Here is a 46,469-nt window from a genome sequence, read left to right as displayed (position 1 = left end):
TTGCCGCGTTCAAACTTTTCCTTTGCCATCTCTCAGACGCCTCACGTTAGAGGGGGCCGCCGACGCGCCCCGAGTTTCATCGCGCGCCGTTTATTGAGTCGGGCAGCGAAAATCAAGCACCTAGTCGGCCCCGGCCCGTGTCGGGCCTGGGCCGGAACCTGTCTCAGCAGGCGCCCTGCACGCGCTTTGCATTGGAGGGCGGCGTATAGTCCTCGGTGAACCAGTCGTCGCTTTCCTGCATCTCGCGCAGCCATTTCTCCATGTCCAGCGCGGCAGCTTCGGCCAGCTTCTGCATCTGCTCTTCGCGGGTCAGCTGCAGGCGCGATTCGAAAACCTGGATGACCATGATGTCATGTGCCTTGTTGTTCATCTTGATGCAGTTGCCATCGTCGAAGACCGTCACGGCAACATGCAGGGCCGATTTGCCCGGCACCACTGGCGGCGGCAGCGAATAGGCGATCACCTTGATTCCCAGGTGATAGAGCCGCTCGCCCTCGAACCGGGTGAAACGCTGTTGCATCGCGCCATCCACGGTTTCGATCCATTCCTCGGCGGTCGCGTCGCGCGACACCAAAAGCTTGGCCGGCTCCGGCTTTTCGGTCACGACGGCGACATACCCCAGCGAGAAATCCCCCAAAGGCTCTGTCGGCCCGGCGAGGTCCTGCGTGGCATCCGTGCAGGCGGCCAGCCCAAGGGCCAGCAGCAATACGGCAGCGATCCGGATCATAGACATCCCTCCTTGTCGGCGCCTGCGATAATGCGCCACCCGTCTGCGTGCAATCGGGCGGGGGTTTTGTCGACCCCCGTGCGGCCCCTATCTTTGCAACAGCGACCGTGGAGCCACAGATGACCCGAACGTCCCCCACACCGGATTCGGCCCGCCTGCCCGTCCGTGTGCCGCTTGTCACCCGCCCCCTGGGCCTGTGGGACAGCCTGCAGGCCACGCGCGACAACGTGCTGTCGATCATACCCGAGGTGGCGCTGCGCCGCCCCATCGTGTCGGGCCGCACGGGCAAACGATGGCACATGGTGATGGACCCCGAGGCGATCCGGCGTGTACTGCTGGAGAACCTCGACAACTATCCCAAGTCCCTGGTGACAAAGAACCTTCTGCGCCCGGCCGTTGGCGAATCGCTGTTCATCGCCGAGGGCGCGCACTGGCGCTGGCAGCGGCGCACGGCGGCACCCGCCTTTTCGCATCGCAACGTGCTCAACCTTGCCCCGGTGATGACCCGTGCGGCGGAACGCTCCGTCGCGCGGATCGCCGGGGCCGGGCCCCGCGCCGTCGAGATGATGCAGGAGATGGTCACAACCACTTTCGACGTGATCTCGGATGTCACGTTTTCGTCAGGCGAGGGGTTCCAGCGCAATACCGTCCACCGGGCCATCGACGCCTATATCTCGGAAGCTGGCAAGGTCTCGCTCTTCGACGTTCTGGGCTTTCCCGACTGGGTGCCGCGCCCGGGTCGCCTGCGGGCCGGTGGTGTCCCCGAGATGCGCCAGGTCGCCGATCGCGCCATCCAGCGCCGCATCGACGAAGGCCCCGACGATGTGCCCGACCTGCTGGACCTGCTGCTGGCCGGCGAGGACCCGGAGAGCGGGCGAAGGATGAGCCTGCCGGAACTGCGGGACAACCTTCTGACCTTCATCGTGGCCGGGCACGAGACGACGGCGCTTGCCCTGTCCTGGGCGCTTTACCTCATGGCCTTCGACCAAAAGGCGCAGGACCGCGCCCGGGCCGAGGCGCAATCCGTGCTCTCGGATGGCCTGGCACGGGGCGAAGATGTCCCGCAGCTGGTCTTTATCCGACAAGTGGTGGACGAGGCGCTGCGGCTGTACCCGCCCGGCGGACTGGTTTCGCGCACGGCACTGGCAGGGGACAGGCTCTGCGGCACAGGCATCCTGCCGGGCGACACGGTGATGCTGCCAATCTACGCGCTACATCGGCACGAAGCGCTGTGGGAGGACCCGCAGGCCTTTCGTCCCGACCGCTGGGCCGGGGAGAGGCCGGACCGCTACGCCTACCTGCCCTTCGGAGACGGCCCGCGCATCTGCATCGGGGCAAGTTTCGCCCTGCAGGAGGCCGTGATCATCCTGTCGACGCTGCTGGCCAATTTCCGGTTCACGGCCGTGAAAGGGCGCGATCCGAAACCGGTGATGATCCTGACCCTGCGGCCCGAAGGCGGTGTCTGGCTGGAGGCGGAGCGGGTTCGCTAGACGCACTCCACCAAGACCACCAAGGACAAGGATCTCAAGACCGGTCCGCGCACCCTTCGGGCCGGGGCTCCGCCTTTCCGGGCACCGAGCCTTCCACTGGAAGGCTCGCCGGTCTTACGACCGGTTCGCGCCCGGAACCCACAAGACATCCGCGCGACCGTCGTCATTGGCGATCCGTGCTGCGACAAAGAACCAGTCAGACAGGCGGTTGAGGTATTTCACCGCTTCCGGGTTCACCGTCTCCATCGTTGCCAGTTCCACCACGAAACGCTCGGCCCGGCGCGCCACCGTCCGGCAATGATGGAGATGTGCCGCCAAGGCCGTTCCTCCGGGCAGGATGAAACTGCGCAGCGGCTCGAGCCGTCCGTTCATCACGTCGATCTCGGACTCCAGCCGTGTCACCTGGCTGGCATCCATGCGCAGCGGCGGGTAGTCCCGCTCGGCGTCCTTTTCCATGTCCGGCGTGCACAGGTCGGCGCCCAGGTCGAACAGGTCGTTCTGGATGCGGCTCAGCTGCCCCTCAAGGTCACCTTCGGCCTGCAGACGTGCCAGCCCGACGACCGAGTTCAGCTCATCCACGGTGCCATAGGCCGTCACCCGCGTGGAAAACTTGGCCACGCGCGCGCCATTGCCCAGCGCGGTTTCGCCAGCATCGCCGGTCTTTGTGTAGATCTTGCTCAGAACAACCATGTCATTTCCCCCGGATCCAGACGAACGCCAGGATCAGAATCACTGCGATGAACTGCGCCGCGATCCGCCAGCGCATCACCTTGTTTGCGTGTTTCCTGTTGAATTCTCCACCCTTGGCAAAGGTCCCGATGCCGAAAAGCAGAATGCCGAGCACCACCAGAACGGCGACACCGACAACGATGAACAATGGATCCTTGGCCATGATAACTCCCGGGCTTTGTCCCTCACATAGCGGACATGTTCGAAAAGGCGACGGGGCGTAGAGTCACCCCTTGGCCACCAGCCAGTCCATCGCCCGGGTCGTCAGCAGGCGCCGCAAGCCCCCCATCAGCCATGTCGCCGTGGTGATGTAGTAGCGTGGGCGCGGGCGCGGGCTTTCCAGCGCATGAACCAGTTTCGCGGTCACGGCAGAGGGCGGCAGCTCGAAGGTATCCGGCCCGCGATCCTCGTAGAGCCGTTTCAGCAGCTTCGCCTCGTACTGGGCCTTGCGCGGACTGGCCTTCCAGTCGATCCAGCGTTCGAAATGCGGGATCGCGTTGACCCGGATCCTGGAGGTCACTGGCCCGGTGTTCAGCGTCACGACATGGATCGGCGTGTCGCGCATCTCGATCCGCAGGGTGTCGGTCAGCGCTTCGGTGGCGTGCTTGGTGGCATTATAGGCCGATCGCCAGGGCGCCACGACAAGCCCCAGAACCGACCCGTGGTTGATGATCCGCCCATGTCCCTGCGCCCGCATCACGGGGATCACCCGCCGCGTCAGGTCATGCCAGCCAAAGACGTTCGCCTCGAAGATCTCGCGCAGCGCCTGCACCGGCAGGTCCTCGGAGGCGCCCGGCATGGCATAGGCGCCGTTGTTGAACAGCGCATCCAGCGTGCCCCCCGTCGCGGTCAGCACCTCGTCCAGCGCGGACTCGATGCTGGCGGGATCGCTGTAGTCCAGCCGCGGGCTGTCGAACCCTTCGGCGCGCAGTCTTTCGCAATCCGATTCTTGCCGGCAGGCGGCAAATACGCGCCAGCCGCGCGCCTTCAATCCATGCGCCGCGTCGTGTCCGATACCCGAGGAACAGCCAGTGATGAGAATGCTGCGTGTCGTCATGGCCGCGATTTAGGACAGGCAGAGGGCAATTGAAAGCGCGTCCAGTCGCAACCGCGCCCTAGTCTGCCGCCTGCAGGAAATCGTCGGACATCCAGCCGATCGCCTCGTCCAGCCCGGTCAGCACCCGCAGCCTGACCCAGCCGTCGCCGGTGTCGTCCAGCACCTCGACCTCATCCCCCTCGAACAGCTGGGTGATGACATCATAGCTGGTCGCGGGTCCTCCGCGCAGGTTCACCCGCGTTCCGGTCACGATGCGCAGGTCCCGCGCGTCGGGCGCCACCACCGGCGAGCCCAGCGGCGCGCCGTCGCCCAAGCCTGCGATCTGCGGGATCGGGTCGTCCGGCCCCACGGATTCGGGGATCACCCCCGGGCCCAGCGCATCCGCCAGCGAGCGCGCGATCTCATCCGCCGGTTCCGCCGCATCGGGCGCCGGGGGCGGCGTGTTGTCCTGGACGATCGCATCGGCCAATGCCGCGGCGATCTCATCCTCGGGATCGGGGACCGAAGGCTCTGGCGCAGGGGCCACCACCTCTGGTTCGGGTGCGGGATCGGGCACGCGCACGGTCTTCGAGGGCAACGGGTCACGCGGCGCAAGCGAGCTGACCCGCGGCTCGGCGGCGGGTTCCGGCGCGGGATCGGGGCGGCGCACGGTCAGGGTACTGCCCGGCAGACGGACCTGCGGCGCGCTCGGCTTCACCTCCGCCAGGATGGTCACGCCATGCTCTCCGGGTTCGAAATCGCTGCCCCCCGAAAGCTGCCACCAGGCCACGCCCAACAGCAGAAAGGTCATCAGCATCGTGCCGCGGACAATCATTCCCCAGGTCTCCGTTCAGTCACCGCCCCCACCACCCCGGGGCGGCGTCGCCCGTTGATAGCCGATTTTGCAGGCCTCTCGTAGGGTCTTGGGCGCTGTTTTTTCCCATCCGGCGGCTTGCCGCTGCGATGTGGCGCAGGTATCACCACATCTATGGACGAGGACGCCGATATCCCCAACATGCCCGAACGCGATCAAGCAGAGCCATTGCGGCGCGCCATCGGCGACCGTTACCTGACCTATGCGCTCAGCACGATCATGCACAGGGCCCTGCCCGATGCGCGTGACGGGCTGAAGCCGGTGCACCGGCGTATCCTATATGCAATGCGCAGGCTGCGGTTGAGTTCCTCGGGCGGGTTTCTGAAATCCGCCAAGATCAGCGGCGACACGATGGGGGATTTTCACCCCCACGGCGACGCGGCGATCTATGACGCGATGGCCCGCCTCGCGCAGGACTTCACGATCCGCTACCCGCTGGTCGACGGCCAGGGCAACTTTGGCAACATCGACGGCGACAACCCCGCCGCCTCACGCTACACCGAGGCGCGCATGACGATCATGTCAGAGGCGCTGCTCGAAGGGCTGGACGAAAACTCCGTCGACTTCCGGCCCAACTACGATGGCCGCCTGATGGAACCCTCGGTTCTGCCGGCCTCCTATCCGAACCTGCTGGCCAATGGCTCTTCCGGGATCGCCGTTGGCATGGCGACCAACATTCCGCCGCACAACATCGTCGAACTGATCAATGCCTGCCTGCACCTGATCAAGTCTCCGAACGCGGTGGACGACACGCTGCTGCAATACGTCCCCGGCCCGGACTTCCCCACCGGCGGCGTCATCGTGGAACCGCCGGAAAACATCGCCACCGCCTATCGCACCGGCCGCGGCAGCATCCGGCTGCGCGCCCGCTGGCACACCGAGGACCTGGGCCGCGGCACATGGCAGGTCGTGGTGACGGAAATCCCCTACCAGGTGCAGAAGTCCAAGCTGGTCGAACGCATCGCGGAACTGATCCAGACCAAGAAGGTGCCGATCCTCGCCGATGTGCGGGATGAGTCCGCCGAGGACATCCGCATGATCCTGGAACCGAAGTCCAAGAACGTGGACCCGGATGTCCTGATGAACATGCTGTTCCGGAACTCGGACCTGGAAATCCGCTTTTCGCTGAACATGAACGTGCTGATCGACGGGGTGACGCCCAAGGTCTGCTCGCTCAAGGAAGTGCTGCGCGCCTTCCTCGACTTCCGGCGCGAGGTTCTGATCCGGCGGGCAAAACACCGGATGGCCAAGATCGACAACCGGCTGGAGGTGCTGGAGGGGCTGATCGTCGCCTTCCTGAACCTCGACCGGGTGATCGACATCATCCGCTACGACGATGACCCCAAGGCCGCCCTGATGTACGAGGACTGGTCGAAGCCGCACCAGGACACGGTCGTGCGCGCTACGGATGAGCGCGACTATGTTTCGCCGCTGGCGGGCATCGACGTCAAATCGCTGGAACTGCGCGAAGACCCCGAGGCCATCGCGCGTGGCGTGCTGGCCGATGACGGCACCGACGCCAAGGTGCCCGCACGTTTCGTCGGCCGGTCCGAGGGGCTGTCGGACGTGCAGGCCGAGGCGATCCTCAACATGCGTCTGCGCAGCTTGCGCCGCCTCGAAGAGCTGGAGCTGGTCAAGGAACGCGACGCCCTGATGGAAGAGCGCGCGGGGCTGGAGGACCTACTGGACAGCGAGGATCTGCAGTGGTCCCGCATCGGCGAAGAGCTGAAAGAGGTGAAGAAGAAATTCGGCAAGGGGCTGGATCGCGGTGCGCGCCTGACCTCTCTGGCCGAGGCGGCCGAGGCCGAGGAGGTCCCGCTGGAGGCGATGATCGAGCGCGAGCCGATCACCGTTGTCTGTTCGCAGATGGGCTGGATTCGCGCCATGACCGGCCATATCGCGCTGGACCGCGAGTTGAAGTTCAAGGACGGCGACGGCCCACGCTTCATCTTCCACGCGGAAACCACCGATCGCCTGCTGGTCTTTGCCTCGACGGGGCGGTTCTACACCGTGTCGGCGGCCAGCCTGCCCGGTGGGCGCGGCATGGGAGAACCGCTGCGCCTGATGGTCGACCTGCCCAACGAGGCCGAGATCATCGACATCTTCATCCACAAGCCGGGGCGCAAGCTGTTGGTGGCCTCCTCTGCCGGTGACGGGTTCATCGTCCCCGAGGACGAGGTGATTGCCCAGACGCGCAGCGGCAAGCAGGTGCTGAACGTGCGCGCGCCATCGCGGGCCCTGGTCTGCAAGACGGTCGACGGCGATCACGTCGCCGTGGTGGGCGAGAACCGCAAGGTGCTGGTCTTTGCGCTGGACGAATTGCCAGAGATGGGCCGCGGCAAGGGCGTGCGCCTGCAAAAGTACAAGGACGGCGGGTTGTCCGACGCGCGGACCTTTACCCTGGCCGAGGGGCTGAGCTGGCAAGATCCGGCGGGGCGGACCCGAACCGAAACGGCGCTGGAGGAATGGACCGGCAAACGCGCCGGAACAGGCCGCATGGCACCGCGCGGCTTCCCGCGGGACAACAAGTTCACCTGACCTGTTTCGCGCGCGAAACATTGTGCGTTAACAATAGGTTAAACATCCCCCAGGCCTCCTTCAGGTCGCCACGAGGTCCCGGGTCAAGCCCGGGACGGGATTTTCCGGGGGCAACCGCGCACCGCACCGTGACCCAGCCCCGGACCTGATCCGGGGCCTCTTCGACCCCGACAAAAGCCACGGTTGCGCCCCGGCGTCGAAACCGCCACTCTTTCCCCCGGGAAAGATGACAGGCCGGGCACCGCTTTGGACGCTATGGACACATCGCCTGGCGCCCTGGCCCAGGCCGAGATCACGGCACAGGAACAGCGCGGCACGCGGCTGTCGACCCTGTTCACCGGTCGCCGCTGGCCGATCTTCAAGCTGACCTTCGTCACCGGGGTTCTGACGGTCCTCACCCTCGGGCTGTATCGTTTCTGGCAGAAGACCCGCGTCCGGCGCTGGTACTGGTCGGCGATCCGGCCGGGCGGGCACCCGCTGGAATATGTCGGCGACCCTTACGAGAAACTGCTGGGTTTCCTGATCGCCGTCGTCATCCTGGCCTTCTACATCGGCGTCGTGAACCTGCTGTTGATGTTCGCCAGTTTCTCGCTGTTCCAGGGCAATGTCGCGGCCTACGCGCTGAGTTTCGTCGGCGTCGTGCCGATCTGGTTCTATGCCCGTTACCGCGCGCGGCGCTACGTGCTGGCGCGCACGCGCTGGATGGGGCTGCGGTTCGGGCTGGCGCCCGGCGCCTGGGGCTATGCCTTGCGCGCGCTCTGGCACTGGTTTCTGACGCTGATCACCTTGGGCCTGCTCTGGCCGCGTATGACCTTCAAGCTGGAAAAATACCGCACCGACCGCACCTGGTTCGGCGATCACCGCATGGAACAGGGCGGCTCGTGGACCATGCTGTTCTGGACGATCAAGTGGCACCTTGTGGCCCTGGGCGTGGCCCTTGTCTGCCTGCCGATCCTCGGCGCGGGGCTGGTGCCGCTGGCCATCTTCGGCTTTTGCCTGTCCGGTCTGCTGCTGGTCTTCGGTGCGGTCTATTACCGGGTGGAAACGCGCAAGCGGCTGACCGGCGAAAAGCGCCTGGGGACGATCCGCCTGCACCTGAAGATCAACCCCCTGCGGGTCTTCTGGATACTGATGTCGGGCTATACGCTGTCGCTGCTGGTGGCGGCGATCCCGACGGGCTTTCTGCTGGTGCTCTTCTTTCGCCTACAATCGGCAGAGACCCTGACAGAGATCGGCATGGACGAGATGTCGCAAATGCTGGCGGGCGCCGACCGCTGGGCGCTGGTGGGCCTGACCGTGATGAGCTATTTCGCCGTTTTCCTGCTGTGGTCCGCGCTGACGCAAGCCTGGGTGACGCTGCCGATCACGCGGCTTTACGCGCGCGGCCTGACCGTCGAAGGGGCCGAGGCCTTGCCCGCCATCCGCCAGCGCCCGCGCGACGAACATATCGAGGCCGAGGGCTTTGCCGAGGCGCTGGACGTGGGGGCCTCGCTATGAGCACGGTTCTCAAGGTGGGCGCGCATCCCCCGGTCTTTCGCGGCGAGGGCCTGTTCTACGATGGCCAGAACGCCGAGGCCCGCCCCATCGACCTGTCGATCAACGAACAACGCGGCGTCCTGCTGGGCGAGGGCGTGGACTGGCCACTGGACAAAATCCGGCAGGTTCACGACGTGGCGGGCAAGGACCTTGTGATCCTGCGCCACCGCGACGATCCCGCCGCCCGGTTGATCCTGACGGACAAGACACTGCTGGCCCGCCTGCCGGACAAGGACCGGTCTGCCCCAATTGCGCGGCGCGGGCGCCTGGCGGCCTGGGCGCTGGGGGCGCTGGCCTCTGTCGCGCTGATCCTCTTCGTTCTTGTGCCATTGATGGCCGACCAACTGGCGGAATACCTCCCGCCTGAAGGCGAAAAGGCCCTGGGCGAAGTCACGTTGCGCCAGATCCGCGAGGCGCTGGACGACAGCGGCTTGCAGCCTATCGCCTTTTGCACCGCCCCCGAGGGAGAACAGGCCCTGCGCCGGATCGAAACACGGCTGACCGCACAGATGGACCCTGCGCCCGAGCTGACGGTGCATGTGCTGAATCATGACATGGTCAACGCCTTTGCCCTGCCCGGCGGGCATCTGGTCTTTTTCCGCGGACTCATCGACGAGGCCGGCTCTCCCGACGAGATCGCCGCCGTCATGGCGCATGAGATCGGTCACGTCATCAGCCGCGATCCCACGCGGCACGCGCTGCGGTCTGCCGGATCCATCGGGGTTCTGGGGTTGATCTTCGGCGATTTCGCGGGCGGGGCCATCGTGCTCTTGATCACCGAACAGCTGATCGAGGCGCAATACAGCCAGGGGGCCGAAGCCGAGGCAGACGCCTTTGCGCATGACCTGATGTTGCGCGCCGATCTGTCTCCGGCCGCGCTGGCAGTGATGTTCGAACGCTTCCGCACCCTGGCGGGAGGCGATGCCGAGGGGTTTATCGGACATTTCCTGTCCCACCCCCGGCTGGGCGACCGCATCGCCGCCGCACGCAACGCGGTTCCCGATGGATTCCGGCCCAGCCCCTTGCTGGAGCCGGTGGAATGGCGGGCACTGCAGGGGATATGCGACGTCGACGCCGCGTTCTGACGCCAATCAGCAACAGCCCCAAAGGGCAGGCATTCCCGACTTTACGCGACTTTGCAGTGGCAGCATCCTAGGGCCATGTTCCGCGCACCCGCTCCTGCGCCCGTTTCCGCCAAAGAAAGACAGGTAAAATGCATACCGATCAAGATTTAATGGACATCCGCTATACCGGCGAAAAAGGCCCGTTGTTCGGCCTCGCCCTGAAAACCGGCCTTCTGACCATCGTGACGCTTGGCATCTACCGGTTCTGGCAAAAGACCCGCATCCGCAAGTATATCTGGTCCTCGGTCGACGCCGGTGGCGACACCTTCGAATACACCGGCACCGGCATCGAGAAATTCCTCGGCTTCCTCGTCGCCATCGTCTTTCTGGCGATCTACGTCGGCATCATCCAGATGGTTCTTTTCTATGCCGGGCTCAACATCATGGTCGACCCGGAAACCGCAACGACGCAAGAGGCCATCGCGCAGGTTGCGGCGATCTACATCACCTTCTTCGCGGTGCTGCCCTTCATCCTGTATGCGATGTACCGCGCACGCCGCTACAAGATGGCCCGCACCCGCTGGCGCGGCATCCGTTTCGGCATGGAAAAAGGCGCCTGGGGCTACGTCCTGCGTGCCATCGGCTATGGCCTGCTGGCCGCGATCACGCTGGGCATCCTGCTGCCGCTGCAGACCTTCAAGCTGGAAAAATACATGGCCGACCGCAGCTATTACGGCAGCGCACGGTTTACCCAGGAAGGCAAGTGGAGCGACCTTTACAAAGCCATGACGCATATCCTGATCGCCATCGGCATTGTCGTCGTCAGCGCCATCGCTATGGCCGGCGCCGCCGCCAGCGAGACCGTCGGACTGGCCGTTCTCGGCGGGATCGGCATCTTTGTCGGTTACATCTGGTTCTTCTTCGGCTCGGTCCACTACAGCGTTCAGAACTTTGGCTACCTCAGCCGCAACAAGGTCCTGGGGGACGAGATCCGCTTTGACGCCCAGCCGCGCACCGGATTTGTCATCAAGACCTACATCCTCGGCGGCCTGCTGCTCAGCCTCCTGGCCTCGGTGGCCTTCGGGATCGTCGGCGCCCTGGCGACCGGGTTCATCCCGCTGATGCAGGACGGCTCCGGCGTGGCCATTGCCATGTTCGGCGTGGTCATGGCGATCGGCTATATCGTGGCGCTGGTCGTGGTGCAGGCGCTCAGCATGATCCTGATCACCCAGCCGATCCTGGGCCACTATGTCGAAACGCTCAAGATCCGCAACGCCGGCGCGCTCAACCGCATCGCCCAGCGCGAGGCAGAAACCGGTGTCGACGCCGAAGGCTTTGCCGATGCGCTCGACGTGGGTGGCGCGATCTGATGCAAAAGACCGAGGCGCAGTTCTTCGATGGCCTCACGGCAGGGCGGCACGATGTTCATGTCGCCCTTTCCGACGACCGGCAGGCCATGATCATCACCGGCGACACCCTGCCCGAACCGCTGCGCTGGACCCTGATGGACCTGCGCGCGCTCAGCGATACCGGCCACACCGACCGGCTGACCCTGACGCGCCACGCGGAGACCGACGACGAGGCGCCACGCGATCCCGCCCGGCTGGTCCTGCTGGACCCCGAGCTGATCGCCTGGATGCACCGCACCCGTCCCGGCCTGTTCCGCGCCGACATGCACAAGGGCACCTGGCGCAAGATCGGCATCTACACCGGCGGGGCGGTGGCGGCCGCCGGGCTGATGCTCTTCGTGATCCTGCCCGCGATGGCGAATACGCTGGCCCAGATCATCCCGATCGAACGCGAGATCGCCTTTGGCAAGGTCGTGGTCCGCCAGATGGAACGGGTCCTGGGCAGCGGCAGCGGATCGCTGCGCTGTACGGACCCGGCGGGCGTTGCCGCGCTGGACAAGATGGTGACGCGGCTGACCGAAACCCGCGAGATGCAGTACCAGATCAGCAGCCAGGTCTTTGACCACGGCATGGTCAACGCCTTCGCTGCTCCCGGCGGACAGGTGGTCGTCCTGCGCGGGCTGCTGGAGGCGGCTGAAAGCCCGGAGGAGGTCGCCGGCGTGCTGGCGCATGAGATCGGACACGTCGAATCGCGCGATGCCACCCGGCACGCGCTGCGCACCGCCGGGTCCGCCGGCCTGCTGACCATGATCATCGGCGATTTCTCCGGCGGGGCGGCCATCGCGCTGGTCGGTGAAAAGCTGATGACCGCCGCCTATACCCGCGAGGCCGAGGCCGCCGCCGACCTCTTTGCGCTGGACATGCTGCAACAGGCGGACGTGAGCGCCGACGGTTTTGCCCGCTTCTTCGACGAGCTGGACGACCTGCAGGGCATTGAAATCCCCGCCTACCTGTCGACCCACCCGATCACGGCGGAACGAGCCGACCAGGCCCGCGATTTCGCACGGGAACAGAGCGGCACCCGCCCGATCCTCAGCGATGCCGAGTGGCGCGCACTGCAAAACATCTGCCGCTAGGGCGTGGAACGGGGTGCGACGACGCGGTCTTCGATACACGAGCACCGATTTGCGAGACCATCGGGGACCACGCTAACGATTTTGCAATCCCAGTGCCAAAAATTGAAACACTGATTCGAATTTTCGGAACCTGAAATCCAAAAACCAACCTCCAAAGGGGCGAATCTTCTCCGCACCCCGATCGCGATCCGGTCAAAGTTGTCGTAACGGCACCTCGGGAAGCGCCCGGATGTCAATGGATTCGATGGTATACCGGAAAACGTCCCGTCATGGCGACGCGTATAAACGGTAACGCGACGATTTTTCGCTGTTTCCCTGTGTCCCGGCAGGCTACACCACGCGGCGAGGAAGTCTCGCGGGCCCGCCCGCGGCAATGGTAGACCTGAGGAGAGACACGCAGATGAAGGTCCTTGTGCCCGTCAAGCGCGTGATCGACTACAACGTGAAGGTCCGCGTGAAAGCGGACGGATCGGGTGTCGATCTGGCGAACGTGAAGATGTCGATGAACCCCTTCGACGAGATCGCCGTGGAAGAGGCGATCCGGCTGAAGGAAGCCGGCAAGGTCGATGAGGTCATCGCCGTTTCGATCGGTGTCAAGCAGAGCCAGGAAACCCTGCGCACCGCGCTGGCAATGGGTGCGGACCGCGCCATCCTGGTCGTAGCCGCCGATGACGTCCACACCGACATCGAGCCGCTGGCTGTGGCCAAGATCCTGGCCGCCATCGTCAAGGAAGAAGAGCCGGGTCTCGTGCTCTGCGGCAAGCAGGCCATCGACAACGACCTGGGCGCCACCGGCCAGATGCTGTCGGCCCTGCTGGGCTGGAGCCAGGCGATGTACGCCAACAAGGTTGACGTCGAGGGCGACAACGCCGTCGTCACCCGCGAGGTCGACGGCGGCCTGCAGACCGTCAAGGTCAAGATGCCGACCATCATCTCGACTGACCTGCGCCTGAACGAGCCGCGCTACGCCTCGCTGCCGAACATCATGAAGGCGAAGAAGAAGCCGCTGGATGAGAAAACCGCCGAGGACTACGGCGTCGACGTCAGCCCGCGCCTCGAGATCGTCTCGACAGGCGAACCGGCGGCCCGCGCGGCCGGCGAGATCGTGCCCGATGTCGATACGCTTGTCGCCAAGCTGAAAGAAAAGGGGATCGTGTGATGGCCGTTCTGCTGATTGCCGAGATCAACGACGGCGCGCTGGCGATGGACGCCACCGCCAAGGCCGTCAGTGCCGCAAAGGCGCTGGGTGACGTGACCGTCCTGGCCGCCGGCGCCTCTGCCAAGGCCGCCGCCGACGAGGCAGCCACCATCGAGGGCGTGTCCAAGGTGCTGGTCGCCGAAGATGCCCTCTATGGTCACCGCCTGGCAGAGCCGGTTGCCGCGCTGATCGCCGGGCTGGCCAGCGACTACAGCCACGTTGTCGCGCCCGCCACCACCGATGCCAAGAACATCCTGCCGCGCGTGGCCGCGCTGCTGGACGTCATGGTGCTGACCGACGTGACCGAGGTCGTGGATGCGGACACTTTCGTGCGTCCGATCTACGCGGGCAACGCGATGCAGACGGTGAAGTCCAAGGACGCGACCAAGGTCATCACCTTCCGGACATCGACCTTCGACGCGGCTGCCACCGGCGGTTCGGCGGCTGTCGAGGCAATCGCCGCGGGTGACAACCCCGGCCTGTCCGAATGGGTCGAGGACAAGGTGGCCGAGAGCGACCGCCCCGAGCTGACCTCGGCCGGTGTCGTGGTTTCCGGCGGCCGTGGCGTCGGCAGCCAGGAAGACTTTGCCATCATCGAAAAGCTGGCCGACAAGCTTGGGGCCGCCGTGGGCGCATCCCGTGCCGCCGTCGACTCGGGCTTTGCCCCGAACGACTGGCAGGTTGGCCAGACCGGCAAGGTCGTCGCTCCGGACCTGTATGTTGCCGTCGGCATCTCGGGTGCGATCCAGCACCTGGCCGGCATGAAGGACTCGAAGGTCATCGTCGCGATCAACAAGGACGAAGAGGCCCCGATCTTCCAGGTCGCGGACTACGGCCTTGTCGCCGACCTGTTCGAGGCCGTCCCGGCCCTGACCGAGAAGCTCTGAAGGAGCGATGGGTGCGCAGAGCACCCATCCTACACTTCTGAAGGCCCGCCCCGTGGCGGGCCTTTTTCATGTCAGCGCCGTACCATTGCGCCCAAGACCGGGGCCAGCGCCTCTCCCGCCTCGTGGTGGGCACGCGGACCCATCAGCTCGGCCGCAGCGCAGGCCTCGAAATCCCCGAAGACCATGCCACGCGTGCCCTCGGTCAGGGCCGCGCCAGAGGCCACGACCTCGACAACCTCGTTGACCCTGGGGCGCAGCGTCTCGATCATTTCGCGGTTCACGAACAGCGGGTCGCCATCCAGCCGCCAGGGCAGTTCAGACGGCACCGGATGATCCGCGAACCACAGCAGCACTGTATCCCCGCGCAGGTGCGCAAGCAGTTGTTTCATGCGCGAGGTCCAGGCCATCCGAAGCTCGTCCTGAACCTCCGCGAACCGGTCGCTGGAGACATCGGACAACCGCCCAAGCATGTGCCGGACAAAGTGAAACTCGGTAAAATCGATTTCAGGATAGAGCCCCTGCAGCTTTTCCGAGGCACGCAGGAACCGATCGTTGCGGCGCGGATGCACGGTGTAGAATCGGTTCGACAGGTTCTGTGCCCCCATCACCTGCACAACCTTGACCGCCGCCCCGGCGGCCAGGTCCAGCACGCCGGGATCGTTCAGGTACAGGTCCACCCCGGCATTGACCACGCCGAAGTTCGCACAGGCCAGCCTGACCCGCTGTTCCAGCAGCGCCGGAAAGGGCTGTTCGATGAACCGCCCGTAGGTTTCCGTCCCCCCAAGAAAGGCAAAGTACAAACCGTCGAGCTGTCGGCGCGGCCCGCGGAACAGGACGCGTGATGTGCCGTACCGGCACGGATAGTATTCCAGGGTCGCATGGCCCCCGCCATGTGCAGACATTTTACCCACCTCATTTTTCACCCACAGGAGAGAATCGGGCAAAGCCCTTGCCATTTTGCTAATGCGACAATGCGAGACGAATCCGACACTCTTGCAGCCCCGCCAAAGCCGGGTCATGGTGGCCGCGGCAAAAGGGGATCGGGACATGGAAATCAAGTCTATCGGGGTCGTTGGCGCGGGGCAGATGGGCAACGGGATTGCCCATGTCATGGCACTGGCAGGCTACGAGGTGCGTCTCAACGACATCAGCCAGGAAGCGCTGGACAAGGCCGTCGCCACCATCGGAAAGAACCTGGACCGCCAAGTCACCCGCGACAAGATCTCCTCCGAGGAACGCGACCGGACGATGGCGCGGATCCGCACCACGCTGCACCTGCCCGAGATCGCCCAGACCGACCTGGTGATAGAGGCCGCGACCGAGCGCGAAGAGGTGAAGGACAAGATCTTTGCCGCCCTGCTGCCCCACCTCAAGCCCGAGACGATCCTGACCTCGAACACCTCGTCGATCTCGATCACGCGACTGGCCAGCCGGACCGACCGGCCCGAGAAGTTCCTGGGGTTCCATTTCATGAACCCGGTGCCGGTGATGAAGCTGGTTGAGCTGATCCGGGGCATCGCCACCGACCATGAAACCTATGAAAGCTGCCTTGCGGTGGTCGAGAAACTCGACAAGACCGCCGCCAGCGCCGAGGATTTCCCCGCCTTCATCGTCAACCGCATCCTGATCCCGATGATCAATGAGGCCTGCTACACGCTGTACGAGGGTGTGGGCAACGTGCGCTCGATCGACATGGCGATGAAGCTGGGCGCCAACCACCCGATGGGGCCGCTGGAACTGGCCGATTTCATTGGATTGGACACCTGCCTTGCGATCATGAACGTGCTGCACGACGGCCTGGCGGATACCAAGTACCGCCCCTGCCCGCTGCTGACCAAATACGTCGAGGCCGGCTGGCTGGGCCGCAAGACCGGACGCGGTTTCTACGATTACCGGGGGGATGAGCCGGTCCCGACGCGCTGAGCCAGACCGCCCCTTGCGCATAGGCGCGGGCCCGTCGGGGCCGCGGCCAATCCGGTTCGGGGCGTCAGCCCTCGCGCAGGCCCAGCGTCTGTTCGCGCAGCCAGGCCACGAATTCTCGTTGGCCGCCCGAAAAGGCCTTGACCTGCTCCGGGGTGATCGGCTCTCCGACAACCGGCTTCTGCGGTCGCTTGCAGGCGTGCACGACCTCGTGGATCAAGAGCCCCTGGCGGATCGTGGCGGACAGCTTGTTGGCGATCTGGTAGGCGCGACTGTTCTGTCCCGGAAAGAAGATCGGAACCACGGTCGCGCCGGATCGCTGGACCATCTTGGCGGTAAAGGGGTTCCAGCCCGCCTCTTGCGCCGTCCCGAACCAGGTTTCGGACGAGGCCACAACGCCGGAGGGAAACAGGACGATCACGCCGCCGGACTTCAGGTGATCCATGGCCCGCGCCCGCATTTCCAGGCTCTGCTCGCGCGCATCTTCCTCATGCGGGAAGGGCACCGGGATCATGAAGGGCTCGACCTCCTTGACGCCGGTCAGCAGGGACCGGGTCAGGATCTTGTAGTCGGTGCGCACGCGGCCAATGAGTTCCGCCAGAACCATCCCGTCGACCAGCCCGTGAGGATGGTTGGCCACGATGATCACGGGGCCGTCCTTGGGGATGCGGGCGATCTGTTCGGCAGGGGTCATCAGGTCGATGCCCATGATGCCCAGCGCCTGGCTCCAGAATGCCTGACCTTCGACCGGGCCCATGCGTTCAAACCGCCGCACCATGCGCAGCAGGGGGATCTTGCCGGTCAGCCATTCCAGCGTCCGGATCGTGTTTGCCTTCCACGGATTGCTGAACGTGTTGGCGTAACTGACCTGTCGCTTGTCATAGGGTGCAGGATTCCTGGACACGCTCCGCCCCCTCAGGGATGTCGATTGGGTGCTTTCGACCATGCGCCTGCTACAGTCCCGTATTGCACGTCAGCGCCTGGCACCGGCGCTAACAGTCTTCCCCAAAGCGGTCGGCCACCAAGGCCTCGACCGCATCGGCCAGCGCCTCGGCGTCCGGCCCCGAGGTTTGGACTTCAATAGTGCTTCCTTTCGCGGCTGCCAACATCAAAAGCCCCATGATACTGTCTCCGCTGGCGGACATCCCGTCGCGGCTGACCTCGGCCATTGCGTCGAATCCCTCGACCACCTCGACCAGTTTGGCAGAGGCGCGGGCATGCAACCCCTTCTCGTTGACGATCTTCAGCGCGCGGTGAATGGAGTTGGTCATGGGAACCCGGCTTTCTCGTGGCAGATCAAGACGTTCAAGTTGGATCGGCCGGAATGTTCTGGCTGTCAATATACTTCCGCCCGGCCTCCAGGGCCTGGCGCACCGCTTCTGGCACGGTCAGGTGACGGCTTTTGGTCAGCTTGATCAGCATCGGCAGATTCGCGCCATACAGAATGCGGCGATTGTCAGGACGGCAGGCATTCAGCGACAGATTCGAAGGAGAGCCGCCGAACATGTCGGTGACGATGACGACACCGCCGCCGCTGTCGACGGCATCGGCCGCGGCACAGATCTCGGCCTGCTTGTCGGCGCGGTTGGCATCTGCCTCGATGGAAATCGCCTGCATCCCGGGCTGCGGCCCGACCACATGCTCGACCGCCGCGAGATACTCGCGGGCCAGTCCGCCATGCGCGACGATCACGATACCGATCACCCGGACACCTTTCCAACCATGCCGACGACGCGTTCGGAAACGGGCGTTCCGCCGCGCCGTTCCAGTTCGCGGTGCCTAATTGACACCCGCCAGCCTTCCTGCGCAAGAGCGGCCGCGACGTTTTCCGTGACGGCAACCGACCGGTGCTGCCCGCCGGTACAGCCGAAGCCGATGGCGAAATGCGCCTTGCCCTCGGCCACCACCGCCGGCAACATCAACAGGATCAGGCCGGTCAGCCGATCCAGGAAATCCTCGTAGCGGGGATCATCGGCAACAAAGGCCGCTACCTCGGGGTCCAGCCCGGTAAAAGCGCGCAAATCCGGTTCCCAATGGGGATTGCGCAGAAAGCGGCAGTCGAACACGACATCCAGCCCCTGGGGCAGCCCGCGCTTGTAGGAAAAGCTCTGGACGGAGACGGCGGTGCCCTGCCCCGTCACCTCGCCGAACCAGCCTTCCAGTTCGGCCCGCAGATCGTGCACCGACAGTTCCGATGTGTCGATCAGGATATCCGCCCGCGACCGCACGTCGGTCAGCAGGGCCTTTTCGCGCACCACCCCGTCCACCGGCATCTCGTCCGGAGCCATCGGGTGGCGGCGGCGGGTTTCCGAGTAACGCCGCACCAGCACCTCGTCGGTGCAATCGACATAAAGCAGGTCGACAGGCGCGGGCATCTGGTCGGTCAGGATCTCGTAGAGCTGCAACAGCCCCTCGGCGCTGAAATCACGGTTGCGCACGTCGATGCCCAGCGCAAGGGGCCGGGCCGGGGGCGTGTCGCGGTCGACGAGGCGCGGCACCAGGCTCAGCGGGATGTTGTCGATGCTCTCGAAGCCCAGATCCTCGAGCACATTGATCGCGCTTGACCGCCCGGCGCCCGAAGGGCCGGTGACAAAGACGATGCGCGCGCTGCCTGTTTCCTTTTGGTCCATTTCTACTCTCGCCGTCCCGACTTGAGATAGTGAACGAGTCCTGCGGGGAAATATTCAGACGCGGAATTGTGAAGCAATGGCACATCCACCCCCAGCAGCCGGGTGGACCGGTTAGGCGGCAAGCGATGCCTTTCGGCCACATCCATGTCCAACACGGAGACCAGCGGGATGCCGGTCACATGTGGTGCGTGCAAAAGACCGATGGCGCGCGCCTCGATTATGCCCTCTATCGCGGCGGGCACGCTCAGGTTCAGCAGTGCGCCCTCCCGTGTGACGATCGTGCGATCATCGGCAATCAGCTGCGCGCCCCGCGCCATCAGTTCCAGCGCAAGGCCCGATTTGCCGCTGCCGGAGGCACCTCGGATCATCAGGCCCCGGCCCGCCACGGCAACCGAGGTGGCATGCAGAACCTCCCGCATGGGGCGGAATCAGACCGGCAGGCCGACGACGAAGCGTGCGCCCAGCGGCTCCGAGGTCACATCGGCCTCGGTCGGGCGGATGTTCTCGGCCCAGATGACGCCGCCATGCGCCTCGATGATCTGCTTGGAGATGGCAAGGCCAAGGCCCGAGTTGTTGCCGAAATCCTGTTGCGGGCGCGAGGTGTAGAAGCGCTTGAAGATCTTCTGCAGCGATTCCTCTGGGATGCCCGGGCCGGTATCCTCGACCACGACCAGCACGCGGTTGTCGCGGCGTCGCGCCCAGACACGGATCGCATCGCCATCCTCGCAAAAGGAAATCGCATTGGTTATGAGGTTGACGAAGACCTGCGCCAGGCGTGGTTCCAACCCGGTGATCGTGACCGGCTTTTTCGGCAGGTCGGTGATGAATTCGATGCCCTTCTTGCGCGCGTCCTCACCCAGGAACTCGGTCAGGTTGCCAAGCATTTCCAGCAGGTTGAACTCCTGCTCCTCTTCCTTGACCAGCTCGCTGTCCAGTCGCGAAGCGTTGGAAATGTCGCTGACCAGGCGGTCCAGCCGGCGCACGTCATGTTCGATCACGTCCAGGAGCTTGGCCCGATGGTCCTCCTTCTTGACCATGCGCAGGCTGCCCACGGCAGAGCGCAACGAGGCCAGCGGGTTCTTGATCTCATGTGCCACGTCGGCGGCGAATTGTTCGTTCTGGTCGATCCGATCGTAGAGCGCACCGACCATGCCGCGCAGCGCGCCTGACAGGCGCCCGATCTCGTCGGGACGGGCGGTCAGGTCGGGGATGCGGATGCGGCCCGGCGTGCGCGCCCTGCGGTTGCGGTCGCGCCCGATCTCTGCCGCGTCGGCGAGGTCCGAAATCGGGTTGGAAATGGTCGAGGCCAGCACGAGGCTGAGACCGATGGAAACCAGCGTGGCGATCACGAACATCTGCAGCACGCGCTCACGTTCGGCGCTGACGGCGGCGTCGATCTCTGTCGCCGGGGAGACCAGCGCAATCGTCCCGACCAGCGCGTCGCCCTGCCGGATCGGGGTCAGTGCAAAGAAGACGGTGGCCCCGTCGCCACCGCCGGATTCGACACGGGTCAGGGCCGGATCGCCGGATTCGATGGCACGCCGCAGGCGATCTTCAAGGTCGAGATCGGGTTCGGTCTCGAAATAGCTGAACAGGCCCGCGACGCCGTCCCAGATCGTGTTCAGGAAGTCCGAGATCAGCGTAGGCTTGTCCTCTTCGACCGGGGGGATGATCGGCGGCACGCGGCCGCGCGTCTCACCGACCAGGAAACTGGCGCTGTCAAAGACCATCAGGCGCACGCCATCGCGCAGGTCGATGCCCTCGACCGTGCGGGCGACGTCGATACCGTCGCCGGTGCCCAGGCTGACCGGCGCACCGCGCGGCAACTGTGCCTCGAACACGTCGGCAACGAGTTCGACCTCGGCCTGCAGCGCGTTGACGCGCTGCACCGCCATCGTGTCGCGCGATGAGTTCAGCCAGAGAATCCCCGCGACCAGCACGTTGAGCGCGATCAAGTTGAAGGTGAAGATCTTGCGCGTCAGCGGCGAACGGTTGAGCGTGAACAGCCCGCGCCGCGCGCGGCTGTCGCGCAGTTCCTTTTCAACCGTGCTGTCGGGCGCGACCCAGTCGTCGCCCAGCACGACGTCCGCATCACGCCGTCCGCCTTGACGATCGTCCTGCATCGGGAGCTGTTCGGCCAGGGCCATCCCTTACTCTTCGTTGTAGCGGTATCCGATACCGTAAAGCGTTTCGATGGCCGAGAAATCGGTGTCGACCGTGCGCATCTTCTTGCGCAGACGCTTGATGTGGCTGTCGATGGTGCGGTCGTCGACATAGACCTGATCGTCATAGGCCACGTCCATCAGCTGATCCCGAGACTTCACGAAACCGGGGCGCTGCGCCAGGGCCTGCAGCAGCAGGAATTCCGTCACGGTCAGCGACACGTCCTGGCCTTTCCAGCTGACGGCATGGCGCAGCGGGTCCATCGTCAGGCTGCCGCGGGTCATCAGCTTGGTCTCTTCGGTGTCACCCACGACATCACCGGCCACGGCTTCCTGACGGCGCAGCAGGGCGCGAATGCGTTCGACCAGCAGGCGCTGGCTGAAAGGTTTTTTGACGTAGTCGTCGGCACCCATGCGCAAGCCCAGCACCTCGTCGATCTCGTCGTCCTTGGAGGTCAGGAAGATCACGGGCATCCTGGATTTCTGGCGCACGCGCTGTAGCAGGTCCATACCATCCATGCGCGGCATCTTGATGTCGAACACGGCCATGTCCGGCATCTTCTTGTTGAACGCGTCAAGCGCCGCCTGGCCATCGTTGTAGGTCTCGACCTCGAACCCTTCTGCCTCAAGCGTCATCGAAACGGACGTCAGGATATTCCTGTCGTCGTCCACAAGGGCGATCTTAGACATTTTGCTGTCCTTATACTGCTCTGGTTGCCTTATTTTTTTCTGCACTATCGGCGATTTTCCGCTTTACAGCAATCATTAACTGCGAATCGGCCACGCCGCCTGGCTCCAACAGACGCGAATTTGGCAAAGGAATGGCTAAAATGCCTCACCGGTTTGCGTTGCATTGATCGCAGTTCGGCAGCTGCCCGCCGTGGTATCGCTAAACCCGCGCTTGGTAGCGCAAACTGCGCCTTTGCGTCCTGTTCATGTCGAAAAGCGGCATGTTAAGAGGTCCGGCATCGGCGCAGTATGTCGCCGCATACAACTATTCTTGATCAGCGCGATCCACAGGAGCAAGGCAGATGACATTTGGACGGGTGAACCCTCAGTTCCGGCTTGAAGACCAGGGCATCGAAGGGCTCGGAAATGTCTATTACAACCTCATGGAGCCAGCGCTGATCGAAGCGGCGCTGAAACGAGGCGAAGGTACGCTGGGCAAGGGCGGGTCCTTCCTTGTGACCACCGGCAAATACACGGGCCGTTCGCCCAAGGACAAGTTCGTCGTCCGCACCCCTTCGGTCGAGGACAGCATCTGGTGGGAAAACAACCAGCCGATGGAGGCCGCGGCCTTTGACCGGCTGCACGCCGACATGCTGGAGCATATGAAAGGCGGCGACTACTATGTGCAGGACCTGGTCGGTGGCGCCGATCCGGCCAATGCCATCGACGTCCGGGTGATCTCGGAACTGGCATGGCACAACCTCTTCATCCGCCACATGCTGCGCCGTCCCGACCGCGAGGACCTGGACAGCTTCACGGCGGATTTCACGATCATCAACTGCCCGACCTTCAAGGCCGACCCGGAAAAGCACGGCTGCCGCACGGAAACAGTGATCGCGCTCAACTTCGAAAAGAAGCTCATCCTGATCGGCAACACCGAATATGCCGGTGAAAACAAGAAGTCGGTCTTTACGCTGCTGAACTACATCCTGCCCGGAAAGGGCATCATGGCAATGCATTGCTCGGCCAACCACGCGCCGGGCAACCCGGTCGATACCGCTGTCTTCTTCGGCCTGTCGGGCACCGGCAAGACCACGCTGTCGGCCGATCCGTCGCGCGTGCTGATCGGCGACGATGAGCACGGCTGGTCGGATCGCGGCACCTTCAACTTCGAAGGCGGCTGCTATGCCAAGACCATCAATCTGAGCGCCGAGGCAGAGCCCGAGATCTACGCCACGACCGAGAAATTCGGCACGGTGATCGAGAACATGGTCTTCGACCCGGAAACCTTCGACCTGGATTTCGAGGATGACAGCCTGACGGCCAACATGCGCTGCGCCTACCCGCTGCACTACATCTCGAACGCGTCGAAAACCGCCCTGGGCGGTCACCCCAAGAACATCATCATGCTGACCTGCGATGCCTTTGGTGTTCTGCCCCCGATCGCGCGACTGACCCCGGCGCAGGCGATGTACCACTTCCTGTCCGGTTTCACCTCGAAGGTGGCCGGGACCGAACGCGGCGTGACCGAGCCGGAACCCACCTTCTCGACCTGCTTCGGCGCCCCCTTCATGCCGCGCCGCCCCGAGGCCTATGGCAACCTGCTGCGTGACAAGATCGCCAAGCACGGCGCCACCTGCTGGCTGGTGAACACCGGCTGGACCGGCGGCGCCTATGGCACTGGCTCGCGGATGCCGATCAAGGCGACCCGGGGTCTGCTGCACGCCGCACTGGAGGGCAAGCTGGCCCAGGCCGAATTCCGCAAGGACCCGAACTTCGGCTTCGAGGTGCCGGTCTCGGTCGAGGGTGTGCCGGAACTGCTGCTGGATCCGCGCAAGACCTGGGACGACAAGGCGGCCTATGATGCGCAGGCGGAAAAGCTGGTGCAGATGTTCGCCGACAACTTTGAACAGTACGTCCCCTACATCGACGACGATGTGAAAGCTGTCGCAATCGGCTGACACCGCCGGACCAACGGAAGCCGGCCCTCCCTGTTAGGGAGGGCCTTTTTCATGTCCGCGCGGCCCCGGCAGGCGCGGGAAACGCCGCGATCCAGTCGCCACGCTCACCCACGGAAACGCCGCGCAAGGCGATAGCGCAACCAGGCCCAGCCCAACGCAAGAGGCAGGTAGACCGGCCAGAGAATCAGGGGGATCGCGGCGATCCACATGGCGGCATCCCGGTCCCCGGACAGCCGGACGCAGGCCGCGCTCAACACGGTCGCCAGCACCAGCGTCAAAAGCGCGAACAGGATCTCGCCAAGCGCGATCAGAACGGGCCGCGCCGTGGTCAGCCCCGGCAAGGGCGCCGGCAGGCACAACGCCGCCGAAAGCAGGCCCCCCGTCGCGATGACACCGCAGGCGATACTGTAGTCGAAGGTCATGCGCTTTCGTGTCCCGTCAAGTTGCCCTGCCCGTCATGCGGCTGTGCGCTGCCGCGGTGACACCCGTCTTTCCGCTTGAGGGCGGGGGCATCGCTCGGCGTCCGCGCACAGGCGATCACGTCCACGAACTTACCAGTGGCCCGGATAACGTAATACATTCCCGTTGCGGACGGAAACCGCGCCGGTCCGGCAAGAAAACGGTTCGGCTCATTGCGGGTCCGAAAGCCGCCACGGTTCCGCCACGGGGGCGGAACAGGCGACTGCCGGACGGCGGGCCCTAGCCGCGCCGAAGATGTCCCGGGGGACAACCCGGCGCGGGGCCAAATGGCGTGGCACACGGCCGTGACCGGCACCCGTCGGCGGTTTTCCGGTATCAAGTGGCGGTGCGGGTAGGCAAATCCTGCCCCTGCGCCTAACCTCGGCCCATGTTAGACTGTGGTTTCAGTTCCCGGGAGAAGACGACATGCACGCCAAACCGCTTGCCCCCCTGATTGCCGCCACGCTGGTCGGGGCGCCTGCCCTTGCCGATGTCGGGGCCTTTGTCGAACCGCCCCTGACGCTGGAGGCCTTCGGCGTCATCTGCGAGGTCGAGCTTCAGGGCACGCGGCCCGCGCCGGACACGCTGTCGGGCCTTCTGAACCTTGTCGACCAGGACCGCCCCATCGACGTCGAAACGGTGCAGGTGCCGGCGGAAATGGGTCTCAGCTTTGGCATCCGCGCCAGCCTGACCGCCGGGTCTTCCGTCCCCGAGGTGACGATTGTGGTCACACATCCGCCGATGGGCCCGGAGGGGCGCACCGTCGAACGCTGGGTAACGCCGATGAATTTCGGCGATGTCTCGCTGAATCTCTTCACCTTCGAACGGGACTATGAACTGGTCGAAGGGCCGTGGATGTTCCAGGTAGAACGGGACGGCAAGGTACTGCTGCAACAGCCCTTCGAGGTCACGGCCCCGGGCACGATTCCTGCGGTTCAACAGGCCTGTTTCGCCGCCGAGGTCGTCTCCTGACCCCTGCCTACAGGCGTAGGGCGGGGTTTACCCCGCCGCGCGTTTTGCCCCTCAGGCAGCCCTCAAGCCAAGGATCTCACGCGCCTGCTGCCAGCTGGCCACCGGGCGCTCGTATTTCTCACAAAGGTCCGCGGCCCGCGTGACCAGCGCCGCGTTCGACGGCGCAAGCGTTTCCTTGTCCCAGCGCACGTTGTCCTCCAGTCCCGTGCGCGTGTGACCACCCGCCGCGATGGACCATTCGTTGACCTCGACCTGGTGCCGCCCAATGCCAGCCGCGCACCATTCCGCGTCGGGTGCCAACCGCTTGACCGTCTCGATGTAGTAATCGAACACATTGCGGTCACAGGGCATCGCGTTCTTCACACCCATGACGAACTGCACGTACAGCTTGCCCGGGATGCGCCCGTCGCGGTTCATCTCTGCGGCCTTGAAGATATGGCTGAGGTCGAAAGCCTCGATCTCGGGCTTGATCTCGTAGGTGCGCATCTCACTGGCCAGCCAGTCCACCAGGTCCGGCGGGTTCTCGTAGACGCGGGTCGGAAAATTGTTCGACCCCACCGAGAGCGAGGCCATGTCGGGGGCCAGCGAAAGCATCCCGCCCCGCGCCTGCCCCGCACCGGAGCGTCCTCCGGTCGACAGTTGGATGATCATGCCGGGGCAGTGTTTCTTCAGCCCCTCGACCAGCCGCCCAAAGCGTTCGGGGTCCGAAGTCGGCGTCTCGTCCTCCATCCGCACATGGGCGTGGCAGATGCTGGCCCCGGCCTCGAAGGCTTCTTGCGTGCTTTCGACCTGCTCCTCGATCGAGATCGGCACCGCCGGATTGTCCTTCTTTCGCGGGACAGAGCCGGTGATGGCCACGCAGATGATACAGGGTTTGGTCATGTCGGGCGCTCCCCTCGCTGGCGTCTTTCGTGGTGACGGCAGGATAGTCAGTGTATCGGACAGGAAAAAGCCGGGCCGGGCACAAACCCGCCCCGGCCCGGGTATCATGTCATACGTCGAAGAAGACGGTTTCGTCCTGGCCTTGCAGCTGGATGTCGAAGCGGTAGACGACCTTGCCGTCTTTTTCGCTCCGTTTCGCCAGCAGCGTGGCCCGGCGGCGTTCCCATTCGATGATGTTCATCACCGGGTCCTCGGCGTTGGCCTCTGCCTCGTCCTCGAAGTAGATCCGGGTGTTGAGGCCCAGGTTGATCCCGCGCGCCACCACCCACAGGTTGATGTGCGGCGCCTGGATGCGGCCATTGCGGCCCGGCGTCTTGCCCGGCTTGATGGTGTCAAAGCCCCATTCGCCGGTGTCGAAATCGGTGATGACCCGGCCCCAGCCGCGAAAGCCCTCCTCGACCTCGCCGCCGCCTTCGGGATGGGCGTAGATGCCCTTGGCATTGGCCTGCCAGGCCTCCAGCAGCACATCCTTGATCGGCGATCCGGTGCCGTCGATCACAAGGCCTTCTACCCGGATGCGTTCGCCCTCGGCATTCGGTCCGGCGATGTCCCAGCCCAGTTCGCGTTCGTAGATGTCGAAGCCTGCGGCGCCCGGCGCCAGCCCGATGTGGACATAGGGACCGGCGGTCTGCGAGGGCGTTTCCTTGAGGTAGTTGAGCGGTTGTACCATTGTCATTCTCCTTACGCATCTTCCGGGAGGAAAACCAGTTCCCAGTTTTCCCGAAGATGCATCAATTCCCCTCAAGACGGTTTTCGAACAGCGTCGAGCGACGCCCGCGCAGGACGATGTCGAACTTGTAGGCGATGGTGTCCAGCGGAATGGTCGAATTCATGTCCAGCGCCGCCACCAGGCTGTTGATCGCCTCCTGGTTGGGAATGCTCTTGACGATGGGACAGAGCGGGATCAGCGGGTCGCCCTCAAAGTAGATCTGTGAAATCAGCCGCTGGACAAAGCCCGAGCCGAAGACCGAGACGTGGATATGCGCAGGGCGCCAGCTGTTGACGTAGTTGCGCCAGGGATAGGCGCCGGGTTTCACGGTGCGGAAATAGTAATAGCCGTTCTCGTCCGTGATCGTGCGCCCGCAGCCACCGAAATTGGGGTCGATGGGCGCGAGGTAGGTGTCCTTCTTGTGACGATAGCGCCCGCCCGCGTTGGCCTGCCAGATCTCGACCAGCGTGTTGGGCACGGGCCGCGCGTTCTCGTCCAGCACCCGCCCATGCAGGATGATCCGTTCGCCAATCGCGCTTTCGCCGGCCGTGGCGTAGTTGTGGATCAGGTCGCGGTCCATCGGGTCGATGTCGTTATGACCGAAGACCGGGCCGGTGATCTCACCAACCGAGTTCTGCAGACTGATGAGCGAATATTGCGGCGACCGCGCGACGCTCGTCTTGTATTCCTTGACGTAGGCGGGCGGGTGCCAGTCCCGGTCCCGCTGGTAGAATTCGCCTTGATCGGGCATGTCGGTCTCTCCTCACTTGTCCCCGGACTGCGCGTTTGCCTGCCCTGTTTCAGGGCCGTCCATCTCGGCATAGGTCTGCTTAGCCAGCTTCAGCGCGTGGTTGGCGCGCGGCACACCGGCATAGATTGCGACGTGCTGAAACGCTTCCAGCACATCCGCCTTGCTGGCCCCCGTCCGCGCGGTGGCGCGGATGTGCATGGGGATCTCTTCGAAATTGCCCAGCGCCGCCAGCAGCGCCAGCGTCAGCATGGAACGCTCGCGGTCACTGATCCCGTCAGAGGCCCAGACAGTGCCCCAGGCGCCTTCGGTGATGAGGGTCTGGAACGCCTCGTCAAAGGGTGTCTTGGCCGCCTCGGCGCGGTCGACATGGGCATCGCCAAGCACAGAGCGGCGCACCTTCATGCCGGTTTCGTATCGGTTGGTCATGCGGTCCTCCCTTCGGGCCGGACCCGGGTTCGTGACGAAACCCGGGCAATTAGTAGGGCAGCCCGATGTAGTTCTGCGCCAAGACCGATTGCGCGTCGCGATTGGAGCGCAGGAACTCGATGTCGGCAAGCTGGATCTTCAGATCGAATTCGTTCTGGTCGGGGAACCTGTGCAGCAGCGTGGTCATCCACCAGCTGAAGCGTTCCGCCTTCCAGATCCGGGCCAGCGCCTTTTCCGAGTAGGTGTCGATGCCCTCGCTGTCGCCGGTCTGATAGTATTGCACCAGCCCGTTGTAGAGATAATGGATGTCGCTGGCCGCGGTGTTCAGCCCCTTGGCCCCGGTCGGCGGCACGATATGGGCGGCATCGCCACAGAGGAACAACCGCCCCCAGCGCATCGGTTCGGTCACGAAGGACCGCAGCGGCGCGATGCTCTTCTCGATCGACGGGCCAGTGACAAGGCGCTCTGCCGCCTCTGTCGGAATGCGGCGCTTGAGCTCTTCCCAGAAAGCCGCGTCGGTCCAGTCTTCCGGGCTGTCCGACAGTGAACACTGGATGTAGTAGCGGCTGAGATTGGCGTTGCGCTGCGAGCAGAGAGCGAAGCCGCGCTCCGAGCTGGCATAGATCAGTTCGTCATGCACCGGCGGCGTTTCCGACAGGATGCCCAGCCAGCCGAAGGGGTACAGTTTTTCGTACTCCTTGCGGACGCTCAGCGGCATGGTCTGGCGGCTGACGCCGTGGAACCCGTCACAACCGGCCACGAAATCGCAGTCGATGCGGGCCTCCGTGCCGTCCACCTCGTAGGTGACATAGGGTGCGTCGCTGTCGGCATCCTTGATCTGCACGTTCTCGACGTTGAAGACGATCTTGCCCTCCGCCTTTTCACGCGCTTCGTACAGGTCGCGCGTCACCTCGGTCTGGCCGTAGACAACCACATGGCTGCCGGTCAGCTCGGTGAAATCGATGCGGAACTCCTCGTCGCCGTAGGAAATCACGGTGCCGTCGTGGACGATGCACTCACGGTCCATCCGTTCGCCCACACCCGCCTCGCGCATCAGGTCGACCATCCCGGTTTCCAGGATGCCCGCACGGATGCGGCCCAGGACATAGTCCTTGGTCTTGCGTTCCAGAACGACGCTGTCGATGCCCTTCTTGTGCAGCAACTGACTGAGCAGCAGGCCCGACGGGCCGCCGCCAATAATGCAGACTTGGGTACGCATGATGTCCTCCCCTTTGCGACAAGACTAGAATGAACCGATAGGCCATGTAAAATGACGTTTTCAGCTTTACACTTATCAAAAAGGGAAAGTCACTTGCTGGACCGACGGATCAAACTGCGCCACCTCGAGACTGTCACCGCCATTGCCCGCCAAGGCAGTCTCAAGGGTGCCTGTGCCGAGCTGAACCTGACCCAGCCCGCCCTGTCGAAGACGCTAAAGGAACTCGAAGAGATCCTTGGCGCCGCGCTGATGACGCGAGACCGCGGTGGCGTGCGGTTGACCCCGGAGGGCGAGGTGTTCCTGGAGTTCGCCGGGCAAAGCCTCGCCGCGCTGAGACGCGGAGTATCCGGGGTGGCCGAACTGCGCGAAGGCGGCGCCGAGGTGCTGCGCGTGGGTGCCCTGCCCTCGGTCGCGGTGCGCCTGATGCCGCGCGTCGTGGCCCGGTTCCGCGAACTGTCGCCCGCAACACGGCTGGTGCTGCGCGACGGGGCACACGGGGCGCTGACGCGCGATCTGCAATCCGGCGCGCTCGACCTTGTGATCGGGCGCATGGGGGCGCCGGACAGCATGGCCGGGGTCAGTTTCACGCAGCTATACCAAGAGGGCGTCGTTTGTGTCGTGCGCAGCCAGCACCCCTTGCTGGCCCGGCCCGTGCTTGCGCCCCAGGACCTGGTGGACTGGCCCGTGCTCTACCCGCCCGAAGGCGCCGCGATCCGCCCTCTGGTGGATCGCTGGTGCCTGGCGCAGGGGTTGGGGCCCTTCCATGATCGGATCGACTGCGTCTCCGGTGCCTTCGGGCGGCGGTTCCTTCGGCAATCGGACATGCTCTGGTTCATTTCCGCAGGCGTCGTGGCCCCGGAAATCGACGATGGCGCCCTGGCCGCGCTGCCCCTGGACCTGGGGTTGACCGCCGGTCCGGTAGGTCTGATGACGCGGCCCGACAGCGCCGCCTCGCGCTCTCGCCAACTGTTCGAACGCGCACTGAGACACGAAGCAGAGTCTTTACCCACAAGTTGACGCCGAATCGAACTCGTCCACAACTTAATGCGGTCTTCATCAAAATATCGCTTTACACACCCCTATTTGGGCAGGCACCATATCTGGTAAGGGCGCGGGGATAGCCCGCAGACCCTTGAGCAGGCAGCAAGCGCTGGGGGTGAATCACCAGTCACGGCGCTATAATCAAAGGGGTGTCCTTATGGCCCTGTCCGAGCAGTATCTCAACGACGAATTGCATCCGATCGACCTTGTCGAGCATATCGCCGAGTTCAACGATTGGGATTTCGACCGCATCGCGGACGACCAGATCGCGATGGCGGTCGAAGGTCAGTGGCGCACCTACTCGATCACCCTAGCCTGGTCCGCTTTCGATGAAACCCTGCGGATGATCTGCACCTTCGAGATGGAGCCACCCGAGGCGCGGTTGCCGGAACTGTACGAAGGTCTGAACCTGATCAACGATCAGTGCTGGGCCGGCGCCTTCAGCTACTGGCCCGAGAACAAGCTGATGGTCTACAAGTACGGGCTGGTGCTGGCCGGTGGCAATGTCGCCAGCGCCGAGCAGATCGACACGATGATCGGCGCCGCCGTCATGAGCTCGGAACGCTATTACCCGGCCTTCCAGTTGATGGTCTGGACCGACAAGAGCGCAAAAGAATCCATGCAGGTCGCCATTGCAGAGGCTTACGGGCGGGCCTGACATCGGGGTATTCCCGAATTTTTCCAGAGACAAGAAACACGAGGGGCGGCGCAATTGCGGCGCCCTTTTCCATTTCACCCGGGATTCCCCTTGAGTTGAATCCAGAGCGCGGAAATTCTACCGAAACAAGAATATCCCAGGGATGAATATCCATGAGAACCCGCCTTTCGGCGCTGGCTATCCTATTGGCCGTTGCCAGCCCGGCCTTGGCCCAGCAGGACGCGGCGTCCTGTGCTGCCTTGCGCGACACCGTGCTGAGCGCCGCCCATGTCCGGACCGCCCGCGTGGTCGAGACCGAGGGCCTGCCCGCCTACTGCGAGGTCCGCGCCACCGCGCTGCCCGCGATCAACATCGAGGTACGCCTGCCGCTGGAAGGGTGGAACGGAAAGTACTACCAGGCCGGCTGCGGCGGGTTCTGCGGCATCCTGGGCCGCGCCGATGCCGGGGCAAGCTGGGTCAATGCCATGCGTCCCGGGTTGGAGCGCGGCTATGCCACCGCCACCTCGGACAGCGGGCACCACGGGCTGTCCGTCGTCGATGCGGGCTGGACACACAACAATCCCCACGCGGAACGCGACTGGGGTTGGCGGTCCATCGGAGAGACCAACCGCGTGGCGCAGGCACTGATCGGGACGTTTTACGGCAGCACCTCGGAGCAGGCGATCTTCCAGGGCTGTTCGACCGGCGGGCGCATGGCCCATGTCGCGGCCCAGCGCTACCCCGAGATGTTCGATGGCATCATCTCGGGCGCGCCGGCGATGGATTATACCGGGCTGGTGGCGACCAAGATGGCCTTTCTGGTGCAGGCCAATACCGCGCCCGATGGCAGCCAGATCCTTGGCCCCGACGAGGCCAAGCTGATCGGCGACGCGGTCTATGAACAGTGCGACGGGGTGGACGGGGCCGAGGATGGGTTCATCGCTGACCCGCGCGCCTGCGAGGTCGATTACAGCGGGCTTGGCCTGACCAACCAGCAGATGGACACGCTGATAAAATGGCGCGAAGGGCCGCGCAATGCCGCCGGAGAGCAGCTTTACCCGGGTGGCATCCCCGAGGGCTCGGAGCCTTTCTGGTGGCTCTGGCTGACCGGCAACGGCAAGGGCGGCGGCAAGCTGGTGCCCGCCTTCGTCACCAACTTCGGGCGATACATGGCCTTTGCCACCGATCCCGGCCCGGAATGGTCGCCGCTGGATTTCGACATGGAGGCGGACCCGGCGCGGCTGGCCACGATGGCGCAGGTCTACAACGGCGACAGCCCGGACCTGTCCGCCTTCCGCGAGGCGGGTGGCAAGATGATCGTCTGGCACGGCTGGGCGGACAGCATCGTGACCCCCTACAAGACCGTCGACTGGTATGAAAAGGCCGCCGAGGCCGCGGGCGGTGAGGACGTTCTGACGGAAAACGTCGCGCTCTTCATGGTGCCAGGCGTCGATCATTGCGGCATCCTGCCGGGGCCGGATGGAATCAATGCCGCCAGCCTTGACCCGATGACCCCGCTTGAGGCCTGGCTGAACGAAGGCACTGCACCTGCCTCGATCATGGCCGAGTAACCTTGCCCCTCTCTTCCGGCGGGCCTAGGGTCCGCCGGGACAAAGGACAGGGGGACGTGATGCAGGATACAGACCTCGCCCGGCGCGGGCTGGCGCTCTTGGGATGCGGCAAGATGGGATCGGCGATGCTGGCCGGCTGGCTGGCACGCGGATTGCCGGCGGACAGCGTGCGGGTGCAGGACCCGAACCCCTCGGACTGGCTGCAGGCGCAGGGCGTGCACATCAACGAGGGGTTCGGCGACAGCCCCGCCGTCGTGCTGATCGCGGTCAAGCCGCAGATGATGGGCGAGGCGCTGCCCGCGCTTCAGACGCTGCCCAAGGGCGACACGCTGTTCGTTTCCGTCGCCGCAGGCACCCCGATCACCACCTACGAGGCGCACCTGGGCGATGTCCCCATCGTGCGCGCCATGCCCAACACGCCCGCCGCCGTGGGCAAGGGCATCACCGCGATCATCGGCAACGCGCGGACCACGGACGCCCACCTTGAAACCGCCGAAGACCTCCTGTCGGCAGTCGGTGAGGTTGTCCGGCTGGAAGACGAGAGCCAGATGGATGCCGTGACCGGCGTCAGCGGCTCCGGCCCGGCCTATGTCTTTCACATGATCGAATGCCTCGCCAAGGCCGGCGAGGCCGAGGGACTGGCCCCCGAACTGGCGATGGCCCTGGCGCGGGCCACCGTGGCAGGCGCGGGCGCCCTTGCGCAGGAAACGGGCGAGGATCCGGCACAACTGCGCCGCAACGTGACCTCGCCCAACGGCACCACGCAGGCGGGGCTGGAGGTGCTGATGAACGAGGACGATGGCCTGCCGCCGCTCATGCGCGCCACCGTGGCGGCGGCTGCGCGACGGTCGAAGGAATTGGCCAATGGCTGACGAGATCACATTCGACGATTTCCTGAAGGTCGACATTCGCCTCGGCACCGTGATCCGTGCCGAACCGTTCCCCGAGGCCCGCAAACCGGCGATCAAACTCTGGATCGATTTCGGACCGGAAATCGGGGAAAAGAAAAGCTCGGCCCAGATCACCGTGCATTACGACCCCGAACGCCTTGTCGGCAAACAGGTCATGGCGGTGGTCAATTTCCCACCCCGCCAGATCGGCCCGATGCGGTCCGAGGTGCTGGTGCTGGGTGTATCGGACCCGGACGGCGCCATCGTGCTGATCTCTCCGGATCAGGCCGCGCCGAACGGGTCCAGGATGCACTAAAGCTCGGGTCCGTTGGGGTCGGGTAGGATGCCCTTGGGCTCTCGCCGGTGGAACAGCGGGTCGTTGTCCTTGATGTATTTGGACACCATCCGCGCGGTGGGCCATGCGGTCACAAGCCCGATCCCGGCAGCGACGGCGATCGCTGTCCAGCTGTACCAGTTGAAGGCGAAGAAGACGATGAGCAGCGTCCCGGCGATGCCGCTGCCGCTCATGAGGGTAAGGTAAAGCGCAAGTCGGTCCATTTCGGTCCTCCTTTCATTTAGGCAACGCGCGCCTGCCCCCACGGGTTCCCTTGACCTCGCCCCACGCTTGCGGTCCTGTCGAAGGCAGGAGGACGCGCCCATGACACAGCCAGCGATCACCGGCCACGGGGTATTCACCCCGGATCAGAGCATTTCCAACGACGAGCTTGTCGCCGCCTTCAACGCCTATGCCGACCGATGGAACGCCGATCACGCGGGCCGTATCGCCGCCGGCGAGGTCGAGCCGCTGACCCATTCCAGTTCCGATTTCATCCTTTCGGCCTCGGGCATCGAAAGCCGCTATGTGCTGGACAAGGAAGGCGTGCTGGACCCGGACCGCATGTGCCCGCGCCTGCCCGCCCGGCCGGACGAGTCTCCCGGAATCATGGCCGAAATGGCGGTGGACGCCTGCACCAAGGCGTTGGAAAAGGCGGGCCGCGAGGGGGCAGAGATCGACCTGGTGATCTGCGCCGCCTCGAACCACGAACGCGCCTACCCGGCAATTGCGATCGAGATCCAGCGGCTACTGGATTGCGGCGGGTTCGCCTTTGACATGAACGTGGCTTGTTCCTCGGCCACCTTCGGCATCCAGGCCGCTGCCGACATGATCCGCGCGGGCAGTGCGCGCCGCGCGCTGGTCGTGAACCCGGAAATCTGCTCGGGCCACCTCGAATGGCGCGACCGCGACTGCCATTTCATCTTTGGCGATGTCTGCACCGCGGTGGTGATCGAACCGGCGGAGGAGGCGCAGGGCGATCACTGGCTGATCCATTCCACACGCTGCGCCACGCAGTTTTCCAACAACATCCGCAACAACGCCGGGTTCCTGCGCCGCGCCCATGACCAGATGGAGGACCGGCGCGACATGCAGTTCATGCAGAACGGGCGCAAGGTCTTCAAGGAGGTGCTACCGCTGGTGTCCTCGCACATCCTCGGCCACCTGTCCGATCACGGCTGGCAGGCGGATGACCTGCGGCGGCTCTGGCTGCACCAGGCCAACAAGACCATGAATGACTTCATCGGAAAAAAGGTGCTGGGTCGCGTGCCGGAGGCGGGTGAGCAACCCAATATCCTGCAGGATTACGCCAATACCTCATCCGCCGGGTCGATCATCGCCTTTTCCAAGCACTCCGAGGACATGGCTAAAGGCGACCGGGGCGTGATCTGTTCCTTTGGCGCGGGCTATTCCGTCGGATCGGTGCTGGTCGAACGGGCCTGATCGGCTTCTTCCGCTTCCATCGCCTCTTCCAGCGTTTCCGCCTCCTCCTCGCCGCCGGCCAAGGCCGCCGTTTCGGGGGTCAATCCGCGCGCCGGCGCCGACATCTGGAACGCGCCCTTGTCCTCTTCCGCCACGGCGGCCCGCTGGACGATGCGCAGCGCGGTATAGAGGATCATCAGCACATGCGCCACGATCGTGGTCAGGAACAACCCCGAGGCACCCGCCGCCGACATGGCGACACCGGCGATCAGCGGCCCGGCGATATTGCCCAGCCCGTAGACCATCAACAGCCCGCCCGAGACCTGGATCGAGGTGCCCTCGGGCGCGTGGTCATTCGCGTGGGCCACGATGATCGGGTACATGGCAAAGATCGCCGCGCCGAAAATGGACACAAGGACCAGGTTCATCATCTGGTCCTGCGGCGCCAGCAGGATGAACCCCAGGTCCGCCGCCACCGCCAGCACGGCCACCACCAGCAGGACCTTGCGCCGGTCCATCCGGTCCGAGGCAAAACCGATGGGCACCTGCGACAGTGCCCCCGCCAGCACCGGGATCGAGGCGAAAAGCGCAATCGCCCCCAGCGTCAGCCCAACACGGTCGGCATAGACCGCCGACAGCGTCCCGAAAGAGCCGTTGGAAATCCCGACCAGGAACACCGCCACCACCGCCACGGGCGAGTTGCGCCACAAGAGCGGCAGGTTCAGCCGCACCGAGGTCAGCGGCGCCGGGGACTCTGACGTCGACAGCGCCGTCGGCACCAGCGCAAGGCTGTAGACGATGGCCGCCACGGCAAAGAACAGGAACCCACTGGCATCCCCCGTGGCGATGGCCAACTGCCCGGCGGTCGTCGCGCCCAGGTTCACCATCGTGTAGACGCCGAAGATCGTCCCCCGTGACTGCGGCGAGGCCCGGTCGGACAGCCAGCTTTCCACGATCATCGCCGCCCCGGCAAAGCAGAACCCCGAGACCGCCCGCACCGGGATCCAGAACTCGGGCGTGACCAGCAACGCCTGCAGCAGGATCGCGATGGCGGCAAAGGCGCACATGACGCCGAAGGCGCGGATATGGCCCACGGAGCCGACGATGCGGGGCACATAGAAACAGCCCGCGACATAGCCCACGGCCCAACCGGTGCCCAGAAGGCCCAGCTCGGTGGCGCCGAACCCCTCGGCGGCCCCCCGCACCGGCAGGATCAGACCATGCATCCCCCCTGCAAAGAGCAACAGGCCGGAACCAAGCAAAAGCGCACTGACGGGAAGAAGCTGGCGGATCATGGCGGCAGGTTAGTCAATCAAGCTCAGGCTTCAAGATCCAAGGCGGGCGAGATGGGCGCTCATAGCCCGGACGATGCGCCGCGGCCCTTGGTCTTTTCAACCGCGCCCGGCACCGCCTAGGATTTGCCACCGTTCACGACCCAAGGATACCCCATGCGCCGCCTCGCCCTAGCCGCTGCCACCCTGGCTCTTTGGCCGCTTGGCCTGATGGCCCAGATCCTTGAACCGCAACAGGTCGCCCCCGGTGTCTGGGCCATCGAAGGCCCCGCAGCCCAGCGCGACCCGCAGAACCTGGGCAACAACGCCACCTTCGGTCTGATAGAGACCTCCGACGGGGCGGTGCTGGTCGATCCCGGCGGCAGTTGGAAGGGGGCAAGCGCGTTGCATGACGTGGTGCGCGGTTTGACGGATCAGCCCGTGACACATGTCATCAACACCGGCGGACAGGACCACCGCTGGCTCGGCAATGGCTACTGGCAATCGCAGGGGGCGCAGGTCATCACCTCTGCCGCCGCCTTTGCCGACCAAAAGGATCGTGCCTCGCTGCAGTTGACCATGCTGGACGCCCTGATCGGCAGCGATGGCCTGGCCGGGACGGAACCGTCGCAACCGGATGTGATTTTTGCTGCCTCGCATGAGTTGACCCTTGGCGGCACCCGGATCGAGATCCGGCATGTCGGCCCCGCCCATACCCCGGGCGACAGCCTTGTCTGGCTGCCCGAAACGCGTACTGTCTTTACCGGAGACGTGGTCTATGTCGGGCGGGTCCTGGGGGTGATGTCCTTTTCCGACAGCGCCCACTGGCTGGACGCCTTCTCCGAAATCGAGGCGCTGGAGCCGGTTCACCTGATTCCCGGGCACGGCCCCGCGACCGATCTGGCAACCGCGCAGCGCGATACCCGGGATTACCTGGCGAACCTGCGGGCAGGCATCCGGGATCATATCGACGCGGGTGGTGACATCCTGGGGACCGTCGATGTCGACCAGTCCGACTTTGCCTATCTCGACCAGTTCGACGCGCTTGCCCGGCGCAATGCACAGACCGTCTTTGAACAGATGGAGTGGGAGTGACGCCTACCCCGCCTCATCCCCCATCGCGGCGCGCCAGTGCCTCCGGCACAGGCTGACGTAGGTCTCGTTGCCGCCGATCTGCACTTGGGCGCCGTCGCGCAGAACCTCACCCTCCGGCCCCTGCCGGATCACCATTGTCGCCTTGCGCCCGCAATGGCAGATCGTGCGCACCTCGCGCATGACATCCGCCAGGGCCAGCAGGGCCGCCGAACCGGGAAAGAGCTCTCCGCGGAAATCCACCCGCAGGCCATAGGCCATGATCGGCACGCCCAGGTCATCCACCACCTGCGCCAATTGCCAGACCTGTTCGCGGGTCAGGAACTGGGCCTCGTCGATGAAGACGCAGGCCACCGGCCCCTTGTCCAGACGGGCCGCAATCCGTGCAAAAAGATCCGTCCCTTGCCCGAAAGTATCCGCCGGACGCGCCAGGCCGATGCGCGATCCGATATGGCCCGCGCCGGCACGATCGTCCACCGCCGCAGTCAGCAGATAGGTGTCCATCCCGCGTTCGTTGTAGTTGTGCGCCGCCTGCAACAGCAATGTCGACTTGCCGGCGTTCATCGTCGAGTAGTGAAAGTGCAGCTTGGCCATGTCGGGCGTCATGCCCCAGCCCCGCGGGCATGGCAAGCGCGGCCCGACGGAGTTTCAACCCTGCGGATAACGTCATTACGTCAGGTCAACCCGTCTTGTTGCCTTGACGCCCGACGCGTTTGCGCATGACATGACAAAACGGGGATAATAATGGAAATGGATATTGGATTGTCCCCGGAGCATTTGCCGGGGCGAAGGAGAGAAATGTCAGTAGTCGGACGGTATCTGAAAAAACACATCGAGGCGCTGGTCAAGGACGTCGGGATCGAGGCAGCCTGCGAGCTGACCGGCAAATCCAAGGCAACCCTCGGCCGCTATTATTCCGACTATCCCGAACATGCCGACAGGTACATGCCGGTGGATGCGGTGGCCGCACTGGAAGAGGCCGCGTCTTACCCCCATGTCACCGCCGCGCTGGCCGAGCTCAAGGGCATCCAGCTACAATTCGACGAAAGCCGTCGCAATGCCAAGTCGTCGGGCGGGGTCAATTCCGACGTGATCGCCCTGTCGCAGCGGTTCGCCATGCTGATGGCCGAATACAACCAGTCGATCGAGGACGGGGTGATCTCGGCCAACGAGGCCAAGCGCCTGCTCAAGGAGACCCTGGCGCTGCAGAAGGTGCTGATCGACATGAAACTGCACCTCGAAGACGAAACCGTCTGAGATCTGCGTCCTGGCCGGTGCGGGACAGCCCGGACCGGCCAAGGCCACGGAGTGCAGTCAGACCAAACGGCCCCACAGGTCGTATTCGCCGGTCTCATCCACCTCGACGGTGACGATCTGGCCCGGTTGCAGATGTGCCGCGCCCTCGTCGATGAACAGGTTGCCGTCGATCTCGGGGGCATCCGCCTTGGTACGGCAGGTGGCAATGCCATCCTCGTCCACCTCGTCGACGATCACCTCTTGCCGGCTTCCCAGTTTCGCGGCGAGTTTCGCTTCGGAGATCGCCTGAGCCTTTTCCATGAAACGCGCCCAACGCTCGGCCTTGACCTCTTCGGGGACGTGATCGGGCAGCGCATTGGCGCGCGCGCCGGCGACATTCTCGTACTGGAAACAGCCCACGCGATCCAGCTGCGCCTCGTCCATCCAGTCCAGCAACGTCTGGAACTCTTCCTCGGTTTCGCCGGGATAGCCGACGATGAATGTCGAGCGCAGGGTGATGTCCGGGCAGATCGCGCGCCAGGCGGCAATTTCGTCCAGCGTTCGGGTGGCGGCGGCGGGCCGCGCCATGCGGCGCAACGTGTCCGGATGCGCGTGCTGGAAGGGAATATCCAGGTAAGGCAGCACCTTTCCCTCGGTCATGAGCGGGATCAGCTCGCGCACATAGGGATACGGGTAGACGTAATGCATCCGCACCCAGGCGCCGAGGCTGCCCAGATCGCGCGCAAGGTCCAGCAACGGGAACTTGGTGTCGCGGTCTTTCCAGTCGGTGCCATAGGCGGATGTGTCCTGGCTGATGACCAGCAGCTCCTGAACCCCCGCCTCGACCAGCTTTTCCGCCTCGCGCAGCACCGCGCGGGCCGGGCGGCTGACCAGCTTGCCACGCATGTCTGGGATCACGCAGAACTTGCAGGCGTGGTTGCAGCCCTCGGAAATCTTGAGATAGCTGAAATGGCGCGGCGTCAGGCTGACGCCGGAAGCGGGCAGCAGATCGACAAAGGGGTCGGGATCGGGTGGCACAGCGGCATGGACGGCATCCAGAACCTGTTCGTACTGGTGCGGGCCGGTGACGGCCAGCACCTTGGGATGCGCGCCGGTGATATATTCTGGCTCTGCCCCCAGGCAACCGGTGACGATCACCCGGCCGTTTTCGGCCAGCGCCTCGCCAATCGCATCCAGGCTTTCGGCCTTGGCACTGTCGAGGAACCCACAGGTGTTGACGATCACCGCATCGGCACCCGAATAATCGGGGGAGATGCCATAGCCCTCGGCCCGCAGCCGCGTCAGGATGCGTTCACTGTCGACCAGCGCCTTGGGGCAGCCAAGGCTGACCATGCCGATGGTCGGCTGGCCGGGGCGGGCGGTTTCGGTCACGCGCGCCCGGGCAAGGTCGGGGCGCAGGTCAGGAGGATTCTGGGTCATGGCGCGTCATAGCGTGGCTTGGCCAACTGGGAAAGGCGGCAGATGATGGATTGGCGACAGCTTGAACAGCAGGAAAGCGCCGACAGGCGGGCAAGGGTCGAGATGCAGACCGATGCAGCCGGACATTACCGATATGTCCTCTCGGGCTGGATCGACGCCGCACCCGAGGACGAAGGCGCCCTCGGTGACGGCGTCTGGTCCGTCGAGGAAATCTCGGGGATCTACGGCTGGAAGACCCCCTGTCGCAACGACGCCGCGCGGGCCTTGCGGCTGCGCGGCGTCAAAGGCTGAGTTGTGAGGGCAACAAGACCCCGTGCCGGTCACCTACGACGGTCGCGGCGCGCGCTCATCGGTTGAAAGGCAACGCCCACATGGGCCTCGCAATAGGGTTTGCCTTGCTGGACGGGCAGACCACAGAACCAGAAATCCTCGGTCGCCGGGTCGCCGACCGGCCATTTGCAGGTCCGTTCAGTCAGCTCCATCAGGGTCAGTTTTTTGGCCTTCTTTTCGATCTCGCTCACCTTTGCCAGGGCTTCGGGGCTGATTTCGTTGGTCGAGGGCTGCGGCGGCAGCGGCTGACCGGCCGGGATGATCTGCTTGCGCGCCGGGCTGATCGCCGGGGTCGTGGCGACGGGCTGCGGCTTGGCCTCGGGGGCCGGTTCGGGCTTGTTCGCGGGGGCCGGCTTGGGCTGCGGCTTGGCCTTGGCGGCTGCAGGCTGCGCCTTGGGTTCCGGCTTGGCCTCTGCGGCGGCAGCGGGGGCGGCGCCCGCACGGTTCGACAGGCCCAGCCGGTGAACCTTGCCGATTACCGCGTTGCGCGTCACCCCGCCCAGTTCCTTGGCAATCTGGCTGGCCGACTGGCCCTCCGACCACATCTTTTTGAGCAGTTCAACGCGTTCATCGGTCCACGACATCGGGTTCCCCCAGCGAAAAAAGCGGCCACACGCAAGGGGCCGCCGAGAGATTGAGTGACGCACCTATACTAATCATAACGGCCCGAGTTACAAGGCGCCGAGCAGAATTGGAGGCACCATGAGCGACACACAGACATTCGCCCCCGGCGACCGCCGTTTCGGCCGGGTGAACTGGCTTGGTTTCTGGACCCTGTGCAAGCGAGAGATCCTGCGATTCACCAATGTCTGGACCCAGACACTGCTTGCGCCGCTGGTCACGGCGGGGCTGTTCCTGATGATCTTCACCATCGCCATCGGCCCCCAGCGCGGTGATGTCATGGGCGTGGCCTTTACCACCTTCATCGCGCCCGGCATCCTGATGATGACCGTGATCCAGAACGCCTTTGCCAATACCTCCAGCTCGCTGATGGTGTCCAAGGTGCAGGGCAATATCGTCGACACGCTGATGCCGCCCCTTTCGGCAGGCGAAGTGGTGCTGGGCTATGTCATCGGCGGCACGGCGCGGGGGCTGTTCGTGGCGGTGGCCCTGCTGGCGATGTTCTGGGCCGTGCTGGGCATCGTGCCGCAGGCGCCGCTGGTGACGCTGGCCTTTGTCACGCTGGGCGCGGCCTTTCTGTCGGCGCTGGGGCTGATTGCCGGGATCTTCTCGCAGAAGTTCGACCAGATGGCGGCGATCACCAATTTCATCATCACGCCGCTGGCCTTCCTCTCGGGCACGTTCTACTCGGTCGAGGCGCTGCCCAAGGGGCTGTACCAGGTCACGCATCTGAACCCGGTCTTCTACCTGATCGACGGCGCTCGTTGGGGCGTGATTGGCGTGTCGGACACGGCCCCCGCGCTGGGCTTTGTCATCGCCCTGGCCGCGACTCTGTTCGCCTGTCTGGCCGCATGGGTGCTGTTCCGCCGGGGGACGCGTCTGAAGTCCTGAGGAATTGCGGACTTGCCAACTCTCCTGTCACGTCAGACACTTTCGGGGTGATTATTGACACGTGACGCGGGCCGGGGGCCGTTTCGGCCTCCGGAGCGTGAGGAGGCTGACGTATTGACCCGGAAATCCCTTTACCTTGCCCTGCCCCTTTTGATTGGCCTTGGCGCGCCGCTGGCCGCCCAATCGGTCGAACTCAAGGGCTTTCGCCTGCCCCCGGAACCCGATGAACGCGCCCGCGACATGAGCGACTGCCTGGCCGGCATCGCGGAAAAATGCGGCCCGCGCGTACAGTTGACCCGGCGCAGCATCGACCCCGGCAGCGTGCCGGGTACCAAGCCCGCCGCCACCAACGGGCTGAAGCCCCGCCTGTTGATCAAGGACCGGACAGAGGATCAGCCCGGTGCCGCCAAGCCCGGCCCGCTGGTCAGCGTCGATGTGGAAATCTTCTTTGACTACAACAGCGCGACCCCGGCGACGACGTCGCTTCCCGACATCCAGACGCTGGCCACGGCGATCACCGATGAGCGATTCGCCACCAAGCGCTTTGTCATCTTGGGCCATACCGATGCGCGCGGCTCTGACAGCTACAATCTCGACCTGTCCGAGCGCCGCGCCGAAAGTGTCCGGCAGCGGCTGCAAAGCCTTTCGGGCCTCTCCGCTGATCGCTTTATCTCTGCTGGTCGGGGAGAGACCGACCTGAAGGATCCGGCGCGCCCAGAGAGCGAAGTGAATCGCCGGGTGCAGATCATCCTGCTGGACAGCTGAGGACATTCCATGTCGCGTTTTTCCCTGACCGTGCTGGCCGCCACGCTGGCCTTGTTCCTGCCCGCACTTTCCGCGCAGGCCGCGGCCTACGGCCTGCGCTCCGACCTCAGTTGCGAGGCCCGTGTCGAGGTCACCAACCGCCTGGCCGGGGAAACCCGCGTCAGCCTTTCGGGCAACAGCCTGGACGTGGGCGGGCGCCTGTCCATTGACTGGGCGCGCCCCGGCTTTCCGGAACGTGAACCGATCTTCCTGATGGTCTCGTTTGACCGTCCGGTGCGGCTGTCGGGCGACGGCATGTATGCCCTTCTGCCGGGCGCCAAGGCACCATTCGATATTTCATGGAACCGTGATCGAACCCGCGCGATCATTCCCTATTACGGGCGCGGTATGGCTAAATCTGGTCGCATCGCGGTCGAACCGCTGCAATCCGGGCCGCTTCAGGTGGACTGGGCGGTGCTGGGTCACAGCGGTTGTGACGAACATGTCGAAACGCCCGGCCAGGGAAACGCCACCGTCACGATCGCAACCGCGGGCCGGCCCGTGATCGTTGTCCGCGACAGGGTCACAGGGGAGGCCCCGTCCAGCACACTGGTCAACCACGACGGGACCCGTCACCTGCAAGTGTTCGACGGCCGCTTTCGCCTGACCGATGCCGCCACGGGCGCCGAGATCATGGAAAAGGTCGGCGCGCCGCATTTCTCGCCCGCCGGGCGCTATATCGTTCTGCGTGGCGGGGACGAGGCCGGGATCTATGACGCGGTGGATGGCAAACGTGTGGTCGATGCCCAGGACGGCTTCCAGGTGAACTCCGACTGGAGCGCGCTGATCTGGTCGCATGACGACAGCTTTGCCCTTCAGATTCTATCGGGTTATGGCTTTTCGCAATTCCACAACTTTGCAGCGGGTCGCACGGTTCAGGCCACGACCAATGGCTGCCGTATCTGCGGCGGGAACAAGAACCGCTACCTGCTGGAGCTGGAAAACAACGCCTTTGTCGCGGAAGGCTACAACGAAATGGCCGTTTTTCGGCTGAGCGACGGCGATGAGACCTACCGGTTCCGGCCCGAACTTGGTGACGGTGCCCGGGTTCAACCTTCGCATCGCAACGCCGCCCTGCAAGAGATCGGTCGGCAACAAGCCGTTGTGGAACCGGCTATCGGGATTGGTCTGCGCTATTCCACGGAGGTGGCCATTGCGCAGGCCTTTCCGACGCATTTCTCGCAGTCCTACCAGTCGAAAGAAAACCAGATCATCTCAGAGGCACTGGCGCCCTACCTTGTCACGCCGCGAAAGCTTGAAGCGGTGGCCGGGGGTGGTGTTGCTCCAGGAAGCCTGTCCAGCAGCGCGTTGGCGTGGCGGTCTTTCGGGGCAGACGCGCCAGGGGCCGCTGACCGTATGTTCAAGCGGCTTCGGGAGTTTGGCCTGCCTGTGGTGGCAGGTGAAGTCGTCGAACGGATTGACGTCGAGGAGCGGCTGCCCAAGTTCGATTACGAGAAAGAATACCCCAGCTCTGCGGATCGGTTTGCAGCCCTGGACCAGCACGACTTGGTCGTGGCCGAGGCTTACCGTGAAATTTGGTCCGAGATCGCCATGGCAACGGGCGTTGATGCCAGCCGTTTCGGTCGCCGGATGGGCCTGACGACCTGCAGTGCTGGCGGGGACGCTCTGTTGGGAGAGTTTCACACCCTTTGGCGCTGGTCCTCCGGAGGCGCCGAACATCGTCTGACCACGTTCCAATGCCATGAAGGGTCGGCAATGTTCGCCCGTCCGACAACCTACCTCTTTTCGTCCAACATTGGCGGCGGCGTTTCCCAATTTGAACGACCCTGGGGGATCGTGGCCGGACTAGACCTGCGCAATGACGGTACGAACACGGCGACCATCTGTCCTTATGCGATTGACGCCTGTTCGTTCCGGCTAAAGGTGTTTGGAGATCTGGCGATTCTGCACTCGCAAGAGGCGCTCGGCTATGCAGTGGTCGACCTGCGGACCGGCAAGGTGATCGCCAAGCAGTTCGACCTGCCGCGCGGCGATCTCTTTGACAACGTGATGATCACCGAAGACGGGCGGCACCTGGTCACGGTCCAGGAGGATGGCAGCTTTTTCGTCAACCGCCTGTCGGACTCGGAAACTGTTCTGTCCGGTCTCTACGCGGATGACGAGGTCGTCGTCTGGACAGAAAACGGCCATTTCGATGCGACCTCCGAAGGTGCTTACTTCGTGGCCTACACCTTTCCCGGCCATCTCGGTGAGTATACCGCCCAGCAATTCGAAGGCTTTCTAAAGGTCCCCGGGCTCGCCCAACAAGTTCTGGCCGGCCTGCCAGCGCCTGACCCGGTCCGGATCACTCCCCCGCCGGTTCTGCAAGCCTCGGTCACTGTCAGCGGAACCAAGGCGCGGCTTGATGCGCAGGCTCAGGCTTCGGTGCCGATCAAGACATTGAGCTTGTTTCAAGACGGCCTGCGGACACATGTCTTGCAGGGGGACGGTCAAGACCACCATTGGCAAGACGACTTTGAGCTGTTTCCCGGCACGCGCTGGGTCACTCTGGTTGCGACCGATGAAAACGATGTGGCCAGCGTGCCATTCAGCGTCGAAATCACTATGCCCGAGGCTCAGCGGCAACTGCATATTCTGTCAATTGGCGTCAACGACTATGGGGATCCGGCATTGGATCTAACGGCAGCGGTTCCGGATGCGCGTCTGGTTGCATCCGCGCTGGCCGGGCGGGCCGGATCAACAGTCGGGATAGCTTCCGAAACCGTCCTGTTGGACGGAGAGGCGACTGCAGACCGGATCCTGTCCGAACTGTCATCGATTATCGCGAAGGCTCGGCCCGGCGACACTCTGGCTCTCTATTTTGCCGGGCATGGGTTGGACCTGGATGGCGGGTATTACCTCGGCGCATCGGGAACCAGCTTCGATGACATCGCTGGCACCGCTCTATCCTTCTCTTCCGTTTCCGCACTTCTGGAGGGGACGGACATTCGGATCGCTTTGTTCATAGACGCCTGTCATAGCGGACGTGCGGGTGAGGGCCTCTTTTCGACCAACGATCAGGTCGTTGGCGGAGCGCTGGGTCAGATACCGTCCGGCCTGGTGGTGTTCGCCGCGGCGAAAGGACGTGAATTTTCGTTGGAAGATCCGGAAACGGAACAAGGATTCTTTGCTCAGGCCCTGGCGGAGGTGATCCAGGATGGTGCCTTCGATCGGAATGAAAACGGTTTGACTGAACTCAGCGAACTGTTCGAAGGAACGAAGAGGCTTGTGTCTTCACGTGTCCGCGACGCGCAAGAGGGCGTTCCGCCAATAGACCGTCTTAGCCAAACCCCCTGGATGGCCCGCAACTTGATGGTCGGAGATTTCGTGCTTTTCTAGAGTGCGGGACAGTGCGCCTTTTCCCGAAGATCGGGGCAACGGTAAAGCCGCTGGATGCTGGATGGTTGAGCGCTTGGTGGTGGAATTGTCGCGATTGGACATACGAAAGCCCGCCTTATGGGCGGGCTTTTTGGTATTTTGGTTGCGGGGGTAGGATTTGAACCTA

The 46,469-nt window shown here is 64.3% G+C and carries 47 protein-coding genes; 23 read left to right on the top strand and 24 right to left on the bottom strand.

Translation table 11 applies throughout. From position 1 onward, the window contains the following. Window positions 1-163 precede the first annotated feature (163 nt). On the bottom strand, window positions 164-727 hold the full coding sequence (locus PVW46_RS09045) for a hypothetical protein (RefSeq protein WP_069210322.1): 564 nt from the start codon (window positions 725-727) through the stop codon (window positions 164-166). A 119-nt stretch (window positions 728-846) separates the two neighbouring features. On the opposite strand from PVW46_RS09045, the gene PVW46_RS09040 reads away from it, so the two are divergent. Then, on the top strand, window positions 847-2,217 hold the full coding sequence (locus PVW46_RS09040) for a cytochrome P450 (RefSeq protein WP_069210321.1): 1,371 nt from the start codon (window positions 847-849) through the stop codon (window positions 2,215-2,217). A 114-nt stretch (window positions 2,218-2,331) separates the two neighbouring features. On the opposite strand, the gene PVW46_RS09035 is transcribed toward PVW46_RS09040, so the two are convergent. From PVW46_RS09035 to PVW46_RS09020, 4 genes are all read right to left on the bottom strand, one after another. Continuing rightward, on the bottom strand, window positions 2,332-2,907 hold the full coding sequence (locus PVW46_RS09035) for a cob(I)yrinic acid a,c-diamide adenosyltransferase (protein ID WP_069210320.1): 576 nt from the start codon (window positions 2,905-2,907) through the stop codon (window positions 2,332-2,334). Between the two features lies 1 nt (window position 2,908). Further along, entirely contained in the window at window positions 2,909-3,109 is a 201-nt protein-coding gene (locus tag PVW46_RS09030; protein WP_043137474.1) for a twin transmembrane helix small protein, read from the bottom strand. Between the two features lie 63 nt (window positions 3,110-3,172). Continuing rightward, window positions 3,173-4,003, bottom strand: a complete 831-nt coding sequence (locus PVW46_RS09025; protein ID WP_069210319.1) for an SDR family NAD(P)-dependent oxidoreductase — start codon at window positions 4,001-4,003, stop codon at window positions 3,173-3,175. A 58-nt stretch (window positions 4,004-4,061) separates the two neighbouring features. After that, window positions 4,062-4,817 carry an SH3 domain-containing protein gene (locus PVW46_RS09020; RefSeq protein ID WP_069210318.1) on the bottom strand — a complete coding sequence of 252 codons (756 nt, stop codon included), beginning with the start codon at window positions 4,815-4,817 and terminating at the stop codon, window positions 4,062-4,064. 180 nt (window positions 4,818-4,997) lie between these two features. Between PVW46_RS09020 and PVW46_RS09015 the strand changes: the two genes are divergently transcribed. From PVW46_RS09015 to PVW46_RS08985, 7 genes are all read left to right on the top strand, one after another. Continuing rightward, entirely contained in the window at window positions 4,998-7,394 is a 2,397-nt protein-coding gene (locus PVW46_RS09015) for a DNA topoisomerase IV subunit A (RefSeq protein WP_172431352.1), read from the top strand. 321 nt (window positions 7,395-7,715) lie between these two features. Beyond that, on the top strand, window positions 7,716-8,891 hold the full coding sequence (locus tag PVW46_RS09010; RefSeq protein ID WP_069210325.1) for a DUF898 family protein: 1,176 nt from the start codon (window positions 7,716-7,718) through the stop codon (window positions 8,889-8,891). Further along, on the top strand, window positions 8,888-10,015 hold the full coding sequence (locus PVW46_RS09005; RefSeq protein ID WP_069210316.1) for a M48 family metallopeptidase: 1,128 nt from the start codon (window positions 8,888-8,890) through the stop codon (window positions 10,013-10,015). The genes PVW46_RS09010 and PVW46_RS09005 overlap by 4 nt, the downstream gene beginning before the upstream one ends. Window positions 10,016-10,164: 149 nt before the next feature. Beyond that, a complete protein-coding gene (locus PVW46_RS09000; RefSeq protein WP_274575682.1) occupies window positions 10,165-11,364 on the top strand; it encodes a YjgN family protein in 1,200 nt (399 codons plus the stop codon). Next, window positions 11,364-12,479, top strand: coding sequence for a M48 family metallopeptidase (locus PVW46_RS08995; RefSeq protein ID WP_069210314.1), 1,116 nt, complete (start codon window positions 11,364-11,366; stop codon window positions 12,477-12,479). The genes PVW46_RS09000 and PVW46_RS08995 overlap by 1 nt, the downstream gene beginning before the upstream one ends. 400 nt (window positions 12,480-12,879) lie before the next feature. Next, window positions 12,880-13,638, top strand: a complete 759-nt coding sequence (locus PVW46_RS08990) for an electron transfer flavoprotein subunit beta/FixA family protein (protein ID WP_043137487.1) — start codon at window positions 12,880-12,882, stop codon at window positions 13,636-13,638. Further along, entirely contained in the window at window positions 13,638-14,564 is a 927-nt protein-coding gene (locus PVW46_RS08985; protein WP_043137489.1) for an electron transfer flavoprotein subunit alpha/FixB family protein, read from the top strand. The genes PVW46_RS08990 and PVW46_RS08985 overlap by 1 nt, the downstream gene beginning before the upstream one ends. Before the next feature lie 71 nt (window positions 14,565-14,635). Here PVW46_RS08985 and PVW46_RS08980 read toward each other — a convergent pair whose 3' ends face one another. After that, window positions 14,636-15,466, bottom strand: a complete 831-nt coding sequence (locus PVW46_RS08980) for a DUF6473 family protein (protein WP_069210313.1) — start codon at window positions 15,464-15,466, stop codon at window positions 14,636-14,638. A gap of 145 nt (window positions 15,467-15,611) precedes the next feature. Here PVW46_RS08980 and PVW46_RS08975 point away from each other — a divergent pair, with 145 nt between their 5' ends. After that, on the top strand, window positions 15,612-16,487 hold the full coding sequence (locus PVW46_RS08975; protein WP_069210312.1) for a 3-hydroxybutyryl-CoA dehydrogenase: 876 nt from the start codon (window positions 15,612-15,614) through the stop codon (window positions 16,485-16,487). Between the two features lie 64 nt (window positions 16,488-16,551). Here the strand turns inward: PVW46_RS08975 and PVW46_RS08970 are convergent, their stop codons facing one another. From PVW46_RS08970 to PVW46_RS08940, 7 genes are read right to left on the bottom strand one after another with little or no spacing between them, the layout of a single operon-like run. Continuing rightward, entirely contained in the window at window positions 16,552-17,430 is an 879-nt protein-coding gene (locus PVW46_RS08970) for a lysophospholipid acyltransferase family protein (RefSeq protein WP_043137495.1), read from the bottom strand. 46 nt (window positions 17,431-17,476) lie between these two features. Next, window positions 17,477-17,755, bottom strand: coding sequence for an HPr family phosphocarrier protein (locus PVW46_RS08965; RefSeq protein ID WP_043137498.1), 279 nt, complete (start codon window positions 17,753-17,755; stop codon window positions 17,477-17,479). Between the two features lie 34 nt (window positions 17,756-17,789). Further along, complete coding sequence (locus tag PVW46_RS08960; protein WP_043137500.1) at window positions 17,790-18,188, bottom strand: PTS sugar transporter subunit IIA; 399 nt, start codon at window positions 18,186-18,188, stop codon at window positions 17,790-17,792. Continuing rightward, the gene (gene rapZ, locus PVW46_RS08955; RefSeq protein WP_043137502.1) at window positions 18,185-19,114 is read right to left on the bottom strand and encodes an RNase adapter RapZ; all 930 of its coding nucleotides are present in this window, start codon (window positions 19,112-19,114) and stop codon (window positions 18,185-18,187) included. Before rapZ ends, PVW46_RS08960 begins: the two co-directional genes overlap by 4 nt. A gap of 2 nt (window positions 19,115-19,116) precedes the next feature. Next, entirely contained in the window at window positions 19,117-19,533 is a 417-nt protein-coding gene (locus tag PVW46_RS08950; protein WP_069210311.1) for an HPr kinase/phosphorylase, read from the bottom strand. Window positions 19,534-19,542: 9 nt separating this feature from the next. Beyond that, on the bottom strand, window positions 19,543-21,261 hold the full coding sequence (locus PVW46_RS08945; protein WP_274575679.1) for a sensor histidine kinase: 1,719 nt from the start codon (window positions 21,259-21,261) through the stop codon (window positions 19,543-19,545). A gap of 3 nt (window positions 21,262-21,264) precedes the next feature. Further along, on the bottom strand, window positions 21,265-21,966 hold the full coding sequence (locus PVW46_RS08940) for a response regulator transcription factor (RefSeq protein ID WP_043137506.1): 702 nt from the start codon (window positions 21,964-21,966) through the stop codon (window positions 21,265-21,267). Window positions 21,967-22,307: 341 nt separating this feature from the next. Between PVW46_RS08940 and PVW46_RS08935 the strand changes: the two genes are divergently transcribed. After that, window positions 22,308-23,906: a phosphoenolpyruvate carboxykinase gene (locus PVW46_RS08935; RefSeq protein ID WP_043137507.1), complete on the top strand. Its 1,599-nt coding sequence runs from the start codon at window positions 22,308-22,310 to the stop codon at window positions 23,904-23,906. Window positions 23,907-24,010: 104 nt separating this feature from the next. On the opposite strand, the gene PVW46_RS08930 is transcribed toward PVW46_RS08935, so the two are convergent. Continuing rightward, window positions 24,011-24,328 carry a hypothetical protein gene (locus tag PVW46_RS08930; protein ID WP_069210309.1) on the bottom strand — a complete coding sequence of 106 codons (318 nt, stop codon included), beginning with the start codon at window positions 24,326-24,328 and terminating at the stop codon, window positions 24,011-24,013. 463 nt (window positions 24,329-24,791) lie between these two features. Here PVW46_RS08930 and PVW46_RS08925 point away from each other — a divergent pair, with 463 nt between their 5' ends. Continuing rightward, window positions 24,792-25,337 carry a DUF3859 domain-containing protein gene (locus PVW46_RS08925; RefSeq protein WP_043137511.1) on the top strand — a complete coding sequence of 182 codons (546 nt, stop codon included), beginning with the start codon at window positions 24,792-24,794 and terminating at the stop codon, window positions 25,335-25,337. 51 nt (window positions 25,338-25,388) lie between these two features. On the opposite strand, the gene PVW46_RS08920 is transcribed toward PVW46_RS08925, so the two are convergent. The 5 genes from PVW46_RS08920 to pobA form a co-directional block, all read right to left on the bottom strand. Beyond that, the gene (locus PVW46_RS08920) at window positions 25,389-26,219 is read right to left on the bottom strand and encodes a 3-oxoadipate:acetyl-CoA acetyltransferase (RefSeq protein WP_043137513.1); all 831 of its coding nucleotides are present in this window, start codon (window positions 26,217-26,219) and stop codon (window positions 25,389-25,391) included. A 109-nt stretch (window positions 26,220-26,328) separates the two neighbouring features. Next, the gene (gene pcaG, locus PVW46_RS08915) at window positions 26,329-26,949 is read right to left on the bottom strand and encodes a protocatechuate 3,4-dioxygenase subunit alpha (RefSeq protein WP_043137516.1); all 621 of its coding nucleotides are present in this window, start codon (window positions 26,947-26,949) and stop codon (window positions 26,329-26,331) included. A gap of 61 nt (window positions 26,950-27,010) precedes the next feature. Further along, window positions 27,011-27,739, bottom strand: coding sequence for a protocatechuate 3,4-dioxygenase subunit beta (gene pcaH / locus PVW46_RS08910; protein WP_043137518.1), 729 nt, complete (start codon window positions 27,737-27,739; stop codon window positions 27,011-27,013). Window positions 27,740-27,751: 12 nt separating this feature from the next. Further along, window positions 27,752-28,165 (bottom strand): 4-carboxymuconolactone decarboxylase, encoded by a 414-nt coding sequence (pcaC, locus tag PVW46_RS08905; protein WP_043137520.1) that lies wholly within the window; start codon window positions 28,163-28,165, stop codon window positions 27,752-27,754. A 49-nt stretch (window positions 28,166-28,214) separates the two neighbouring features. Beyond that, window positions 28,215-29,384: a 4-hydroxybenzoate 3-monooxygenase gene (gene pobA / locus PVW46_RS08900; RefSeq protein WP_043137523.1), complete on the bottom strand. Its 1,170-nt coding sequence runs from the start codon at window positions 29,382-29,384 to the stop codon at window positions 28,215-28,217. 93 nt (window positions 29,385-29,477) lie between these two features. Between pobA and pcaQ the strand changes: the two genes are divergently transcribed. From pcaQ to PVW46_RS08875, 5 genes are all read left to right on the top strand, one after another. Next, window positions 29,478-30,401, top strand: coding sequence for a pca operon transcription factor PcaQ (gene pcaQ / locus PVW46_RS08895; RefSeq protein WP_139132355.1), 924 nt, complete (start codon window positions 29,478-29,480; stop codon window positions 30,399-30,401). A 181-nt stretch (window positions 30,402-30,582) separates the two neighbouring features. Further along, window positions 30,583-31,083: a type III secretion system chaperone family protein gene (locus PVW46_RS08890; protein ID WP_043137527.1), complete on the top strand. Its 501-nt coding sequence runs from the start codon at window positions 30,583-30,585 to the stop codon at window positions 31,081-31,083. 152 nt (window positions 31,084-31,235) lie between these two features. Continuing rightward, window positions 31,236-32,633, top strand: coding sequence for a tannase/feruloyl esterase family alpha/beta hydrolase (locus PVW46_RS08885; RefSeq protein ID WP_069210307.1), 1,398 nt, complete (start codon window positions 31,236-31,238; stop codon window positions 32,631-32,633). 59 nt (window positions 32,634-32,692) lie between these two features. Next, complete coding sequence (proC, locus tag PVW46_RS08880) at window positions 32,693-33,505, top strand: pyrroline-5-carboxylate reductase (protein WP_069210306.1); 813 nt, start codon at window positions 32,693-32,695, stop codon at window positions 33,503-33,505. Further along, window positions 33,498-33,839, top strand: a complete 342-nt coding sequence (locus tag PVW46_RS08875) for a tRNA-binding protein (protein WP_069210305.1) — start codon at window positions 33,498-33,500, stop codon at window positions 33,837-33,839. The genes proC and PVW46_RS08875 overlap by 8 nt, the downstream gene beginning before the upstream one ends. On the opposite strand, the gene PVW46_RS08870 is transcribed toward PVW46_RS08875, so the two are convergent. After that, window positions 33,836-34,081: a hypothetical protein gene (locus PVW46_RS08870; protein ID WP_069210304.1), complete on the bottom strand. Its 246-nt coding sequence runs from the start codon at window positions 34,079-34,081 to the stop codon at window positions 33,836-33,838. The two genes, PVW46_RS08875 and PVW46_RS08870, sit on opposite strands and share 4 nt — an antisense overlap. Window positions 34,082-34,181: 100 nt before the next feature. On the opposite strand from PVW46_RS08870, the gene PVW46_RS08865 reads away from it, so the two are divergent. Continuing rightward, entirely contained in the window at window positions 34,182-35,300 is a 1,119-nt protein-coding gene (locus PVW46_RS08865; protein ID WP_069210303.1) for a beta-ketoacyl-ACP synthase III, read from the top strand. Here PVW46_RS08865 and PVW46_RS08860 read toward each other — a convergent pair. After that, the gene (locus tag PVW46_RS08860; RefSeq protein WP_069210302.1) at window positions 35,264-36,574 is read right to left on the bottom strand and encodes an MFS transporter; all 1,311 of its coding nucleotides are present in this window, start codon (window positions 36,572-36,574) and stop codon (window positions 35,264-35,266) included. The two genes, PVW46_RS08865 and PVW46_RS08860, sit on opposite strands and share 37 nt — an antisense overlap. Before the next feature lie 153 nt (window positions 36,575-36,727). On the opposite strand from PVW46_RS08860, the gene PVW46_RS08855 reads away from it, so the two are divergent. Continuing rightward, complete coding sequence (locus PVW46_RS08855) at window positions 36,728-37,645, top strand: MBL fold metallo-hydrolase (RefSeq protein ID WP_069210301.1); 918 nt, start codon at window positions 36,728-36,730, stop codon at window positions 37,643-37,645. A 3-nt stretch (window positions 37,646-37,648) separates the two neighbouring features. Here the strand turns inward: PVW46_RS08855 and PVW46_RS08850 are convergent, their stop codons facing one another. After that, complete coding sequence (locus tag PVW46_RS08850) at window positions 37,649-38,236, bottom strand: thymidine kinase (protein WP_069210300.1); 588 nt, start codon at window positions 38,234-38,236, stop codon at window positions 37,649-37,651. Window positions 38,237-38,440: 204 nt separating this feature from the next. Between PVW46_RS08850 and PVW46_RS08845 the strand changes: the two genes are divergently transcribed. After that, window positions 38,441-38,899 carry a hypothetical protein gene (locus PVW46_RS08845; RefSeq protein ID WP_043137551.1) on the top strand — a complete coding sequence of 153 codons (459 nt, stop codon included), beginning with the start codon at window positions 38,441-38,443 and terminating at the stop codon, window positions 38,897-38,899. 57 nt (window positions 38,900-38,956) lie between these two features. Here PVW46_RS08845 and rimO read toward each other — a convergent pair whose 3' ends face one another. Next, a complete protein-coding gene (gene rimO, locus PVW46_RS08840) occupies window positions 38,957-40,318 on the bottom strand; it encodes a 30S ribosomal protein S12 methylthiotransferase RimO (RefSeq protein WP_069210299.1) in 1,362 nt (453 codons plus the stop codon). Between the two features lie 42 nt (window positions 40,319-40,360). Between rimO and PVW46_RS08835 the strand changes: the two genes are divergently transcribed. Further along, the gene (locus PVW46_RS08835) at window positions 40,361-40,609 is read left to right on the top strand and encodes a hypothetical protein (protein ID WP_043137556.1); all 249 of its coding nucleotides are present in this window, start codon (window positions 40,361-40,363) and stop codon (window positions 40,607-40,609) included. A gap of 29 nt (window positions 40,610-40,638) precedes the next feature. Here the strand turns inward: PVW46_RS08835 and PVW46_RS08830 are convergent, their stop codons facing one another. Continuing rightward, window positions 40,639-41,232, bottom strand: a complete 594-nt coding sequence (locus PVW46_RS08830; RefSeq protein WP_043137559.1) for a GcrA family cell cycle regulator — start codon at window positions 41,230-41,232, stop codon at window positions 40,639-40,641. 118 nt (window positions 41,233-41,350) lie between these two features. Between PVW46_RS08830 and PVW46_RS08825 the strand changes: the two genes are divergently transcribed. From PVW46_RS08825 to PVW46_RS08815, 3 genes are all read left to right on the top strand, one after another. Beyond that, on the top strand, window positions 41,351-42,160 hold the full coding sequence (locus PVW46_RS08825; RefSeq protein WP_043137561.1) for an ABC transporter permease: 810 nt from the start codon (window positions 41,351-41,353) through the stop codon (window positions 42,158-42,160). Between the two features lie 114 nt (window positions 42,161-42,274). Further along, window positions 42,275-42,925, top strand: a complete 651-nt coding sequence (locus PVW46_RS08820) for an OmpA family protein (protein WP_069210298.1) — start codon at window positions 42,275-42,277, stop codon at window positions 42,923-42,925. A 9-nt stretch (window positions 42,926-42,934) separates the two neighbouring features. Next, window positions 42,935-46,303: a caspase family protein gene (locus PVW46_RS08815; protein ID WP_069210297.1), complete on the top strand. Its 3,369-nt coding sequence runs from the start codon at window positions 42,935-42,937 to the stop codon at window positions 46,301-46,303. Window positions 46,304-46,469: the final 166 nt, after the last annotated feature.

Origin of the sequence: Mameliella sp. AT18, assembly GCF_028807275.1 — a bacterium.
GTDB lineage: Bacteria > Pseudomonadota > Alphaproteobacteria > Rhodobacterales > Rhodobacteraceae > Antarctobacter > Antarctobacter albus.
The sequence above is the reverse complement of the archived record's forward strand: the minus strand, read 5'-3'. Positions and strand labels throughout refer to the sequence as shown.

Bases quoted from the DNA above. Each gene is read 5' to 3' on its own strand.
- PVW46_RS09045 (WP_069210322.1), bottom strand. From the start codon at position 727: ATGATCCGGATCGCTGCCGTATTGCTGCTGGCCCTTGGGCTGGCCGCC.
- PVW46_RS09040 (WP_069210321.1), top strand. From the start codon at position 847: ATGACCCGAACGTCCCCCACACCGGATTCGGCCCGCCTGCCCGTCCGT.
- PVW46_RS09035 (WP_069210320.1), bottom strand. From the start codon at position 2,907: ATGGTTGTTCTGAGCAAGATCTACACAAAGACCGGCGATGCTGGCGAA.
- PVW46_RS09030 (WP_043137474.1), bottom strand. From the start codon at position 3,109: ATGGCCAAGGATCCATTGTTCATCGTTGTCGGTGTCGCCGTTCTGGTG.
- PVW46_RS09025 (WP_069210319.1), bottom strand. From the start codon at position 4,003: ATGACGACACGCAGCATTCTCATCACTGGCTGTTCCTCGGGTATCGGA.
- PVW46_RS09020 (WP_069210318.1), bottom strand. From the start codon at position 4,817: ATGATTGTCCGCGGCACGATGCTGATGACCTTTCTGCTGTTGGGCGTG.
- PVW46_RS09015 (WP_172431352.1), top strand. From the start codon at position 4,998: ATGCCCGAACGCGATCAAGCAGAGCCATTGCGGCGCGCCATCGGCGAC.
- PVW46_RS09005 (WP_069210316.1), top strand. From the start codon at position 8,888: ATGAGCACGGTTCTCAAGGTGGGCGCGCATCCCCCGGTCTTTCGCGGC.
- PVW46_RS09000 (WP_274575682.1), top strand. From the start codon at position 10,165: ATGGACATCCGCTATACCGGCGAAAAAGGCCCGTTGTTCGGCCTCGCC.
- PVW46_RS08995 (WP_069210314.1), top strand. From the start codon at position 11,364: ATGCAAAAGACCGAGGCGCAGTTCTTCGATGGCCTCACGGCAGGGCGG.
- PVW46_RS08990 (WP_043137487.1), top strand. From the start codon at position 12,880: ATGAAGGTCCTTGTGCCCGTCAAGCGCGTGATCGACTACAACGTGAAG.
- PVW46_RS08985 (WP_043137489.1), top strand. From the start codon at position 13,638: ATGGCCGTTCTGCTGATTGCCGAGATCAACGACGGCGCGCTGGCGATG.
- PVW46_RS08980 (WP_069210313.1), bottom strand. From the start codon at position 15,466: ATGTCTGCACATGGCGGGGGCCATGCGACCCTGGAATACTATCCGTGC.
- PVW46_RS08975 (WP_069210312.1), top strand. From the start codon at position 15,612: ATGGAAATCAAGTCTATCGGGGTCGTTGGCGCGGGGCAGATGGGCAAC.
- PVW46_RS08970 (WP_043137495.1), bottom strand. From the start codon at position 17,430: ATGGTCGAAAGCACCCAATCGACATCCCTGAGGGGGCGGAGCGTGTCC.
- PVW46_RS08965 (WP_043137498.1), bottom strand. From the start codon at position 17,755: ATGACCAACTCCATTCACCGCGCGCTGAAGATCGTCAACGAGAAGGGG.
- rapZ (WP_043137502.1), bottom strand. From the start codon at position 19,114: ATGGACCAAAAGGAAACAGGCAGCGCGCGCATCGTCTTTGTCACCGGC.
- PVW46_RS08950 (WP_069210311.1), bottom strand. From the start codon at position 19,533: ATGCGGGAGGTTCTGCATGCCACCTCGGTTGCCGTGGCGGGCCGGGGC.
- PVW46_RS08945 (WP_274575679.1), bottom strand. From the start codon at position 21,261: ATGGCCCTGGCCGAACAGCTCCCGATGCAGGACGATCGTCAAGGCGGA.
- PVW46_RS08940 (WP_043137506.1), bottom strand. From the start codon at position 21,966: ATGTCTAAGATCGCCCTTGTGGACGACGACAGGAATATCCTGACGTCC.
- PVW46_RS08935 (WP_043137507.1), top strand. From the start codon at position 22,308: ATGACATTTGGACGGGTGAACCCTCAGTTCCGGCTTGAAGACCAGGGC.
- PVW46_RS08930 (WP_069210309.1), bottom strand. From the start codon at position 24,328: ATGACCTTCGACTACAGTATCGCCTGCGGTGTCATCGCGACGGGGGGC.
- PVW46_RS08925 (WP_043137511.1), top strand. From the start codon at position 24,792: ATGCACGCCAAACCGCTTGCCCCCCTGATTGCCGCCACGCTGGTCGGG.
- PVW46_RS08920 (WP_043137513.1), bottom strand. From the start codon at position 26,219: ATGACCAAACCCTGTATCATCTGCGTGGCCATCACCGGCTCTGTCCCG.
- pcaG (WP_043137516.1), bottom strand. From the start codon at position 26,949: ATGGTACAACCGCTCAACTACCTCAAGGAAACGCCCTCGCAGACCGCC.
- pcaH (WP_043137518.1), bottom strand. From the start codon at position 27,739: ATGCCCGATCAAGGCGAATTCTACCAGCGGGACCGGGACTGGCACCCG.
- pcaC (WP_043137520.1), bottom strand. From the start codon at position 28,165: ATGACCAACCGATACGAAACCGGCATGAAGGTGCGCCGCTCTGTGCTT.
- pobA (WP_043137523.1), bottom strand. From the start codon at position 29,384: ATGCGTACCCAAGTCTGCATTATTGGCGGCGGCCCGTCGGGCCTGCTG.
- PVW46_RS08890 (WP_043137527.1), top strand. From the start codon at position 30,583: ATGGCCCTGTCCGAGCAGTATCTCAACGACGAATTGCATCCGATCGAC.
- PVW46_RS08885 (WP_069210307.1), top strand. From the start codon at position 31,236: ATGAGAACCCGCCTTTCGGCGCTGGCTATCCTATTGGCCGTTGCCAGC.
- proC (WP_069210306.1), top strand. From the start codon at position 32,693: ATGCAGGATACAGACCTCGCCCGGCGCGGGCTGGCGCTCTTGGGATGC.
- PVW46_RS08875 (WP_069210305.1), top strand. From the start codon at position 33,498: ATGGCTGACGAGATCACATTCGACGATTTCCTGAAGGTCGACATTCGC.
- PVW46_RS08870 (WP_069210304.1), bottom strand. From the start codon at position 34,081: ATGGACCGACTTGCGCTTTACCTTACCCTCATGAGCGGCAGCGGCATC.
- PVW46_RS08865 (WP_069210303.1), top strand. From the start codon at position 34,182: ATGACACAGCCAGCGATCACCGGCCACGGGGTATTCACCCCGGATCAG.
- PVW46_RS08860 (WP_069210302.1), bottom strand. From the start codon at position 36,574: ATGATCCGCCAGCTTCTTCCCGTCAGTGCGCTTTTGCTTGGTTCCGGC.
- PVW46_RS08855 (WP_069210301.1), top strand. From the start codon at position 36,728: ATGCGCCGCCTCGCCCTAGCCGCTGCCACCCTGGCTCTTTGGCCGCTT.
- PVW46_RS08850 (WP_069210300.1), bottom strand. From the start codon at position 38,236: ATGGCCAAGCTGCACTTTCACTACTCGACGATGAACGCCGGCAAGTCG.
- PVW46_RS08845 (WP_043137551.1), top strand. From the start codon at position 38,441: ATGTCAGTAGTCGGACGGTATCTGAAAAAACACATCGAGGCGCTGGTC.
- rimO (WP_069210299.1), bottom strand. From the start codon at position 40,318: ATGACCCAGAATCCTCCTGACCTGCGCCCCGACCTTGCCCGGGCGCGC.
- PVW46_RS08835 (WP_043137556.1), top strand. From the start codon at position 40,361: ATGATGGATTGGCGACAGCTTGAACAGCAGGAAAGCGCCGACAGGCGG.
- PVW46_RS08830 (WP_043137559.1), bottom strand. From the start codon at position 41,232: ATGTCGTGGACCGATGAACGCGTTGAACTGCTCAAAAAGATGTGGTCG.
- PVW46_RS08825 (WP_043137561.1), top strand. From the start codon at position 41,351: ATGAGCGACACACAGACATTCGCCCCCGGCGACCGCCGTTTCGGCCGG.
- PVW46_RS08815 (WP_069210297.1), top strand. From the start codon at position 42,935: ATGTCGCGTTTTTCCCTGACCGTGCTGGCCGCCACGCTGGCCTTGTTC.